39 protein-coding genes are annotated in these 42486 nt (G+C 26.2%); 18 read left to right on the forward strand and 21 right to left on the reverse strand.

From position 1 onward, the window contains the following. Positions 1 to 207: 207 nt before the first annotated feature. Positions 208 to 2280, forward strand: coding sequence for an ATP-dependent DNA helicase RecG (gene recG, locus EPJ72_RS02990; protein WP_147730770.1), 2073 nt, complete (start codon positions 208 to 210; stop codon positions 2278 to 2280). Positions 2281 to 2592: 312 nt separating this feature from the next. Here recG and EPJ72_RS03000 read toward each other — a convergent pair whose 3' ends face one another. From EPJ72_RS03000 to EPJ72_RS03025, 6 genes are all read right to left on the reverse strand, one after another. Further along, positions 2593 to 3324, reverse strand: a complete 732-nt coding sequence (locus EPJ72_RS03000; protein WP_147730771.1) for a ComF family protein — start codon at positions 3322 to 3324, stop codon at positions 2593 to 2595. After that, positions 3317 to 4078 (reverse strand): 3-deoxy-manno-octulosonate cytidylyltransferase, encoded by a 762-nt coding sequence (kdsB, locus tag EPJ72_RS03005; RefSeq protein ID WP_147730772.1) that lies wholly within the window; start codon positions 4076 to 4078, stop codon positions 3317 to 3319. Before kdsB ends, EPJ72_RS03000 begins: the two co-directional genes overlap by 8 nt. Before the next feature lies 1 nt (position 4079). Continuing rightward, positions 4080 to 4565: a PTS sugar transporter subunit IIA gene (locus EPJ72_RS03010; RefSeq protein WP_147730773.1), complete on the reverse strand. Its 486-nt coding sequence runs from the start codon at positions 4563 to 4565 to the stop codon at positions 4080 to 4082. 16 nt (positions 4566 to 4581) lie between these two features. Then, positions 4582 to 4977 (reverse strand): hypothetical protein, encoded by a 396-nt coding sequence (locus EPJ72_RS03015; protein ID WP_147730774.1) that lies wholly within the window; start codon positions 4975 to 4977, stop codon positions 4582 to 4584. A gap of 91 nt (positions 4978 to 5068) precedes the next feature. Continuing rightward, a complete protein-coding gene (locus EPJ72_RS03020; RefSeq protein WP_147730775.1) occupies positions 5069 to 5395 on the reverse strand; it encodes an integrase core domain-containing protein in 327 nt (108 codons plus the stop codon). 133 nt (positions 5396 to 5528) lie between these two features. Next, positions 5529 to 6047 carry a hypothetical protein gene (locus tag EPJ72_RS03025; protein ID WP_147730776.1) on the reverse strand — a complete coding sequence of 173 codons (519 nt, stop codon included), beginning with the start codon at positions 6045 to 6047 and terminating at the stop codon, positions 5529 to 5531. A 417-nt stretch (positions 6048 to 6464) separates the two neighbouring features. Between EPJ72_RS03025 and EPJ72_RS03030 the strand changes: the two genes are divergently transcribed. Both EPJ72_RS03030 and EPJ72_RS03035 read left to right on the forward strand, forming a co-directional pair. Continuing rightward, a complete protein-coding gene (locus tag EPJ72_RS03030; RefSeq protein ID WP_147730777.1) occupies positions 6465 to 6953 on the forward strand; it encodes a hypothetical protein in 489 nt (162 codons plus the stop codon). A gap of 292 nt (positions 6954 to 7245) precedes the next feature. Further along, positions 7246 to 7872, forward strand: coding sequence for a CatA-like O-acetyltransferase (locus EPJ72_RS03035; RefSeq protein WP_147730778.1), 627 nt, complete (start codon positions 7246 to 7248; stop codon positions 7870 to 7872). Here EPJ72_RS03035 and EPJ72_RS03040 read toward each other — a convergent pair. Continuing rightward, positions 7856 to 9478 (reverse strand): motility associated factor glycosyltransferase family protein, encoded by a 1623-nt coding sequence (locus tag EPJ72_RS03040; protein WP_147730779.1) that lies wholly within the window; start codon positions 9476 to 9478, stop codon positions 7856 to 7858. The two genes, EPJ72_RS03035 and EPJ72_RS03040, sit on opposite strands and share 17 nt — an antisense overlap. Further along, entirely contained in the window at positions 9475 to 10227 is a 753-nt protein-coding gene (locus EPJ72_RS03045; RefSeq protein ID WP_147730780.1) for a DUF3108 domain-containing protein, read from the reverse strand. The genes EPJ72_RS03040 and EPJ72_RS03045 overlap by 4 nt, the downstream gene beginning before the upstream one ends. A 208-nt stretch (positions 10228 to 10435) precedes the next feature. Between EPJ72_RS03045 and EPJ72_RS03050 the strand changes: the two genes are divergently transcribed. From EPJ72_RS03050 to EPJ72_RS03080, 7 genes are all read left to right on the forward strand, one after another. Continuing rightward, positions 10436 to 12847: a hypothetical protein gene (locus EPJ72_RS03050; protein WP_147730781.1), complete on the forward strand. Its 2412-nt coding sequence runs from the start codon at positions 10436 to 10438 to the stop codon at positions 12845 to 12847. 103 nt (positions 12848 to 12950) lie between these two features. Then, on the forward strand, positions 12951 to 13889 hold the full coding sequence (gene fmt, locus EPJ72_RS03055; protein ID WP_147730782.1) for a methionyl-tRNA formyltransferase: 939 nt from the start codon (positions 12951 to 12953) through the stop codon (positions 13887 to 13889). 30 nt (positions 13890 to 13919) lie between these two features. Next, positions 13920 to 14567: a PASTA domain-containing protein gene (locus tag EPJ72_RS03060; protein WP_147730783.1), complete on the forward strand. Its 648-nt coding sequence runs from the start codon at positions 13920 to 13922 to the stop codon at positions 14565 to 14567. Positions 14568 to 14670: 103 nt separating this feature from the next. Beyond that, positions 14671 to 15471: a class I SAM-dependent methyltransferase gene (locus tag EPJ72_RS03065; protein WP_147730784.1), complete on the forward strand. Its 801-nt coding sequence runs from the start codon at positions 14671 to 14673 to the stop codon at positions 15469 to 15471. Between the two features lie 24 nt (positions 15472 to 15495). Continuing rightward, positions 15496 to 17214 (forward strand): DUF342 domain-containing protein, encoded by a 1719-nt coding sequence (locus EPJ72_RS03070; protein WP_147730807.1) that lies wholly within the window; start codon positions 15496 to 15498, stop codon positions 17212 to 17214. 77 nt (positions 17215 to 17291) lie between these two features. Further along, positions 17292 to 18284: a D-glycero-beta-D-manno-heptose-7-phosphate kinase gene (gene rfaE1, locus EPJ72_RS03075; protein WP_147730785.1), complete on the forward strand. Its 993-nt coding sequence runs from the start codon at positions 17292 to 17294 to the stop codon at positions 18282 to 18284. A gap of 15 nt (positions 18285 to 18299) precedes the next feature. Beyond that, on the forward strand, positions 18300 to 19430 hold the full coding sequence (locus EPJ72_RS03080) for a hypothetical protein (RefSeq protein ID WP_147730786.1): 1131 nt from the start codon (positions 18300 to 18302) through the stop codon (positions 19428 to 19430). Positions 19431 to 19433: 3 nt separating this feature from the next. Here the strand turns inward: EPJ72_RS03080 and EPJ72_RS03085 are convergent, their stop codons facing one another. Next, positions 19434 to 19826, reverse strand: coding sequence for a hypothetical protein (locus tag EPJ72_RS03085; RefSeq protein WP_147730787.1), 393 nt, complete (start codon positions 19824 to 19826; stop codon positions 19434 to 19436). A gap of 126 nt (positions 19827 to 19952) precedes the next feature. Between EPJ72_RS03085 and EPJ72_RS03090 the strand changes: the two genes are divergently transcribed. Further along, positions 19953 to 21125 (forward strand): MFS transporter, encoded by a 1173-nt coding sequence (locus tag EPJ72_RS03090; RefSeq protein WP_147730788.1) that lies wholly within the window; start codon positions 19953 to 19955, stop codon positions 21123 to 21125. A gap of 61 nt (positions 21126 to 21186) precedes the next feature. Continuing rightward, positions 21187 to 21453 (forward strand): hypothetical protein, encoded by a 267-nt coding sequence (locus EPJ72_RS03095; protein WP_242004897.1) that lies wholly within the window; start codon positions 21187 to 21189, stop codon positions 21451 to 21453. A 10-nt stretch (positions 21454 to 21463) separates the two neighbouring features. Here EPJ72_RS03095 and EPJ72_RS03100 read toward each other — a convergent pair whose 3' ends face one another. Then, entirely contained in the window at positions 21464 to 22399 is a 936-nt protein-coding gene (locus EPJ72_RS03100) for a DDE-type integrase/transposase/recombinase (protein WP_147730789.1), read from the reverse strand. Positions 22400 to 22514: 115 nt separating this feature from the next. After that, a complete protein-coding gene (locus EPJ72_RS03105; protein ID WP_147730790.1) occupies positions 22515 to 23450 on the reverse strand; it encodes a DDE-type integrase/transposase/recombinase in 936 nt (311 codons plus the stop codon). Positions 23451 to 23663: 213 nt separating this feature from the next. Between EPJ72_RS03105 and EPJ72_RS03110 the strand changes: the two genes are divergently transcribed. Next, entirely contained in the window at positions 23664 to 24272 is a 609-nt protein-coding gene (locus tag EPJ72_RS03110; protein WP_147730791.1) for an NYN domain-containing protein, read from the forward strand. Between the two features lie 164 nt (positions 24273 to 24436). Here EPJ72_RS03110 and EPJ72_RS03115 read toward each other — a convergent pair whose 3' ends face one another. The 8 genes from EPJ72_RS03115 to EPJ72_RS03150 all read right to left on the reverse strand — a co-directional run bounded on the left by EPJ72_RS03115 (position 24437) and on the right by EPJ72_RS03150 (position 36704). Next, positions 24437 to 26929 (reverse strand): tetratricopeptide repeat protein, encoded by a 2493-nt coding sequence (locus EPJ72_RS03115; RefSeq protein ID WP_147730792.1) that lies wholly within the window; start codon positions 26927 to 26929, stop codon positions 24437 to 24439. A gap of 4 nt (positions 26930 to 26933) precedes the next feature. Continuing rightward, a complete protein-coding gene (locus tag EPJ72_RS03120; protein WP_147730793.1) occupies positions 26934 to 28217 on the reverse strand; it encodes a dynamin family protein in 1284 nt (427 codons plus the stop codon). Between the two features lie 14 nt (positions 28218 to 28231). Continuing rightward, complete coding sequence (locus EPJ72_RS03125; RefSeq protein WP_158636875.1) at positions 28232 to 29554, reverse strand: hypothetical protein; 1323 nt, start codon at positions 29552 to 29554, stop codon at positions 28232 to 28234. A 45-nt stretch (positions 29555 to 29599) separates the two neighbouring features. Further along, complete coding sequence (locus EPJ72_RS03130) at positions 29600 to 30427, reverse strand: dynamin family protein (RefSeq protein WP_158636876.1); 828 nt, start codon at positions 30425 to 30427, stop codon at positions 29600 to 29602. Positions 30428 to 30444: 17 nt separating this feature from the next. Next, positions 30445 to 32145, reverse strand: a complete 1701-nt coding sequence (locus tag EPJ72_RS03135; RefSeq protein ID WP_147730796.1) for a dynamin family protein — start codon at positions 32143 to 32145, stop codon at positions 30445 to 30447. 173 nt (positions 32146 to 32318) lie between these two features. After that, positions 32319 to 34583: a thiamine pyrophosphate-dependent enzyme gene (locus EPJ72_RS03140; RefSeq protein ID WP_147730797.1), complete on the reverse strand. Its 2265-nt coding sequence runs from the start codon at positions 34581 to 34583 to the stop codon at positions 32319 to 32321. Between the two features lie 14 nt (positions 34584 to 34597). Further along, entirely contained in the window at positions 34598 to 35629 is a 1032-nt protein-coding gene (locus EPJ72_RS03145) for a 2-oxoacid:acceptor oxidoreductase family protein (protein WP_147730798.1), read from the reverse strand. A gap of 139 nt (positions 35630 to 35768) precedes the next feature. After that, positions 35769 to 36704: a DDE-type integrase/transposase/recombinase gene (locus EPJ72_RS03150; protein WP_147730799.1), complete on the reverse strand. Its 936-nt coding sequence runs from the start codon at positions 36702 to 36704 to the stop codon at positions 35769 to 35771. Positions 36705 to 37087: 383 nt separating this feature from the next. Here EPJ72_RS03150 and EPJ72_RS03155 point away from each other — a divergent pair, with 383 nt between their 5' ends. The 5 genes from EPJ72_RS03155 to EPJ72_RS03175 all read left to right on the forward strand — a co-directional run bounded on the left by EPJ72_RS03155 (position 37088) and on the right by EPJ72_RS03175 (position 40716). Beyond that, entirely contained in the window at positions 37088 to 37378 is a 291-nt protein-coding gene (locus EPJ72_RS03155) for a Bor/Iss family lipoprotein (protein WP_147730800.1), read from the forward strand. Between the two features lie 69 nt (positions 37379 to 37447). Continuing rightward, a complete protein-coding gene (locus tag EPJ72_RS03160; protein ID WP_147730801.1) occupies positions 37448 to 38068 on the forward strand; it encodes a hypothetical protein in 621 nt (206 codons plus the stop codon). A 14-nt stretch (positions 38069 to 38082) separates the two neighbouring features. After that, a complete protein-coding gene (locus EPJ72_RS03165; protein ID WP_147730802.1) occupies positions 38083 to 39096 on the forward strand; it encodes a hypothetical protein in 1014 nt (337 codons plus the stop codon). 54 nt (positions 39097 to 39150) lie between these two features. Next, a complete protein-coding gene (locus tag EPJ72_RS03170; protein ID WP_147730803.1) occupies positions 39151 to 40257 on the forward strand; it encodes a hypothetical protein in 1107 nt (368 codons plus the stop codon). Positions 40258 to 40308: 51 nt separating this feature from the next. Further along, the gene (locus tag EPJ72_RS03175) at positions 40309 to 40716 is read left to right on the forward strand and encodes a PepSY-like domain-containing protein (RefSeq protein ID WP_147730804.1); all 408 of its coding nucleotides are present in this window, start codon (positions 40309 to 40311) and stop codon (positions 40714 to 40716) included. Positions 40717 to 40718: 2 nt separating this feature from the next. Here the strand turns inward: EPJ72_RS03175 and EPJ72_RS03180 are convergent, their stop codons facing one another. Both EPJ72_RS03180 and EPJ72_RS03185 read right to left on the reverse strand, forming a co-directional pair. Beyond that, positions 40719 to 41831: an MGDG synthase family glycosyltransferase gene (locus EPJ72_RS03180; RefSeq protein WP_147730805.1), complete on the reverse strand. Its 1113-nt coding sequence runs from the start codon at positions 41829 to 41831 to the stop codon at positions 40719 to 40721. Between the two features lie 86 nt (positions 41832 to 41917). Then, positions 41918 to 42352: a PepSY-like domain-containing protein gene (locus EPJ72_RS03185; protein ID WP_147730806.1), complete on the reverse strand. Its 435-nt coding sequence runs from the start codon at positions 42350 to 42352 to the stop codon at positions 41918 to 41920. Positions 42353 to 42486 lie beyond the last annotated feature (134 nt).

Below are 42486 nucleotides of genomic sequence, written 5' to 3' on the forward strand. Positions count from 1 at the left end.
TTGAGAGAAAAATTAAAAGAATATACACATTTTTATAACAATCAAAGATTGATTTCTTCGTTATTGTATATTACAATCAAAGAAAGAATCAAAAATATTATAGCAAGTAAAAGTACAATATCTATGGCTCCATGACATTTTATTATATAAATTTTATTATAGAATTTTATGCTGAAATGATATATATTAGTATAAAATGGTTGTTATATGAAAGACTACAATAAAGAAATTTTCACTACAGATATAAAATATGTAAAAGGCGTAGGACCAAAATACGCAGAAACACTAGCCAAAAAAAATATATTTACGCTTTATGATTTAATAACATTTTTCCCAAGAGCTTATGAAGACAGAAGAAATACATTAAAAATAAACGAAGCATTAAAAAATCCAGATAAAAACTCTGTGGTGTATGTTGAAGTTATAGATGTAGGGAGTTTTGTTTTTCAGTTTAGAAAAAAGCCTTTAATTATAGTAACAGATGGTATCACATTATGCGAAGTTCCCATATATGGTGGGCGTATTCCTGCTGGTGCTACTAAAGGGGCTAAATTATACCTCACAGGAAAGTTTATACGCAATATGAGAGGAAAGGTGCAATGCAGGTTTGTGGAGTTTGAAAAGCCTTCTTCCAATTCTTTATCATACGGCAAAATAGTGCCTATATATCCGCTTACAGAAGGGCTTTCTCAAAAAAAATTAAGAACTTTAATTGTAAGCGAATTAGAAAAATTCGAAAAGAATATGCAATATGATATACCGAAAGTGATTAAAAAAAAATACAGATTAAAAAGTTTTGTAAGCTCTATAATGGAGATGCATTTTCCTACATCTTTTGAGGCATTAGATGAGGCAAGAGAGAGTTTAGTTTTTGAAGAGTTTTTAACTTTTCAGTATATACATTTAAGCGAGAGAAGACCAAATATACTTATAAAAGAAGAAAGGTATAATGGCAGTAATTTGTTAGAGAGAGTAAAATTAAGTTTAGGTTTTACACTTACAGACGACCAAAATAATGCTATAGAAGAAATAAAAAAAGATATGTTTTCTAATAGGCAATTATTTAGGCTTCTTCAGGGAGATGTTGGTGCAGGTAAAACTATAGTAGCATTTTTAACAGCATTAATACCAACAGAATCTAATTTTCAAACAGCTTTCTTAGCTCCCACAGAAATATTAGCACTTCAGCATTATTATACTTTTAAAAAAATAATAAAAAATGCTAATTTAGAAGATGTTATTAAAATTGATATACTTACTTCGTCTGTTAGTCAAAATGAAAGAGCATATACATTAAAAAGACTTAGAGAAGGAAAAACTCATATACTAGTAGGCACTCATTCTATACTATATGATGAGGTTGTATTTAAAAATCTTTCTTATGCAATAGTTGATGAACAGCAGAGATTTGGAGTTAATCAGAGAAATAAATTATTGTCAAAAGGAAATAATGTTGATTATCTATTAATGACGGCAACACCAATACCTCAGTCTTTAGCTTTAACCTTGTTTGGGGAGTTGGATTTATCTATTATTAAGAGCATGCCGAAAGGAAGAAAGGGAGTGCTTACCAAATATAAAGAGTTATATGAGAGGGATCATTGTTATAAGTTTTTAAAAAGCAGAATAGCAAAAGGCGAGCAAGGGTATGTGGTTTTTCCTTTTATAGAGAATGATGACAGCAGTATAATCACTTTATCAAGTGAGTTTGAGAGGGCTAAGCAAACATATTTTGAAAACATAAACATAGAAATAATACATGGCAAGATGAAAGATGAAGAGAAAGAATATATTATGAATAGGTTTTCAAATGGTGAGATAAAGGTGCTTTTTTCAACAACGGTAATTGAAGTAGGTATAGACAACCCAAACGCCACGACAATATTAATAGAAGGGGCGGAGCGTTTTGGATTATCGCAGCTTCATCAGCTTAGAGGAAGAGTTGGGCGTGGTGATAAGCTTGGCTATTGTTATTTAATACTTCATAGTGAACTTAATGATATAATAAAAGAGAGAATTAATGTTATATGCGAAACTACTGACGGGTTTAAGATAGCTGAAAAAGATTTGGAGCTTCGAGGTGCTGGAGAGTTTTTGGGAGATAAGCAAAGCGGTATAGCAGATTTTAAGATTGGAAATATTGTAAAAGATGCTGAGATTATGCGTAAGGCAAAAGATGAGATGCGTGAATTATTAAAGATAGATAGAGAAGAGTTTTTTAGAGAGAATGAGGAGTTTGTTATTAAAGCGAATTATTTAAAGAAAGAAATGAATATTTAGTTTTTTATTTGCGGGGACTAGCCCCCGCACCCCCACTTCTTTTGCGACCGAAGGAAGTGCCGGAGGCGTGACCCAAAGAAGCAAAAGGACTGCATTTTTAAGCTTGAAATGTTGGTATTACAATATAGTCTATATATATTTAAAACATACAAAGCTAAAGCACTTGCACTTTTTGCTTCTTTTGACGAAGTCCGCACCGCGACCGAAGGAAGTGCCTGTGGGTGCGAGCTGCGGGAAAAAGAACAACAAAAAAATTGACAAACTGAAAAAAAATTCATCTATACCAATACTATATGTATTTCTTTAATATTCTTATCTCGCTGACGCTACCGTAAGTACTCCTATTCTTCCTATAAACTCTAATTTTCTTAATTCTAATGACATCTCATTGAGAGTTGAACCTGTTGTAAATACATCATCTATTATCAATATATTTATTTTTTTATTGTTATCAAACTTATATTTTTTATTTATTTTAAAAGCGTTTTTTATAGCTTTCTCTCTCAACTCTTTTCCTTTTATCATACTAAGAGGCTTACTTTCTTTTTTTCTAATTATTATATTTTCTATTAATGGTATATTTAGTATTTTTGATATTTGTCTTGCTATAAGTTCGCTTTGATTATAGCCTCTTTCAAGAAGTCTGTTTTTTCCAAGCGGCACAAACGAAACAGCATCAAATTTATTAATATAATCTTTATAATAAAATGAAAGCATAGCAGCAAAATCTTTGCAAATTAAATATCTATGGCTAAACTTCATCTTATGAATTAAATTGCTTGTTTTATCATCATAATAAAGCATTGATTTACATTCATCAAAATAAATGTTTTCGTATGAGCATATGCAAGTTGAATCTTCTGTATCTATTATTCTTCCGCAGCGATTGCATCTTATATAATCATCTCTATGAATATAGCTTAATTTGTTAATGCAATCTATGCATATATAATTCATATTATCACTTTGCATAATATTTTTGCATATGATGCAATGATTTGGAAAGAGTATATTAAAAATAACAGTAAAAAATTTTTTAAGCATTATTTCCTAGTTTTATAAATGCTTCTTTTTTTAAATACTCTTGAACAATATCCAAATCTTCTTTTGTGTCAATTCCATGTATAAAATGATTAGTTTCTAATACTTTAATTTTCATTCCATTATAAAGCCATCTTAACTGCTCTAACTTTTCTATTCTTTCGTATTCGCATTCTTGTAGGGTTTCTATTTTTAAAAGAGCCTCTCTTCTAAAGGCATAAACTCCAATATGTTTATAATATTTCACTAATATATCTTGGTCAAATCTTTTATGCGGAATAGTAGCCCTTGAAAAATACATCGCATAATCTTTGTAATCGCATACCACCTTAACCGCATTTTCATCTTTAATTAAAGGACTATAATCATCAATTTTTGTTTTTAAAGTAGCTATATCAACATCTTCATCATCAAAAGCATCTATGACAGGTTTAAGTATATCTTCATTAATTAATGGTTCATCACCTTGAACATTAATAATAATGTCAGAATCAATGTTTTTAGCAACCTCTGTTATTCTTGAAGTGCCTGAAGTATGATGTGCCGAAGTCATAACAGCTTTAGCATTATTCTTTTCGCATATATCCATTATCTCTTTTGAATCTGTTGCCACTATAACATCATCTATATTTCTAGTAGCCTTAACATTATCATAAACAGCAATGATTATAGGCTTACCTAATAATTCATAAGTGAGCTTTTTTGGAAATCTTGTAGAGTCATATCTTGCAGGTATTATCGCTGTTACTTTTTTCATTTTATTTACCGCCTATAATGTCTTTTACCATATCTGATAATTTATCTTTAAACTCTTCTTGACTTTTTGATTCTAATAATAATACAGTATACATACTTAACTTTGATATCTTTGTCATAAGTGATAATAATTGTAAGTATTTATCACTTTTATCTGTAGGAGTTAAAAACATAGTAAGCAGATGAACAGGCTTTTGATCTAAAGCATAATAGTTAATACCCTGTTTTGATATTGCAAATATTAATTCATTTTCCTGAACTTCCTTGGTCCTTAAATGGGGAAAAGCTACACCATAACCTAAACCGCTTGATATAATATTTTCTTTTTTAAACATACATTCTATAGTTTTAGAAATATTTATTCTAAGCCCATTAGATTCTGCATATATTAACATTTCGCTTATGGCTTCTTGTTTATTATCAGCCTTTAAATCTAGCATTATATACGATTTTTTTACGTTATCTAAAATTTCATTTAAACTCATCATAAGCGAAAATCCTTTTTTAAATATCTGTATTAAAATTTTCTTTTATATATTGCTCTAGTGTGTATTGTTTTTGAATAAGTTCTAATGTTATATTAAGTGGGTATATTGCAGCATGATTTTTAAAATATATACCTATAGCTTCATCGTCTAGATCAACTTCTCTAGAAATATTCCACTTTCCGTCAAAATGCATCTTAATAACTTCTCCAATATATGCTGCTATAGCAAATATAAAGTTTCTATTATTATCATCATTTTCTAATATTTTATTTATTTTTTCTTTGAAAAACTTATCGATTTCTTTTAGGCTTTGAATTGTATAATCAATATGATATCCTTCCCTTATTAAGAAATTACTTATCCAATTTGCAGTTCTAATGATATCATTTTCTGGCAATGTATATTTAGACATAAAATTATAACCTTTAATAATTTATAATATATTTTTTTTTTAATAAGTCAAGTTTTTAGTGTTTTATCAAATAAAAATAATACAATAAATGTCATGGAGCCATAGATATTGTACTTTTACTTGCTATAATATTTTTGATTCTTTCTTTGATTGTAATATACAATAACGAAGAAATCAATCTTTGATTGTTATAAAAATGTGTATATTCTTTTAATTTTTCTCTCAATAATTCTACTGTGATATTTTTATTTAATCGTGAATAAAATTCTCTTTCGTCTATGCCGTGTACTCTTTCTACTACGCCATTGTATCTTGGTGTTGCTATAGGAATATATCTCCTCTCTAATTTATTTTTTAAGCAGTATTCATCAAAAATATTTATTTTAGGAGTATTAATACAGCGATAAGTATATTCCATACCATTATTGCCACAGGCACTTCCTTCGGTCGCAGTTTGTATAGCCTGTATCTTAAAAGGTGAAGTTTTTAAGACATATTTTAAGAAAGATAAAGCACTAGAAGGTGTTTTATCTTCATAGATTTCTCTCCAACTATAACGTGTAGCTAAATCTACAGCTGTGAATTGATAAACTGTTTTTCTGCCTAATTTGATATATTTTACCGAAGGTACGCAAGGCGGTGTCTATTTGAACTATTTTGCCTTCTTTTTGTATTTTAGAGACAAATTTACGCTTATCATATCGCTTCTTTTTCTTTTTTGTTTTTTTTCTCCAAAGATTATTTCTTTTTAGTACATTCTCTATAGCTGTAACCCCTATATTAATGCCTTCACGGTTCAAATATGCTTTAATATAATGCTTACCTCGATATTCTTTAGTATAGAGTTCAATAATTAAATTAATAGCTTTTTGATTATTAAAGATATTTGTAGAAGTTTTCGGTCTAGTGCTAAAATTGGCGACAGTTCCAGTGTCTTTATATTTTTTAAGCCAAGTATAAAAAGTGGATTTGGGTATTTCTTCTATCTTTAGAAATCTTTTAATATTTTTAGTTTTTAATGCTTTATCCACTATAAATAATTTAAATTCTGTGCTATAATCTTTTTTCATAGTAGTATCCTTTATTTATTTTCTATATCAAAATATTATAACAAGGATACTGCTTTTTTTAAACTAAAAAATGTCCAATATCTCACACTCCTAAACAAATTTTTTATGTAGATGTGTTGACATAAAATTATAAATTTGCTATAATTTTCTATATGATTAAGATTAAATTATTTAGTATTTCATCAATGAGCTTAACTCTCACAGCTCACAGCTCACAGCTCACAGCATAATTCTCTAAAAAAATATTATCAATTATTAAATACACTTTTATATTTTGTATTGCAATCTTTTGCTAGGTTAATCAATTCTATTAAAACAATTATTCACACTAAAGCAATTTTGTTTGCTTTTTCAAGTTTTACAATTAAGCATTAGCAATAATGTTTAAATACACAAATTATTAAAAAGGAGTTCAACATGAACAAAAAGATTTTATCAATATTTGTAATGATAATGGCTTTATCATTATTCGGCGTAAGTTGTAGTAATGAAGATTCTACAGGAACAGGAGGAAACAACTCAGGCACTACAGGCGGATCAGGTACACCTACACCGCCAACAAAAGAAGAAGTAGTTAAGTTTCAAGGAACATGGTCGGGAGACCCAGCTAACGCAACTAAAGTAAGCGGTGATGCTAGTATGCCACCAACATATGGATCAGTTTTTACAATTAATGCAGACGGCAGTATAAAAGATGAAGCTACTCAACAAACAATAGCTTTAGATAAAATTAATAAAGTATCTGATAATGTATTTGAATTTACTTGTGAAGTTACAAAAGGTGGAGTAAAAATGACTTTTAAACATAAAGTTGATTTTACAGATAATAATGCTCCTAAAGATACTTTAGTATGTACTATGGAAGCAGGTTCAGCTACTTATGAAGGAACATTAGTAAAAGCATAATTATAATTAATAAAAGCCTGTCTTAATATTTATTAGGGAGGGCTTTTTATTAGACTTATTTCAGAAGAGCTTAATAAAATTAGTTATATAATTTTCAGTATAATTTTAGTATATAAAATTGCAGTCCTTTTGCTTCTTTGGGGTACTACCATACCTAAAGGTACTTCCTATGGTCGCAGGCACTCCCTTCGGTCGCCAAAAGAAGTGGGGTGATACCCTAAGGGCACGCTTCGCAGGGGTAAAGCCCCACTTTAAATTCTAAATATATAAAAAATTAGGGGCTGTGTAAATAATGTTTAATATAATTGATATTGAAAATTGGGAGAGAAAAGAGCATTATTATCATTATTCTAATGTTAATCAATGTACTTATAGCATTACTTTAAAATTGGAAGTACAAAATATAGTAAATAGTTCTTTTAAATTTTATCCTACAATGATATATTTAATATCAAAGACTGTAAACGATATAAAAGAGTTTAAGATGTCTTTTGAGGATTCTAAACTTGGATATTATGATATTGTAAATCCAAGCTATACTATATTTAATAATAATGCTAAAACTTTCTCATCTATATATACTGAGTATAATGATGATTTTAATTTATTTTATAATAATTGTATTGAAGATATAAAAACTTATAGCACAACTACATCATTTTATCCAAAAGTTTGTAATATCAAAAATTTATTTAATATATCATCTATCACTTGGGTATCTTTTGATGGTTTTAATTTAAATATTAATAATTGTTTTGATTATTTGCCTCCAATATTTACTATAGGGAAATATTATAATGATTCTAATAAAATATTAATGCCTATTGCTATACAGGTTAATCATAGAGTTTGTGATGGATATCATATAGGTTTATTTGCAGAGAGTTTGCAAGAAAATATATTTAATCTAAAAAAATAGATATATCATTATACCATTTGTTTATATAATCTTTTAACTCATCGTATTTTATTTTTTCTTCTATAAATGAATCTCTATGCCATGGAGAAATCATATTTAATAATTTATCTATATCATCAGAAAATTTATTAGAGTTAATATCTTTTATTAATGATTCCAATTTATTTTTTAGTAGTTCTTTATTTTGTTTTTCTTCTATATATTTAAAATCTTTTAAGTGTTTATCAGAGTTTTTAATATTATCGTATATATTTACATTTTTTATTTTTGCTGATTCTTTTGTGAGTGTAAAAAAATCTATATTTTTTGATAAATCATTAATCAAACTTTCAAAATGATTTTTATAGCTTAAAAGCGAAGAGGAAGTGTTTCTTAAACAATCATCAAAGCATTTTATTTTGTTATCATCATTTAATCTTTTATATTTTTTTGTTTCAAAAGTATTTATTTTGTTGCTTGTAATAAAATCTAAAGCTATTGCATTTGAATATTTTGAATGGCTTTTATCATCAACATGACAGAAATCGCACCCTGCAAGAAGAATATATTTTGGATTTAAAAACTCTGCTATTCTTAAAGCGGGCATTATAACGCTTCCTTCCATAGGGAAATAAATATTGTCTTGTATGTCGTATAATATTTTTTCTAAACTTTCATTGTGCGAGAAAAAAAACTTCCTTTCTTTTTTTATGCTCTTTACGGGGTATGATGTATGCGTTGTAAATAGTAATATATTCTCTTCTTTAAAAAGGCTCAATATATGTATTATAGAATAAAAGCCTCCATCTGTGGACACCACTGCATTTGGTTTTATGTTATTATTAAGAAGAGTGTTTAATGAATGAGATACTACTAAAACAAAATGGCTTTCTGATAACTCTTTTATTTTTTCTATATAATTATCTATGGAAGCTCCAGCAGATACTAAAAGAAGTGGTGTTTCTTTGTTTAGATAATTTTTAAAGCTTTCTATAGAATAATTATTACGCATATTATAAATAATGTTTCTTGCCCATATAGGAGCAAAGTAATAATTAGATGTTAGAGACATTAATTTCTCTTTTATAATATTTGATAATTGTATTGTAATATTGTCATAATAGTTTTTATTTTCTTCACTAACATTAGAAGCTCTTATATGTCTTATAACAACAAGTTTTTTAACATTATCTTCTTTAATAAAATTATTAAGAAATAATAAAACATCATTTTCTTCTGATAATATAATGATTCTTTTAGCATTTTTTATCTCTATATTTGAAAGTATAAGTTTTAATAACTCTATATCTTTTTCTATTATGACAGCTTTATTTTTATCGTTTAATGACAAAAAATAATCTATATGATAAAAAGAAGATACAGACAAAAAGATAGCTATATAATCTGAATTATTATTTTTTATATACTGCTCTATTAATCTTTTAGCTTCTTCTATAGGGGCATAAAGAGAGGTAAGAGCTTTGTTTTTGTATGATACACTTATTAAATTATTTTTATTAAACTTTATTTCATAGCTATCATTATTATTAATACTTTCAATTTTTTTTATAGTATTTATGTTATATTTATTTAGTTTTAAAGCGTCTATATTTTTTTTTAATATCATTTTCCGTCTTTATACTCTCTTATAATACCTCTCACTCTAATAGTAAGCCCATATAATTTTTGCTCTGCTATTATAACATCCAAAGGCACTTGATTATATTTATCTTTTGCTATTAAAGCATCTGTACCATATTTACCATTTTCATATACTCTTACGGTTTGTAGTTTGTTTCTTTCCAATTTTGTTTTTAACTCACCGCCGTTTTCTATTACAAATCTAATATCTTTTTTTAATTTTTTTCCCTCAAGCCAATTAATCTTAAAAGTACCTATATTTTTATCAACAAACCTCATAAAAAATACCAATGATAAAGCATCAAAAGCTAAACCTTCATAAGTTATTTTTTCATCAGTTGTTCTTTTATCATTATAAATAAAATATTGTTCTTTATGATTAAATTTTAAAGTTTCATAATTAGTCCAATCGCCCTCTTTAGCATCTTTAGTTAATAGTAAAGGAATAAAGTCATTTGTAGATACCCAAGCCTCAAACACATCGCTTACTTTATAAACAAAATTAGCAGCCCCTGTGCTATATACATGAGCATATAAATGATAAGCAGGAACTCCATCTACATTACTAATTGCTAACACTTTAGCTTCAAGCACTCCAACTTTTCCGCTTATATTAAACTCTGGTACCTGTGCTAATACATCATATCTAATATATTCTCCAACTTTAAAAGTTTGATTATAGCAAAAAACTATATTTGATATTAGTATTGTTAGTGTTAAAACATATTTAATCATAAACATTCCTTTTATAACAGTTTATATTTATAATAATATACTGAAATGATTATATTTTGTCAATTTTTTATTGTTATTTTTTGCATATAACTTATATGTCAAAAAATTAATAATATATCTATAAAAATATAAAAATTGACAAAACGTATTTGTTTCAGTATACTTAATTAATAATAATATTATTATGTATAAGGTTATCAAAAAAATTATGACATACATAGTTGATTTACCAGAACAAGAATTAAAAAATAAAATAGCAAAAGATTTTTTTAATAATTTTGATAATACTCAGATTATTAATGAAATAGATTTCGCTATCAGCTTAAAAGAAAATACAGAACTTTATATTTTATGGGCTGAAGCTAAAAAGGGAAGAAGTAATATTTATAAATCTTTTGTACAATTGATACTTACAATAGGTAAAAAGAGAGTATTTGATAAAAAACTTCCGCCTAAATTTTTAGGTGCTTTTGACTGCGAAAAAATAGCATTTATAGAATATTATAAAGTAATGCATATATTTTTAAAGAATGATTTTAATTGGAATGTTACACCTTCAGACCATAATACAAAAGAATTCAAAGAACTTTATAATTTAGCAGAAGAAATATTGAAAGAAGAAAGTTTTATTTATTATTTTGAAGAAGATGAAGATGAAATAAAGAGCTTTATTAAAGATAATTTTAATACTGATAAAAGTTCATTAAATAAAATACAAATAGATAAAAATAATTTTGTAAATATTTATTATAAATGGCTTGAAAGGGTAAAATCCAAAATTAACGCCGACTGGGAAAAGATAAAAAAAACAGGTATAATAGATGCTGATTTTTATCTTGCTGATTTACTTAGCGAAAATAATTTAACATTAAAAGATAAGTTATTTGTACTTCTAAAGAATAACTATTATGAGCTTGATAGAAAAATAGATAATGAGGGATTTTTAACTTTAAAGCAGGTTTATTTTAATGATAATCAAAAGAGCCATAAAGATTTTTGGAGTATATATAAAAGACCTCCCAAAGAAGAATATTGGGATTATATTATTGAACGTCGGGATCTATTGGTTTCACAGGATATACGAGAGCGTAAAGGCTCATTTTTTACACCACGACTATGGGTTGAAAAATCTCAGGAGTTTATATCCGATGTTTTAGGAGAAAACTGGCAAGATGAATATTATATATGGGATTTGGCTGCAGGAACTGGAAATCTTTTAGCGGGACTAACAAATAAATATAAAATATTTGCCTCTACTATAGACAGAGCAGATGTAGATATAATGAAAGAGCGTATAAAAAATGGAGCCAATTTATTAGAAGACAATGTATTTCAATTTGATTTTCTTAATGATGATTTTTCTAAATGCCCTCAAGCACTAAAAGAAATAATCGACGATGAAGAGAAAAGAAAAAAATTAGTTATTTATATAAACCCTCCATATGCTGAGGTCTCTACAAAAAAAAGAAAACAAGGCAAAGTAGGGGTAAATATTTCTTTAACTCATAATAAATATATGGATATATTGAAAACGGCAGGTCGTGAATTATTTGCTCAATTTTTTATACGCATATATAAAGAATTAAACGGATGTATATTATGCTGTTTTTCAACACTAAAATATGTTAATGGCAGTGCATTTGAAAGTTTTAGGGAAACTTTTAGAGCTAAGTTTTTAAAAGGTTTTATTGTTCCAGCAGATACTTTTGACAATGTAAAAGGTCAATTTCCAATAGGCTTTCTAATTTGGGATACTTCAAAAGAAAACAATGCAAGACATATAAAAGTAAATGTATATGATAAAAATAATAAATCTTTTGGAAGAAAAAAAATATATTTTTATAAAAATGATAGATATATAAACCAATTTATTAATGAATATAAAACTAATGATAATAATAATATTGGTTTTTTAGATGGAATTAATGGTAATGATTTTCAGCATAATAATATTATTTATATTTTAAACAGTAGGAAACAAGTTGTAAATCCGAGAGGTATATGGATAAACTTAAATAATTTAATACCTTTATGTATTTATTTATCAGTAAGACAATGCATTAAAGCAAACTGGATTAATGACCGCGACCAATTTCTTTATCCTAATGATTTTTGGAAAGAAGATAAAGAGTTTCAAAGTGACTGTTTAGCTTTTACACTCTTTCATAATCAAAACCGTATATCCGATAAAGAAGGCATTAATAACTGGATACCTTTTACTGAACAAGAAATTGATGCTAAAGGTATTTTTAATTCTCATTTTATGATAGATTTTATTAATGGCAAAATAAAAACATCTAATAATGAAAACAATTTGATTTTAGATGAAAGTTTTTTTTATATAGGAGATGAAAAAATAAATTTCTCTTTAGAAGCTTTAGAAGTTTTTGATGAAGGCAGAAAATTATGGAAATATTATCATTTATTCGATAGTATTAATATTAATGCTTCTTTTTATGATATACGCGGGTATTTTCAAGGTTTCAAAAACAATCGCATGAATAATAAAAGCGATGATGAAAATTATAATATTTTAATGAATAACTTAAAAGAAAAAATGAATATATTAGCTAAAAAAATAAGCTATAAAGTATATGAGTATAGTTTTCTTAAAGAATGACATAAAAAATAATAGAGAAAATAAAAAACACAATTATAAAAATATTTTTATTAGTTTTTATTATAATTGACTTTTAAGCATATTACAGATATAATAAAAGCCTATGTATAATGTAATAATAGCAGGCTCTACAGATTTTACTTCAGATTGTATTTTGCAATTAATGAAAATGAATAATGTAAATATATCAGCGGTAATCTCTACAATAGACACAAAAAAAGACAGAAAAGGCAATATTATCCCAAATCCCGTAACAGTTACAGCATTAGAAAATAATCTAAATTTACTAAAACCAGAAAATATTAACAGTGATGATTTTTATAATACACTTACGAATTTTAATGCTGATTTTTTTATAGTTGTGGCATATGGTAAAATACTTTCAAAAAGAACATTGTCTATACCAAAAATAATGTCTATGAATATTCACGGCTCGCTTTTACCTATACTAAGAGGTGCAAGCCCTGTTGAACATGCTTTACTTTATGGATTTGACAAAACAGGCACTACATTACAAAAGATGGATTATAAACTTGATGAAGGCGATGTTATATTGCAAGATGAGTTTGATATAGACAAGAGTTGGCAATTTAATGAACTTTATGAGAAAATTAAAAAAAGTGGAGTTTTCATTTTAAAAGAGTTTTTTGACAATGCTGATAAATATATACATAATCTAAAAAAACAAGATGATAGCAAAGCTACTTATTGTACTAAAATAAAAAAAGAAGATGGAAGGCTATATTTTAATAAAAGTGCATTAGATCTTCATAATATGACTAAAGCCTTTGTACGCTGGCCTGTTGCTTATTGTTATTATAATGATATTTCTATAAAGGTTTTTAAAAGTGAATATAAAGAAATCAAAAATAACAGCAATGATTTTGGTAAAATAGTTCATGTTGATAATGATGGTATACATGTTCAAGCATTAGATGGAATATATATTATAAAAGAACTTCAGAGAGAGGGCAAAAAAAGACAAAGCGTAAAAGAGTTTTTATGCGGTAATAAGTTAAATATAAATGAATATTTTAATTGATATAAAATAAATGGAGTAATAATTATATTTATGAAAGAGTTATTCAAAAAAATTAAGTCTAAGTTTAATAATTTTTACAATGCTTATATAAAGAAGTTTATGAATAAGATACTTCCTAAGGGAATATTAACAGAAGATAGATCTCTTTTAGTAATAAAAAGGCTAATAATTTTTGCTATATTTTTATTTGTTTTGCAGGGAATAATAGTTTCAGTTGTTGTTTTTATAGTAGTAAAAGCAGGAGGGGAGTCTTTTGTGCTTCCAGATGTACAGGGAGTTGAGGCATTTGAAGCTTTTAATGTAATAGCAAAAGAAGATATGAATTTAAATATACAATCTCACTATTTCAAAGACTACCCATTAGGCACAATAGTAAGCCAAGAGCCTAAAGGCGGTATGAGAGTAAAAAGAGGAAGAACAGTTTATTTGGTTGTAAATGTGCCGGAGCAGGTTTTAGTAAAAATGCCTGATCTTATAGGAAAATCATACGATGAAGCTGTTAGTATAATTTCTAATGATATTATTTCAAAAATGCCTAATGTTAAAATACTTCCAAAAGTTGATGATAATAATGCTGATTATGATAACAATGTGGTATTATCACAAGTTCCTAATGCTAATGAAGTTATAACAATTAATACAGAAATAGTATTGACTGTTAATAACAAAACAGAGTAATATTTGTATTTTTTTATTATTTTTATTATATTCTTTATATAAAAATTATTAATTGCTAAAGAAATATAGTTTGTTTCCGATTTTAGTATAGAAGAGGTGTATTGTGGAAAAGCGAAAATGTGAATTTTGTAATAGCAATGAATATCAACCCTATATAAAAACAGATTTAGTAAGTTATAGTAAATGTTCAAATTGCGGACTTATCTTTCAAGCCCCCATTATCACTCAAGAAGAAATAGATGCCATATATGATGATAATTATTTCGAGTATGAAGTAGCTAATCATGATAATTTTTTTGCATTAATAGAACTTACTCTAAAAGATATAGGGTTTGAAAAAATAGAAAATGAACTTCCGAATAAAAATGTATTAGATATAGGCTGTGCCACTGGTATGACTCTTAATTATCTAAAAAGTAAGGGATATAACACTACTGGTATAGAAATTTGTGCTGCTTCTGCAGAATATGCAAGAAAGCATTATAATTTAAATATTTATGAGAAGCCTCTTATAGATGTAGCTTTTCCTGATAATTATTTTTCTTTTATACATTTTTCTCATGTTATAGAGCATGTGCCGAATCCTTCAGATACTTTAAAAGAGGTTTATAGAATACTTGCTAAAGGAGGATATTTAGCTATTACTACTCCAAATGCTGATGGAATGTTTGCAAAAAAATACGGGGCTAATTGGAGAGCTGTTATGCCTCAGCATTTATGGCTATTTTCAAAACCTGTGCTTTCAAATTATTTAAAACAGGTTGGGTTTAATATAATAAGTGATTTTTCTTGGGGAAGTATACCTATAGAGAAAAAACCTAATAAGATAGTAAAAAAGTTTTTTGATAAATTTGTGAAAAAATTCAATAAAGGCGATGTTATGCTTTTCTTATGCAAAAAGTAATTTAATAAAAGGAGATAAAAAATGATGACTAGCGGTAATCTTAATATTGACAAAAATAATTATGAATTTGCTTTTGATGATTCTATTGACATAAGAGAAGTATATGACAAAGTTGTTGATTCTAACAGTGATGACCAAACTTTATATGATGAACTTTTAAGATATTATGTAGTACCAGGAGTGCAGGTATTAAAATCTATATCAAAAAGAGAGGGTATAAAGGCTGGCAAGAATGTAAAGTTTGATAAAATGACAGGTATATATAGAAGCACTACTTATGGTTATGTATCTTATAATGGTGTAAAATCTGTATCGGTTATTCCTGTTATAAATATTTCTTATAAATGGAGAGGCGTATTAGTGCTTCCTCCGCAAAAAGATGCAAAAAGGCAGCTTAGTCTTGAAGAGATACAAATGATGATTTCTGATATACCTATAAAACTTATGGTAGATTATGATAAGATTGCTGAACTTGTGGAACGTAATTTAAAAGATAATGAAGGAGTATGCTGCGTATTTGTTGAGGGAAGAAAACCTGTTGATGGTAATGTTCAAAAGGTTGTTTTAGATTATGATTTATCCATAGGTACAGGAAAGAAATCAGAAGATGGCTCTATAGATTTTAAAGAGAGAAGTTTTGTACACAATATAGATGCTAATGTTCAAATAGCACATTTTATTCCAGAGAAGCCTGCTGTTGATGGACTTGATATATATAATGAGGTTATGGATGCTAATTTTGATGAGGATACTTGTTATAAGATAGGAAATAATCTTAAAGTTGATGATGACGGTATTACTATACGAAGTGCTATAAGAGGCATACTTGTTAATAGCAGCAATAACACTTTATCGGTTAGCGATACTGTTGAGATAGATAAGGTTGATTTATCTACTGGTAATATAGAGGTTGATGGGTCTGTTATTATTAAAGAAAATGTTACTCAGGGTTTTAGTATAAAGACAGAGGGTAATATAGAAGTTTATGGTAATATAGAAGATGCTAAAATAGATTGCGGAGGAAATTTAATTGTTTCTGGCGGTATTATAGGCGGACCTGATAGTGATATTAATATAAAAGGTAAAATTTATTCTTCTTTTATTAGAAATGCTAAAATTATGTGTAAAGATGATGTTATAAGTCAGCAGATAGTTAATTCTGATATATCTAGTAGTAATAGAGTTATAGCATTAGAAGGTAAAGGTGTTATAATTGGAGGTTCTATTAAAGCTTTAAATGGTGTTTGGGCTAGAAGTATTGGTGCTATAAGTGAATCAAAAACTACTATAATGGTTGGAAGAGACCCTGAAGCTGATGCTTTATTTAAAGAAATTACAAATACTCTAAAAACTAACAAAGAAGAAATTAGTAAGATTAAATCATTGCTTGGTTCTGAATATTTTAGAGACCCAAGAGCATTTATAGCAAGAATAGCTCCAGATAAAAGAGAAGCTATAAAAGGAATATTAAAAAGAATTACTAATTTGATAAAAGAAACTAATGATTTAGAGCAAAAAAGAAATGAAATGTCTGAAGAGTTTGAGAGATTGTCTGGAAGCAGCATTACTTCTATGGAAGGTTTTTTTCCAGGTGTTACTATATATATATCTAATATAAGAAAGTATATTACAAATAAAATATCTGGTACAGAGTATTTTTATTCTAAAGAAAAAAGAGATATTTCTGAAAAAGCTCCTAAACATTTAGATGAAGCAGAGTATACAAGACCAAATAACCAATAATTTTAATATTTTTCATCATTTACAATTTTTTTTATTTTGTTTATAATATTTTATTATAATTTGAGGAATAGTATTATATGAAAGTAAAAGATATTATAAAAGCTAGAGTATTAGTAATTGGTGATTTAATGTTAGATAGATTTACTTATGGTGATGTTATTAGAATATCTCCGGAAGCTCCTGTTCCTGTCTTGCATGTTAATCATGAAGAGAACTATTTAGGTGGTGCGGGTAATGTGGCTAGAAACATTGCTTCGTTGCTAAACATGGAAGGAAGAGGAGATATAGGTATCATTGGTGTTATAGGAAATGATAAGTCTGCTGATAGTATTATAGAAAGCATGCATAATTGGAATATATCTAATGCAGGCATAATAGTAGATGAAACTAGACCTACTATAACAAAAACTAGAATAGTTGCAGGCACTCAGCAAATAGTAAGAATAGATGAAGAGAATGTTGAGTCGTATTCAAAAGATATTTATAAAAAAATAGAGAGTGCTTTTTTAGATAGATTAAAAGAATATAATGTTGTTATTATAAGTGATTATGCAAAAGGAGTTATTACAAAAGAAATAGCAAAGAAGATAATAGACACTTGCATAAAAAACAATATACAAGTATTAGTTGATCCTGCTATAAAACATTTTTCTTATTATAAAAAAGCTACTTTAATGACTCCAAATTTAAAAGAAGCTGTGGAAGGCTCTGAGAGTAAAAAACCTTTTTATAATTTCAATATAGATTCTATAAATAAATTAGGCAATGATATAGTAAAAAAATTAAGCTTATCAAAACTTATGATTACGCTTGGTGCTAATGGTATGGCATTATTCGATAAAGATATACAAACATTTAAAGATGAAGTTTATATAATACCTACTAAGGCAAAAAGTGTATTTGATGTTTCTGGTGCGGGAGACACTGTTATATCGGTTCTTGCTATGTGTCTTTCGGTTGGTTTTTCTTTTAAGGAGGCATCTGAGATTGCTAATACTGCTGCTGGTGTTGTTGTTGGTAAAAGAGGAACTTCTACTTTAACTTTAGATGAGCTAGTTAACGCTTTATAAGGATTATACTTTATTATGAGGAAAATATTTTTTTTAATTATTGTTTTGTCTATATCAATATTTGGATGCTTACCTAAACCTCCTATTGCTCCGGCAAAAACTGTTACAGAACTTACTCTCGGCAAAGATATTTATGTATATAAAGATGAGATAGTGGATTTAAATAGTCCAAAAATATATGAAGTTAATGGAGAGTATTATTTTGGTGATTTTTATTATATTAAAGATAATACAGTTTATGCTATAGATGTTTCTAATTCTAGAATGGTTATAGCTAATGGAAGCAATATTAATTCTTTTAATTTGGAATATAATAGTCTTGAAACTTCTAAAATATCTTTTATAGATAATAGCAGTAATGTATATATAACAGGATACAATTTGGCATATATTGGAGATATTACGATTACTAATGTATTGATGTCACTTCCTTCAGAAGGTCCTTCTGTTGAAGGAAATGATGTTCCTGATATAAAAACTTATATTATACAAGTAACTAATACTAATTATACTAAAGTAGGGCTTGTATCTTTAAATAAAATATCTCCTGAAGGTAAAACATTATACAGCATATCTTCTATAATAGATAATGAATATGAAAAGGTTATAAAGCTAATTTATTTAAAAGATGATAAATTTGCTGTATTAAAAAGAGATGATAATAGAATGCCTATACTAGATGTATACAATATTAATACAGGGGCAAAAGAAGATAGATATATTTTAGATAATATAGAAGTTACAGATGAGGCTACTATGTCTTATAGAGAGATAGTAGATTGTAAATATATAACAGGTAAAAATGTTTTGGCAATTCTTACTATGAGTATAGAAAACGGTGAGCATAAAGAGGATATAATATTTACAACATCTCTTGATAATTTTGCATTAAAAGAAACATATAAAATTTCAGCTAGAGATAATGCACTTGCTGTTGGAATGTCTGATAGCGGAAGAGTAATATATACAGGTATGGATAATGGACTTTATTTTATTATTAAAACTAATCCATTTGTATCCCAAAACTTTAGTAAAGAATATTTGGGTACTGATGATTTCAATAAATTAAGAGGAATTAATATGTTTAATGACTCTATTTATGGATTTTTATTTGAAGATGCTAAAATAAAATTCAACAATTTTTAAATGTTATTGAACTTTTGATAGTTTTCCTTCTGTTATAGTGTTATCAGTATTAGTGATAGTTAATGATAAATAATACTTATTAAAATCAAATGCATAATTATTTCCATTCTTTTGTGCATTATATGAATCATCATTTACTTTAGTTAATTCTTCTTTTACTATATCTACATTTTTATCATAGATGTTGCCGCCTTCCATTATTACATTAATGGAGCTATTTTCATCTACTCTTACTGTAGCAGTATTAACAATTAATTGTTTTTCTGAAGCTAGTGTTGTATTAACGCTTCCTCTGTATGTACTTTTATATTTTGATATATCTTCAACAGAGTTTTTATTTGTGCAGGAGTATAGACAAATAGATAATATGATTAGAAGTTTTATTATTCTTTTCATAAATAGATTGTTCCTTTTATAAATAACTTTTAGAATTCAATAATTTTTTTATAAATTTCAATAAAGTAAATTGTTTTTTTAAGATTTATCATATACTATAATAACAAATTTTAAAAGAGTGAAAATATGATTGATAATAATAAAAATAATATATTAGCTATTGTATCTTTAGTTTTATTAAGTTTTGCTTTGGGTACTTGCGAGTTTATAGTAATAGGTATTTTAACAGATATTGCTGAAAGTTTTAAGGTTAGTGAGGTTATTGCGGGCGGATTAGTTTCGATGTTTGCTTTAGCCTATTCTGTATGTACGCCTTTTTCTGCCGCTATTGCCGGGAAGTTTAATAGATTTAACTTTATAATATTTACAAGCATTATATTTATTATAGGGAATTTCTTATGTTCTTTTGCTTTCGATTATAATTTCTTAATGATAATAAGAATATTTTTAGCAATTATTTCTGGGGCATTAATTTCTGTATCAATCTCTTTTACTCCTTATATTGCTGCTAAAGAAAAAAGACCTATGGTTGTAGCTTGGATTTATTCTGGATTTAGCATTGCTTCTATTTTTGGCGTTCCGATAGGTACTACTATAAGTTATAAATTTGGTTGGAGAGCTTCTTTTATTTTTATATCTGTTTTTAGTATATTTATGCTTATAATGATGTTTATTTCTTTACCAAAAAATACCACTCAATATAAAATAAAGCTGCTACATCAATTTGTTATTTTTAAAGATATTAGATTTATTTTAAGCACATTAACAGTTCTTTTTGGGGCTGCATCTTCTTATGTACTTTATACTTATTTAAAGCCTATATTTTTAAATTATGTTCATATAGACAATAAATATATTAGTATTGCATTATTAGTTTTTGGTATAACAGTTCTTTTTAGTAATTTGCTTTCTGGAAAATTGGCAGAACATAATGGTATTTATAATTTAAGATTTGTATTTGTACTTCAATTTATATGTATGATTGTTTTGCCATTTGCTTTTAATAATTATATAACTTCTGCTATAGTAATATTATGTATAGGTTTTTTAATGTATTTAATGAACTCACCTGTACAATTAAATATTTTAGATTTCACTGAAAGAAATTATCCTTCTTGTATTACTTTAGCTTCTTCAAATAATTCTTTTTCATTTAATTTTGGTATAGCTTTAGGTTCATTTGTTGGAAGCAGTATATTTGATAGTGTTGGACTTAAATGGGTTGGATTTGGTGGAGCTGTATTATCTGCATTAGCTTTTACTAGTGTTGTAATACTAAATAAGTTTAATAGACAATAATTTTATTATTTGTATATTTATATATAATTAATATTTTTTATGTTATAAGGAGTTTAAAATTATGAGGAATTTATTAAAAATATTTTTTATAGTTTTTGTTTTTTTAGGATGTGCTAATGACAATACTTCAGTAAATAATATTGTTAAATATAAAGGTACATATACTGGAAATAATATTACATATAATGAAAGTGCCACAAAATATACAGCTACTATTATAGTAGAAGAGAGCGGAAAAGTTACTCTTGAAATAAAATCATCTAATAAAATAGTTAGTTTTTATGCAGATGCTGATTTTATTAAAGAATTATCAAGTACTAAGTTTTAAGTTAATAGTGTCATGGAGCCATAGATATTGTACTTTTACTTGCTATAATATTTTTGATTCTTTCTTTGATTGTAATATACAATAAAGAAGAAATCAATCTTTGATTGTTATAAAAATGTGTATATTCTTTTAATTTTTCTCTTAATAATTCTACTGTGATATTTTTATTTAATCGTGAATAAAATTCTCTTTCGTCTATGCCATCTACTCTTTCTACTACACCGTTGTATCTTGGTGTAGCTACAGGAATATATCTTCTCTCTAATTTATTTTTTAAGCAGTATTCATCAAAAATATTTATTTTAGGAGTATTAATACAGCGATAAGTATATTCTATACCATTGTCCGTTTGTATAGCCTGTATCTTAAAAGGTGAAGTTTTTAAGACATATTTTAAGAAAGATAAAGCACTATAAGGTGTTTTATCCTCATAGATTTGCCTCCAACTATAGCGTGTAGCTAAATCTACAGCAGTGAATTGATAAACTGTTTTTCTGCCTAATTTGATATATTTAGTGTCTATTTGAACTATTTTGCCTTCTTTTTGTATTTTAGAGACAAATTTTCGTTTATCATATCGCTTCTTTTTCTTTTTTATTTTGTATCTCCAAAGATTATTTCTTTTTAGTACATTCTCTATAGCTGTAACCCCTATCTTAATGCCTTTACGATTTAAATATGCTTTAATATAATGCTTACCTCGATATTCTTTAGTATAGAGTTTAATAATTAAATTAATAGCTTCTTGATTATTAAAGATATTTGGGGAAGTTTTTGGTCTAGTGCTAAAATTGGCGACAGTTCCAGTGTCTTTATATTTCTTAAGCCAAGTATAAAAAGTGGATTTATTTATTCTTTCCATCTTTAAAAATCTTTTAATATTTTTAGTTTTTAATGCTTCATCCACTATAAATAATTTAAATTCTGTGCTATAATCTTTTTTCATAGTAGTATCCTTTTATTTTTTTCTATTCAAAAATATTATAACAAGGATACTGCTTTTTTTATACTAAAAAATGTCCAATATCTCATACTCCTAAACACAATTATTTTTTATATTGTCATGGAGCCATAGATATTGTACTTTTACTTGCTATAATATTTTTGATTCTTTCTTTGATTGTAATATAACCTAGCGAAGAAATCAATCTTTGATTGTTATAAAAATGTGTATATTCTTTTAATTTTTCTCTTAATAATTCTACAGTTATATTTTTATTTAATCGTGAATAAAATTCTCTTTCGTCTATACCGTGTACTCTTTCTACTACACCGTTGTATCTTGGTGTTGCTATAGGAATATATCTCCTCTCTAATTTATTTTTCAAGCAGTATTCATCAAAAATATTTATTTTAGGAGTATTAATACAGCGATAAGTATATTCTATACCATTATCTGTTTGTATAGCTTGTATCTTAAAAGGTGAAGTTTTTAAGACATATTTTAAGAAAGATAAAGCACTAGAAGGTGTTTTATCTTCATAGATTTCTCTCCAACTATAACGAGTAGCTAAATCTACAGCTGTGAATTGATAAACTGTTTTTCTGCCTAATTTGATGTATTTAGTGTCTATTTGAACTATTTTGCCTTCTTTTTGTATTTTAGAGACAAATTTTCGTTTATCATATCGCTTCTTTTTCTTTTTTATTTTGTATCTCCAAAGATTATTTCTTTTTAGTACATTCTCTATAGCTGTAACACCTATTCTAATGCCTTTACGATTTAAATATGCTTTAATATAATGTTTTCCCCTATACTTTTCAGTATAGAGTTTAATAATTAAATTAATAGCTTTTTGATTATTAAAGATATTTGGAGAAGTTTTTGGCTTAGTACTAAAATTAGCGACAGTTCCAGTGTCTTTATATTTCTTAAGCCAAGTATAAAAAGTGGATTTATTTATTCTTTCCATCTTTAAAAATCTTTTAATATTTTTAGTTTTTAATGCTTCATCCACTATAAATAATTTAAATTCTGTGCTATAATCTTTTTTCATAGTAGTATCCTTTATTTATTTTTTGTTCAAAATATTATAACAAGGATACTGCTTTTTTTATACTAAAAAATGTCCAATATCTCACACTCCTAAACAATTATTTTTTATATCTTCTTGATTTTTTTTTAATAAAATATATAATTCCAATAATATAAGCGTATGTCTCTTACTAGGGACTTACTCCCCATCATTGGATGGGGCTTTTTTTTATTTATGAAAAATGTTAATTTTTATATTGATGGTTTTAATATTTATCATTCAATTGATAAAATGAATAATAATACTTTAAAATGGATTAATTATAAATTATTATGTCAAAAAATATTAAAAGATGATGAACAAATTAATAATATATTTTATTTCTCAGCATACGCAACTTGGAAACAAACATCTTATCTTAAACATCGTGTTTTTATAAGAGCTTTAATAAACGAAGGAATAAATATAGTACTTGGTAATTTTAAAAAGAAAACAAAATATATACATAATATAAAATATAATTATGAATATCATGAAGAGAAAGAAACAGATGTAAATATAGCTATTAATTTAGTAAGAGATGCTTGCAGAAATAATTGTGATAAAGCAGTAATATTATCTGGAGATAGTGATTTAGTACCAGCAATATCTATGGCTAAAGCAGAAAATCCTAAATTGGAAATAGTAATTGTTATACCTCCAAATGTAAAAGCTGAAAGTTTAAAAGAAAAAGCTGATTATACTTTAAAATTATCTAATTTCAAATTAGAAGATTTTTTATTCCCAAAAGAAATTACATTAAAAAACAACCAAAAAATAATATGCCCTATGGATTGGCAATAAAATGTTAATTAATCGTATCACTTACTTTAAATTTAAAACATATTTAACGCACGTTTAGTTGATTATATTTTATAATAAAAAATAATAATAGTTAGTGTAGTAGAAAAAAGTAATGAGTACGTATCCATTAATAATAAATAATAAGTTAAAATATAATTAAATTGTTAAATATAAAATTTTTCTTTTAATGATAAAACCATATCTATATACATTTTTTTTGCTCTACTATAATTTTTAATCAATAATTGATTATATATTTTATTTATATAATTATAATAAATATATTTATATATTTCTATATAGTTTTCTAGCTTATTTATATTTTCTACTATATTAGGAGCTATTTCATAATACTCAGATATTAGTTTTTCTCCATCTTCATCTTTAATCAAATGTTCATCTCTATAATTATGAAATAACCGTATCTCATCACAATCATAATCTTTACCTAAAGCTATATATGTAGCTGTTGTAATAAAACACCATTCAGATTTTTTAAATTGTTTTTCTTCTTTATAATATACATTATTCAATTCATTATTTTTATTCTTTTTTATTTCTATCGCTTTTTTTCTACCCTTTAGTTTGTTAAGCTCCACTAAAGATTTTTCATTCTTAAATATTTTATAAGATTGTTCATACATATTTATAGCTTCATCATAATCCTCATTTTTATAATATATATTTGCCATAAGTGTTAAAGCAGCATCTTTATTAGATTTAGATAAAAAAGTTAAAGCCCTTAGTTTATCACCATTATTATAGTATATAAAACCTACTTTATAATATATATCACTTAATTTATTTCTATCTAAATCATTTTTTGACAACAAATATTGATACATTACAAGAGAGTTATTATTATATTTTTCGTATACAGAAGTATCTGCTCCACTATTTGAATTTTTGCTATCCACATATATACTTTTTGCCTTATAAAAATAATAATTTGCCATATCAAGAATAGCATCTGAATTACCCAATGCAGCAGCCATTTTTATATAGCTCATCGATGATTTATCTTTCTCGGATTTTAATAAAAGAGCATACTCATATGTAATATTTTTGTCAGAACAAATATTAACTAATTTATGAATATTTTTTTTATTAGATATATAACTTTTTATATTAATTAATTTATTATATGCCAATGGAGAATTTTTTCTTAAAGATTTTTCATAATATTTTGTAGCTTCAGGCTCATTGTTTAATGAATAATAATAATCTCCAAGTAATAATAATTCCTTAGCATTAAATGAATATAGCAAATGATAATGTTTTTCTTCTAAATGAAATAGTAATTTACCTAATTGTATAGCATTGATATTTAATTCATGTTGAAAATTTGCTAAAGCTAATTTTTGGCATATAGATGCTTTATCATCATAATAAAAATTTTTTATATAATCTAAACTATCTTTTGATAACAGCTTGTTATTAAATTGTTCTTTGTAAAGTTTATTAATATATAAAAAGTCATTGTCTTCATTGATTAATTTTTGAGATATTTCCTCAGCTTTATTATTATCATTAGAATACAAAAAATTTAAATATGATTTTTGCATATTATATTTGTATCCGTCTTTTAATTTTAATTTTTTACCAATGAATTTTTTTTCCATTTGATTTTCTAAATCGTAAAAATACTTCTCAATTTGTTTTACCAATCTATAAAATTTTTGATTAGTTTTATTTAAAATATCCAATTCATTTAATATATCATCTTTAATATTTTTAATAATATTTTCTATATTTTTATCTGATAATTTAACTATATCTTCATTAACTTTTCCTAATATACTTTCTTTTTGATTTACTAAATTAGAACATTGAAAAATAACATTTGAATATTCAAATATATACTTATCTGCAAAACTATAGTTTTTATTTACCAAATCATCTCTAGCTGAAATATAATTTTTTAAACTATCAATATCTTTATATATTTTGATCTCATATTTATCACACAATTTTTTATTGTTATTATTTTGAGAGTATAATAAAATATATGCATCCAAATTTTTTTGCAATAATTCAAAATTAAATTTGTTTATAGAATCATCAGTTAAAATTAAAACATCTAAAAATTGAAATAAATATTTACTGTATTCAAAATCCATAGATGAAGGGAAATGAATGAACACCGTATTTGATAAATTAATATTTTCAGAAATAGCCGCACACTTTACAAAACTTTTTAAATTTAATTTATAATCAAAACTTTTTTTTGTAATATGGTAATAATCTTTTCTATCCATCATCACAATATTATCTATATTATTAATTATTCTTACTTCATCATTTTCATTTCCATTGTATATAACAATTGGAAACATATAATTATATATTTTTTTATTGTAAAAACTATGCATTATATTTAAATATGACTCATCTTTATTATTTGGAATAATTCCAACTATTGTTTTTCCAATTAATTCAGGGATTTTTATTAAAAATTTTATGCTTTCTATTATATTAGAACACTCATATATAAAATCTTGTTTTCTAGTATAAAAAGTTTTATTAAAAGAATTAAATAATTTATTATATATATTATCCTCTATAATATTAGAATATTCTTCAAATTCTGATGCAATATCTTTATTTTCAATAAAAAAGTTAGATAATATATTTATGTCTTTTTCTACATCATTCATATTTTTAACCCTTTTTTACTATATTAGAAAAAGATGTATAAATCTTATTAGATACATCTTTAAATTTATACTTTGAAAGCTTGATATTACTAATATAATTAGAAATATCGAAATACAAAGCAGTTAATGCCTTTATATATAAAGGCTCTTCTGAAATATAAATATTCTTTGATATCATATCTTTCATTTTGAAATAATCTGTAAGCATATTATCCATTTTTTTATTAATTGTAGTAACTATATTATAAATATTTCTCATAATATCTTCATTTTTATTTTGATAACTCTCAGCATCATCTAGGAATTTTAATAATTTTGCCTCTTTGTCATATTTGGTATTATAATATTCTTTTGAAGAATATGGTATTACATCATAAAATTTGATCTTATTTTCTTTTAGAATTATTTTAGTTTTATCTATACTATCATACATAGCTTTAGCATTATTAGGATTTGGATATGCTTCATCGCATTTATTAAATATAAATAATATATCATTTTTATAATTTAATGTTTTTATGAACTCAACATCTTTATTATCAATAACCCCATCTTTAATCTTCATTAGCCATATAATAAAATCTGACCCTCTTAATTGTTCTCTAGCCTGCTCAGCATCTGCTATTTTATTGCTATTGATATTAGAATCATCTTTAGAGTATCCTGGTGTATCCAATATAGCAACATTTTTATATGGGAAACTACTAGAAGAAATTAGAATATTATCTATTATATATCTAAAACCTATTTTATATTTTTTATAAAATTTATGTGTTAGTGCCTCTAATTCTTCTTTAGTAAGTATGATTTCAGTATTATTCTTAGTAAATGCTTTTATCTCTTGTTCCTTACCATTTATTATATATGTAGGAATTGAAGTAGTTGGTACTTGTGCTTCAGGTAAAATGTATAAATTCATAATAGAATTAATAAATCTAGATTTACCAGAACTAAATTTCCCACCTATTCCAATTACTGTTTTATTTTGTAAAGATATCATTCTGTTGCTTTTGCTAATTTTATCACTAATATTTAAAAGCTCATTATATAATTTAATTTCGCCACCTAATCTTATAGAAGAAAAAGAATTCATAAAACTAGTATTTAAAGTTCTATTCAAAATCTGAAAATCTTTATAAAAAGTATTTTTTTGTATAGAAGAAATTTTAGATATTAATTCGATACTTTTAATTGGATCATTTAAAATAGTATCTCTATCATCTTCATAATTATAGTTATTAGTAACATCATTAATATCATCTGCCTCATTTATATCATTAAATCCCATTTTATACCTTTAAATTAATTTATTTCATTTAACAAAGCCTTAGATTTTTTTACAATATCTATGTATTTTTTATATTCTTCAATAGCTTTTTCTTTATTGCCTAAACTCTTTATAATATTATTTATATTATTTTCTAAATCTTTTGAAATTTCATCTACAAAATTAGATGATATAATATTTAAATTATTTTCTATCTTTTTATTTATAGTATCTAAATTATTTTGTATATCTTCTCTCATACTATCCAATAATCTAGAATATTGAAACTTCAAATCTGCTACATCATTTCCTTTTAATAATCCAGACGAAGAAAAAACGTTAACAATTTCATCTATATATTTTTTATATTCTATTTTTATTTCAGGTATTGTTATTTTCTTTAATGCATTTTCTATAGGCATTATTATATCATTTTCATTAAAATTTTTACTTTTTTTATCAACAATATCCACAACTATTCCTTTAATACTTCTTCTTAGTTCCTGAATATCAAATAATTTATTAAATTCATCATTAATAATTTTATAACATTTATTTGCATACTTACTAAAATTATTAGATACCTCAGAAAGAGCTACAGTTTTTTCTGTTATTGTAATATTATAATACTCTGTTTTTAACCCAAAAATACCCGTTTTTCTCTTTTCCTGCTTATTATATTTATGAACATCTTCTTTTAATTCTTCAAAATTAAACATTTCCTTATGAATTCTATCTTTTATTAAATTAATATACTTTTTTGAATCTGTATTAACACTATCAAATGTAGATTGAATTCTTATTCTAAGTGAATTAAGTTTTTTAATAATATTTTCTTTTTCTTCTTCCAAACCTCTTATATCAGCATTCTCTATTTTATCTAAATTATTAGTTAAAATAATATTAATGTCTTCCAATTCTCTCAATACTTGTGCAATCTTTACATCTGTATATTCATTAATTTTAGTTTCTATAATCTTATCTTTTTCTTCGATTATGGGGATTAAACATTTTAATTTAATACTATCAATTCCAGCCAATGTGAATAAATTTTTATAAGATTCATCAAAATTATAAAACTTTTCTTTCATATTATTAATAGCATCATTAACATCAGGAGGATAATCTAAATTATTTTTTTTACAAATACCAGCTCTATAGAACATAGAAGATATAAATTTAGGAGGTAGAGAATCTTTTAATTTTTCCGCTACATTATACTTATCACTAAAATAATTTTTAATTTGTTCGCTAGCATTTTCTCTTAAACTTTTTACAGTTATAGAAAGCACTTTATTAAAATCTAAATTACGAGTATTACCTCTTTCATTGTAATCTAATAATGCAAAATCTAACATGCTGCCAACTACAAATATATGATTCACTGCAGCAGATGGTAATCTTTAAATAATTAACTGCATATCTGAAGCATCTAAAAAACTAGAAGATTGTGATAACACAAAAACAACATGACACTCAGATAAAAAAATTTCTGTTACTAAACTTCTAGAGAGAACAGTGTCATCCAATCCTGGTGTATCAACTATTTGAATATCTTTAAGATCTTCATCATTAACTTTAATATATACTTCAACATTTTTAACAATAGGTGTATATATTCCATCTTCCCCTACATAAGCATTCATTATTTCTCCAATAGCTGAAGCTTCATTTTCACCTAAAATTTCTTCTTTACCTAATTTGTCTAAAATACCTTTGCGATTTTTAGTAAAAATCATATTATAAATTTCATAAGAACTTTCTAATTCTTTGTAGAATGGAGTATTTGGATTAATTAAATTTTGATTATACATTTCATCATCTTTTGCTTGTATTTTGTTTTCTTCTTCTTTTATACTCTTAAATTTATATGCCTTATCTTCTATGTTTTTCCATTCATCCTCATTATAAAAAGTAACTTTAATATACTCTTTCTCCCCAAAATTAATTCTGGTTAAATTAGCCGTTTTAGGAGTAGCGGCTGTAGGAAGTATATTATTACCATCAAAAAGTAATGCATTAACGAAAGAAGACTTTCCTGCTTTCATTTTACCGATAATACCTATTTTCAATAATCTATTATCAGATTTTATTTTATTTATATCATTTTCTATTAATTTACAACTACTAATTAAACTTTCTATGTTATTAGATTGAACAAATTTTATGTTTTCAAAATTAGTAATTATAGTGTTTATAGCATTAATAAATTTATTATCTTTATCATTCATATTATACATAATAATCCTCATATCATTATATTATTTATATTTTCTATATCTATATTTAATTGAGATAAATTTGTTTCATATTTTTTTCTTTCTTCTTCAGATTTATTTTTTATAGAATTTATAGCATCTTCTTTTGATTGTATTAATTTTTTAGCCTCTTCTTTAATTTTTTTTATTCCTTCAGTTTCCATTTCTTTAAAATTATTATCAATATCTATTTTAACTCGGTTTACAATCTGAGGAATCACATCTACAACAATTTTTGATTCTAAATCATCTAACTTCAATTTGCTTTCAATAGAAAAGACTAAATTTAGAATATCTGGTAAAAATACTATTATAAGTTCCATCCATGGTGCAACAACATCTGTAGCTATAGCTAATCCTGCTAATAAATTTTTTGTTTCTTTACTATATTTTATACTATTGTCATCATTATCTGATTTTTTTATTTTTTTTGTATTTTCTTCTATATGTTTGGATATTTGAGTAACAGAGCTAAAAACATTTTTTATACGATTTGTAATATTTTTAGCTTCAATAATACCTTTAGTTTTTATTTCCAGTCCTTGTACAAAATGATGAAAACTATTATTAAAAGTGTTATTAACAGATGATACCCAAATAGGTCTTAATATATCAATTACAGATTGTTCAAATTTCTTAGCATCTCCATTTGCAGCATAGCTAGCTAGGAATTTTGCATTGTTGACTAATTCTCTTTCAAAGTCAACCAATATATTTGGTATGTCTTCATTAAATATTTTATTGTGTAGTTTATATTCTTGCCTAGTTATTTGTTCTTCTATATCTTTTTTTTCTTGCTCCAAATTTCTAATTTGATTGTTCAATTCATAATCATTGAAATATAAACCATCTTTAATACTTTCTAAATATACTGAAATATTAGATTTTATATTTAACAATAAAGGCTTGAATTTACTCTCAAAAATAACATCAAAATTCATAGAATTCACTAAATGAAGAATTTTTTCTTTAATATCATTATCATCTCTATTAAAGTAAACACACTCTATCTTTTCTTTAAATATATTTTCAACAGTATCTTTTATTTTATTTTTTATATTTTCTATATCTTTTAACTTTCTATCAGATTTAGTTATAGCAACTGCCAAACAAGAATTATAGTTTTTTATTTCTTTTAAAAAACCAATACTCTCATTATTTATGTCTCCATCTTCACTGCTTATAACAAAAATATATCCTCCTGCCTGATCTATATACTGTATTATAGCTTTATTATGATCTTCAATATTAGAATTAATTCCAGGCATATCAACAAAAATTATATTATTATTTTCTAATAAAAAATTATTATTTACATAATATTTAGCATAATAGAAATCTCTGCTGCTTACTTTTGTATTTAAAGCTTCATCTAATGATAATTTTAATATGCTAGTATCCTTTTTTAAAAACTCAGCATGTTCATTTTTATCTGTATAAAATAATTCAGTAGCTATTGATGTTTCAGGAGAAGTATTTTCCTCCAAAACATATCTATTTAATAAAGTATTTAATATACAAGTTTTACCAGCATTAAATTTCCCTATAAGAACAATTTTAAGCTTATATTCTTCTAAGCATTTAATAGTATCATCAATATTATTTATAATTGCTTTATCGGTAGAATATTTTAAATAAATATTTTTGATTTTTTCTAAAATATTAATGTATTCTAATTTTTTGATATACATAAAATAATCCTATAAACATATCATTTCTTATTATATTATAAATTCATAAATAATCAATGTAATAAATTTATAAATAATAAATTTTTTATAGTATTTCTATAATAAAAAATGACTGCCTACCTTAATTATAGTAAACAGCCATTTTTTTATTTATATTCTAAGCTATTAATTTATTATAGAACAGGACTTTCATGCATAGCTTTTAAGCGAGCCCATCTGTTATCAACATCTGCTTGGAATTTATCAAGTATGTCTTGATGTTTAAGAAGGTGTTTAGTTTTACCCATTAATTTTAACCATTCAGTAACAGGTTGTTTTTTGTCATCAGCTACCATATTAGTGATAGTAGTAACACCTTGTTCAACCTCATATAATGGGAAGAAACAACAGTCAACAGCAGCTTTAATAATATCTTTACCCATATCATCAGGAGTTTTCCAGTTTAATGGACAAGTGATAAGAAGTTTAACGAAAGCAGTACCAACATTATTAGCATACCATTGAGCTTTAGCAGCTTTTTTAACTAAATCTAAAGGATAAGCTTCACAACCAGTAGCAATATAAGGTATATGACAGCCATTAAATATTTGAGCTACGTCTTTGTGACCGAATTGTTTACCAACTTCAGCTTTACCAACGTTAGAAGTAGAAGTTCTATGTCCTAATGGAGTAGAGAATGATAATTGGTTACCAGTGTTCATGTATCCTTCATTATCATATTCTAAGATAATCATTTTGTGATTTCTAATAGCAGCACCAATAGAAGGTCCCATACCTATATCATGACCGCCGTCACCAGTAACCATTATGAAAGTAGGATCTTCTGGTCCGTCAATTTCTCCTCTTCTTTTTCTCTCATGATACATTTCTACAATACCAGAAAGAGTAGCAGCACCGTTTTGGAATAAGTTGTGAACATAAGTAGTTCTATAAGAGCTGTAAGGATAACCAGTAGTAACAACCATAGAACAACCAGTATGTACCAAAAGTACAACAGCACCTTCTATACCTTTCATGAAAGTATTGATACCAGAGAAAATACCACAACCGTTACAAGCACCATGACCTTGAGCATAACGATAAGCTTTACCAGTTAATTCTCTAAGAGGTGGAACTTTAACATCAAGTTTATGAGTTTGTTTATTCATAGTAACAGTGATGCCTGATTTTTGACTCTCTAAAGTTAAAGGTTCATGTATAGGTTTCATTTTAACGTTAGGGTCACCCATATATTGTTCTAAATAAGAGTGTTTTTCAACAGAACCAGCTTTAGCTAATTCTTTTAAACCCAATTCGAATAATTCTTTAGCTTTGTCAAGAGTAAACTCAGTACCGCCAAGACCATAAACTCTGCTGACAATAGAAGATTTGTTGTTAGGATCATTTTTAAGAGCAGCTCTAATCTCAGTAGACATATTACCGCCCATACCAGAATAACTGTCTTGTCTGTCACCTACAACAACTACTTTAACATTAGCTAATAATTTTTGTAATTCTTTTTCAGGGAAAGGACGAATTTGAGTAATAGCAAAAGCACCTATTTTAAGATTAGGGTTAGCTTTTCTCATTTCATCAACAGCCAAAGTACCAGTTTCATAAGAAGAACCGCAGAGCATTAAAGCAACTTCAGCATTCTCCATATTATAAGTTTCTATAGGAGAGTATTTTCTTCCAGAAAGAGAAGCAAACTCTTCAAAAACTTCAGCAATAATAGCTCTAGAATCTTCTAAAGCTTGAGAAAGTTGTAATTTACTACCTGTTAATTCATCTTCATTCATGTAAGGCCCAATAGTAACAGGATTCTTAATAGGCTCAACAGAAGTAACTTCAGGAGTATATTTACCTAAGAAGTCTTGAACATCTTTATCGTTTTTGAAAAGGTGAATTTTTTTCTTTTGGTGAGAAGTAAAGAATCCATCAGAAGAAACAATGATAGGAAGTTTAGCTTTCTCAGCAATTTTTAATGCAAATATATTGAAGTCATAAACCATCTGAGTAGTATGAGCCATAATGATAATCCAACCAGTGTTAAGAGCCATCATTATATCAGATTGGTCACATTTAATATCTAATGGACCAGAAACAGTTCTGTTTACAACGTTTAATACCATAGGGAATCTAGTACCAGCTTGAACAGGTAATTGTTCCATAGCAAAAAGTAAACCGTTAGCAGAAGTAGCATTAAATACTCTACCGCCTGCAGTAGCAGCACCATAACAAATACCAGCTGCACCATGTTCACCGTCACCAGGAATCATGCAAACAGTATGTCTGCCATTAGCTTTCATTTCATCTAAGTACTCAGCAATTTGAGTAGATGGAGTGATTGGGTAATAACCCATAACGTGATAATTGATTTGAGCGGCTGCAATGGCTGCTAATTCATTACCACTTTCAAGTATGTTTTCTTGCTCAGCAAGATTATATTTTTGTGCCATTTATACGCTCCTTATTATTTTTTATAACGTCTGTATGTAAGTTTATCAACATCACAATTAGCTTCTACTTCTATTCTTAAAGCCTGCTGATCTTTTTCAAATTTACCAGAATAAGGTCCTTTAGGGCAAGCTCTAACGCATTTTAAACAACCTTTACAATATTGATAATCAATACCCATCATATTCATAGCAATTTTATTAGGGTCTTTCCTGTCTGGTCCTTTTTCCCAAACGATACAAAGGTCTGGACAAACAACTTCACAGTTAGCACAATCAATACAGTTAGCAGGATTGAATACAGGTATATTACCAGTACGAGTAACTTGTAAATCTTTTAAAGTAGAGTTACCAGCAGCACTGATATAACCGCCTGTTAATTGGTTATTTTTACCAAATACAGGTTCTGGTTTTTTATAAGGAATGTATGGATATTTTCCGTCAGCTTTGAATTCTTTAACAACAGAATCGCTTCCGCCTCTTCTGAAAGCTTCAATATTTGGCTCAACTAATTCAGCTTTTCTTCCGCCGAATTGTTTTCTAATTTGCTCTTCAAATTTAGAAGAATCTATAAAGTCAAGCTGATTAACCATAGCACCCATTATGATAGTATTAGCAGCTTGTGAAGGAAGTTTTAAATCATTAGCGATTTTAATTGCATCAACACAAACTACTTTACCGCCATGTAATTTAGCAAAATCTCTTGCCTCATCAGGTGTTTTATTAGTGTTAAAAATAACAATAGCATCTTCTTTAACACCAGCTAATGTAAGAGGGTTTTTAAGAAGATTCATGTGGAACACTGCCACTACATGCGGTTCTTCTACAGTAGAGTTTACTCTAACTTCAGTTTCTGAAAACCTTACAAAAGATTTTACTGGAGAACCTTTTTTTTCTGAACCATAACTTGAGAATGCAGCACCATAGAAACCTTGTGTTAAAACGCCTACTTCTGCAAGCATTTTACCAGCACTATTAGCACCCATTCCACCGATACTTTCGAGACGGATCTCGAAAAATCCTAAATCATTGACTTTTGGGAGTTTCACAGTTTTATTCTCCTTTATTATTAAAATATGTGATTTTTGGGTTAATATTCTTATATATCAACCTATACATTTTACTACAAAATACATAAAAGTCAAATTAAATATTATTATTTATATACAATAGACTTGTTTCAAAATGTCATGGAGCCATAGATATTGTACTTTTACTTGCTATAATATTTTTGATTCTTTCTTTGATTGTAATATACAATAACGAAGAAATCAATCTTTGATTGTTATAAAAATGTGTATATTCTTTTAATTTTTCTCTCAATAATTCTACTGTGATATTTTTATTTAATCGTGAATAAAACTCTCTTTCGTCTATGCCGTGTACTCTTTCTACTACGCCGTTATATCTTGGTGTTGCTATAGGAATATATCTCCTCTCTAATTTATTTTTTAAGCAGTATTCATCAAAAATATTGATTTTAGAGGTATTGATACAGCGGTATGTATATTCTATACCATTATCGGTCTGTATAGATTGTATCTTAAAAGGTGAAGTTTTTAAGACATATTTTAAGAAAGATAAAGCACTATAAGGTGTTTTATCCTCATAGATTTGCCTCCAACTATAACGAGTAGCTAAATCTACAGCAGTGAATTGATAAACTCTTTTTCTGCCTAATTTGATATATTTAGTATCTATTTGAACTATTTTGCCCTCTTTTTGTATTTTAGAGACAAATTTTCGTTTATCATATCGCTTCTTTTTCTTTTTTATTTTGTATCTCCAAAGATTATTTCTTTTTAGTACATTCTCTATAGCTGTAACCCCTATCTTAATGCCTTTACGATTTAAATATGCTTTAATATAATGTTTTCCCCTATACTCTTCAGTATAGAGTTCAATAATTAAATTAATAGCTTTTTGATTATTAAAGATATTTGGAGAAGTTTTTGGTCTGGTGCTAAAATTAGCGACAGTTCCAGTGTCTTTATATTTCTTAAGCCAAGCATAAAAAGTAGATTTAGGTATTTCTTCTATCTTTAGAAATCTTTTAATATTTTTAGTTTCTAATGCTTCATCCACTATAAATAATTTAAATTCTGTGCTATAATCTTTTTTCATAGTAGCATCCTTTTATTTGTTTTCTATATCAAAATATTATAACAAGGATACTGCTTTTTTTATACTAAAAAATGTCCAATATCTCATACTCCTAAACATCTTTAATAATAAATTTAATTGACATAAAAATTAATTTATGTTAAATTAGTGTTATATGAAATACATTAAATTGATGCAAATTATAGACAGTCTACAGTCTACAGTCTACAGTCTACAGTCTTAACGAAAATTTATACTTTATTTTTATGCCTTTTCTTTCGGCATTGCATAAATTCTTTATTTTGATGATGAAATATTATATCTCTAAATATGATATTTTATTATATAAAATCAATTATATTATGAGCAGTGATTTCGCCATAATTAAAAAAAGGAGATAAAAAATGAAAAAGTTTATTATTCTAATGTTTGTTGTGGCATTATTTGCAACTTCTTGTATATCACAACATAGGCATATAGTTGGTAATGGGCCTCAAACTGGTATTAAGGTGGAAAGAAAACAATGGTATGCTTTATGGGGATTGGTTCCTGTTGGATTTGTAGATACTAAAGAATTAGCAGGTAATGCAAAAGATTATGAGATATATACTAGACAAAATGCTGGGGACTTTTTCTTGAATATTTTAACAGGTATTGTTACTTTCCAAAGCAGAACAGTAACTGTTACTAAATAAAATTTAATTATTTATGGACTATTATAAAAGTTTTATGATAGTCCTAATTATTAATTTAGGTAAGTATTGATGAAAAGAAACATTTTTTATTTATTATTAATCTTCTTCTTATTATTAAGCTGCAATAAAAAAGAGAATATAAATAAAGCTTATAATAATGATACAACAAATTATGCAGATTTATTTTTTAACAAAGAAATTAATTTTAAGAAATTAGAGTTTGGAAGTGATATTTCTACTAATGAAAGATATTTTGTTACAAATGCTTCTGTAAGTTTTATTCCCCCAATAAATTCTATTAAATTAGCAGATGAAGAGAGAGATAATATAATTTCTAAAACAGGTTATGGGAAAGGTTATTTTGATATTGATAGCATGTTTATAGATGAGAAGATAAAAATAACATGTTTAGCAGGATATACTAAAAAGGATGGAGATAATCTTAATTCTTTAATTAGTTTTATAAGAAAGATGAATAATGGAAATAATTTTACAGAAGAATATTATACTATTAATGGAATAAAAAATATTCAGTTTAAAATTAATATAGACAATGCTACTAGCATACTTTATACAATTTTTGAAGCCAATAATGGCTATTATTTTATATTGAATTACACATTTCCTATTTCCTATTTGGAAGATTCTTTAATTAGAATAGCTAATTCTCTAAATAGTGTAAAATTTTAATGGTTATATATTTTATGAGATTAAAATTCTTTTTTTTAATATTTTTATTTCTTTCATTATCTTTGTACTCACAAAATAATGAAGTTATGGATTCTCATACAAAGGAAGTAAAATCTAAATGGACATTTAATCCTTTTAGAGTTTATGATACTGATAAATATTTATATGGTTGGTTAGACCCTTATGTTTATAATAGTAAATATTGGATAGGGGATATATTCAATATAGAGGAGATGTATAGCAATCCTAATTACAATTTTAACAATATGGCTTTTTTTCATCAGCCTACTTTAGCTTCCGAGATTTATCCTATAGCTTTTAATTACAAAGATAAACATAGATTTAGAATAGGTGTTGGTTATCTTACTCAGTTTTTTTTATCTATTTATAAACCTAATAGCAGTGTTTTTTATGGAGAGAGTTTATTTTATGGCACTTATATGCAAGTAGAGTTATATTTTGATTATATATATAATGATACATTAAGATTTAGATTTACTCCTATTCGTCATATATGCACTCATATAGGAGGGGACATACTTGGTGATGATAAACTTTATGATAGAAATACGGAAGAGTTTAGAGATTCCAGCATGGAGCTTATGCATTTTTCTCTTTATTACAAATATGGATATTTTAGTTTTTATGGAGGATTTTCTTTTGCCATGACAGGTTTTAATGAATCTAATTTTATAAATCTATTTAGTTTACATTATGGTACAGATTTTAGATATCCATTATGGGGGGAGATAAGTTTAATAACAGGTATTTATTTAGGGCTTAATTATGATAGAATAAATACAGTTGAAAGGACAGCAAATCCTGATGGTTATAAGATTATAAATAGTTATAATAAATTATATCCGTCTATAGCTTTAGGGATTGGAGTAGAGATTTACAGATTTACTATAGGATTAAAATATGAGTATATGCGTTCTAGACAACTATACGCCTATAGAAGCATGGAAAATAAATTAGGTGTTGAGGTTACATTGTTTTTTTTAAGATGTCTTAATATCTTAAATTGACAATAAAATTTTTATATATATAATATCACAATATTTTATTATTGGATTCTATTTATGAAAAAAATATTTACTTTTTCTTGTCTTGTTTTAATAATAACTTCTTCAATTGTAAACGCACAAACAGCATACACCAATGCAATAATGCCGCCGCTTCCAAATGCCTTTGACATGTTTATAGGAAGAGAAGGAAACAATGAACTTCCTCAATATATAAAACCAGACTATTTTAGAGATGATTATAAAAGAACTTTACCAAATCCTAACGATACAAATTTAAGTTTCTTTGAGAAATACCCATTAGAATTTCATTTAGTTTCAACTTTCTCTTATGCAATACTTACAAATACTTTTAATATGAGAGATACATTTGCTACTATTGGTCAAACTTTTCATAATGATTATATACAATTTACAGGTTTTATCACGGCTTACGGATATTTTGATACCCATAGCCCAGAAATAAATTATCCATATATAAGAGGAAATGGAGGGATATATGATGGAGGTGTACAGGCTGTATTTGTAGATAGAATATTAGTTTCTGCAAGAGGAAAAGCTACCTTTGATATTAATACAACAACATTTATGCTTATGCCGCATTATTATGATACCACACAAAACCCTGCGTATATAGACACTCCTGATTATTATATACCTCAAGTATTAAATGGTCCCGGTATAAGAGTTGGTTTTATAGGCAATCATTATGAGATAGCATATTCTCAAGGCGATTTTAGACATAGCATACCAAAAGCATTTTTACTTAGATTTAATATACCAAATATAGAGTTCAGATTCCTTTATGAGCATGAAAACAGAATAGAGCCTCAAAATTATCATATAAACTTATTTGAATCATTGGTTCAGGCTTCTGCTACTTTTAGATTCCCTCTTATGAATGAAACTATTTGGCTTAATGCTATTGCTGAATATACTTGGAGTGAAAATGATGCTCATTATATAAGATTAGAACAAGGGTTCGAATGGTATATGCTTAATATTGCTCTAAGAGAAATGGTGCATATAAAAGATAGAGAGGCTAAGATATATTTAGAATATGCTCTATTTGGTAAGTTCAAGGCTGGTCCTGCAGAGTTTAATGTTGGTTTTCAGGGTGCTACAGACGGAAGATATTATATTGCTGGAAATGTAAAACTATAGCAAATATTTTCTTTACAGTATATAATGTTTTAAAATAAAGGAGGACAAACAATGAAAAAAATAATATATATAATTACTATATTATCTATCACTGCAATATATGCATATTCAAGATCAGCTGCAATAAGTGAGGTTCCTAAAAATGCTATAGCATTTGCTGATAAATATTTTCCAGATAACTATTTATATAGAGCTTCTGAAATGTCTGATACATATATTTTAATATTTAAAGGCGGATTAAAAATATATGTAAACAGCAAAGGAGAATGGAATACTATAAGCGGAGGCGGAGATGAAATATCTATAGAATATGTTGAAGATAATGTAAAAAATGCCATAAAAAAAGAATACCCAAATGAAAAAGTTATATATATACAAAAAAGAAGTAAAGATTACAAAATTGAATTTAAAAATAGAAAAAAAATCTATATAGACTTTGATGGTAATATTAAAAAATAATATTAAATATTATCTGCTAAATATTTAACAATATTATCTCTTACATCTCTGCCGTAATAATCAAATTGTGCTTCTCGCATTTTTACAAGTTTTTCTCTATTATTAGAGATAAGTAAATCTATCTTATTAAATATATCATCTGTAGATTTTGAATCTAAACCTAAACCATTTTGCTGTATATAAATTGGGTTCTCCTCTTCCTGACCGGGCAAAGCTCCCATAGATACTATTGGAATAATACAATTAACGGCTTCTATTATAGCTGTAGGACCTGACCTTGTTATCAATATATCATTATTATGAAAAAGTTTTGCTATCTCTTGTGTGTAGCCTATTATCTGTGGACTATAACTTCTTGAAGAATAAAACTTATTTAACTTATCATATGTACGCTTATTTCTTCCGCATACTATTGTAACTTCGCAATTATATCTGCTGTAAAGATTTTTTATTATATATAAAAGTCTTTTAGTTTTTTCAGAATTATTAAGTATTAATATTTTTAATTTTCCGTTAATATTTGTATTTTTAATAAGCTCTTCTTTACTTGAAAAAGGTGCAGTAAAACCATCTCTTACAGGAAGTCCAAATGTTATAACTTTTTCTCTATCTATTCCATTTTTTACCATATACTCTGTAGCTTCTTTTGATGGGCTTATTATCTTATCTGCTCTGTTATCAAACCAAATCTTTGTGATTGTAATTAAATCTGTAATAAGTATGAAAAACTTTACATCTAACTTTTTCTTCTCTATTATATTTAATAAACTTCCGCTAAAAAGAGGATGAACATTTAAAATTAAATCTGGCTGATACTCTTTATAAATCTTTAAAAAACTTCTCTTAATTGTTATAGAATTATTTTTATTAATAAAATCTTTATTTTTAAATGAAAACTTAAAAATATTTTCCCAAAGTTTAGGAAAATATTTCACACACTGATTATAAAGTCTTTCAGCTACTGACAAATCAGGTCCTCCCAAAGTAAAACCATTTATCACTTTTATTTCAACACTATCTTTATATAATCTCTCAAACCCCTGAATAAGTGCAGTATGTACACTTTTATGACCATGACCAGTATATTCTGAAGATATTATAAGTATTTTTTTCATTTTGTTGCCTTTTTATTAACTATTAAGATATCATTAATAATATTATAATAAAACAAAATCTTTTGTCAATCTAATCATTAATTGTTTTAAATTATATTTCCTTCTTTATCAAAAGAAACTATTTTTTCATCATCAACTTTAAATTGATAGCCTTTAGATTTCTTATATATTGAGTTTATTTTATTATATTTTGATTTAAGAGTATTTATAATATTTGAAGGAATAAACTTATTTGCCCTTTCAAATGATATTATATTTCTATTGCCTATAATATTAATCCATTCGCCTTTATAATTAAAATGAATGGAACTTCCGCCTTTAAACACTACAATATAAGTATTGCCGCTCATTAAAGTATTATGAATAGTATAATCATTAAAATTATTTTCTATAAATTCTTTTGATAAATCTGGTATACTTTCATAAGGTATTTGATTAAAATGTCCGCTGTCATCATCAAAAAATATATAGCCTGAGCTAAAAAAACTTAACAATACTAAAAACAAATAAAACTTTTTCATTATTAATTGTCATGGAGCCATAGATATTGTACTTTTACTTGCTATAATATTTTTGATTCTTTCTTTGATTGTAATATAACCTAACGAAGAAATCAATCTTTGATTGTTATAAAAATGTGTATATTCTTTTAATT

Source organism: Brachyspira pilosicoli, assembly GCF_008016535.1.
Classification (GTDB): domain Bacteria; phylum Spirochaetota; class Brachyspiria; order Brachyspirales; family Brachyspiraceae; genus Brachyspira; species Brachyspira pilosicoli_A.

Coding starts and splice junctions, on each gene's coding strand:
- recG (WP_147730770.1), top strand. CDS start 208: ATGAAAGACTACAATAAAGAAATTTTCACTACAGATATAAAATATGTA.
- EPJ72_RS03000 (WP_147730771.1), bottom strand. CDS start 3,324: ATGCTTAAAAAATTTTTTACTGTTATTTTTAATATACTCTTTCCAAAT.
- kdsB (WP_147730772.1), bottom strand. CDS start 4,078: ATGAAAAAAGTAACAGCGATAATACCTGCAAGATATGACTCTACAAGA.
- EPJ72_RS03010 (WP_147730773.1), bottom strand. CDS start 4,565: ATGATGAGTTTAAATGAAATTTTAGATAACGTAAAAAAATCGTATATA.
- EPJ72_RS03015 (WP_147730774.1), bottom strand. CDS start 4,977: ATGTCTAAATATACATTGCCAGAAAATGATATCATTAGAACTGCAAAT.
- EPJ72_RS03020 (WP_147730775.1), bottom strand. CDS start 5,395: ATGGAATATACTTATCGCTGTATTAATACTCCTAAAATAAATATTTTT.
- EPJ72_RS03025 (WP_147730776.1), bottom strand. CDS start 6,047: ATGAAAAAAGATTATAGCACAGAATTTAAATTATTTATAGTGGATAAA.
- EPJ72_RS03030 (WP_147730777.1), top strand. CDS start 6,465: ATGAACAAAAAGATTTTATCAATATTTGTAATGATAATGGCTTTATCA.
- EPJ72_RS03035 (WP_147730778.1), top strand. CDS start 7,246: ATGTTTAATATAATTGATATTGAAAATTGGGAGAGAAAAGAGCATTAT.
- EPJ72_RS03040 (WP_147730779.1), bottom strand. CDS start 9,478: ATGATATTAAAAAAAAATATAGACGCTTTAAAACTAAATAAATATAAC.
- EPJ72_RS03045 (WP_147730780.1), bottom strand. CDS start 10,227: ATGATTAAATATGTTTTAACACTAACAATACTAATATCAAATATAGTT.
- EPJ72_RS03050 (WP_147730781.1), top strand. CDS start 10,436: ATGACATACATAGTTGATTTACCAGAACAAGAATTAAAAAATAAAATA.
- fmt (WP_147730782.1), top strand. CDS start 12,951: ATGTATAATGTAATAATAGCAGGCTCTACAGATTTTACTTCAGATTGT.
- EPJ72_RS03060 (WP_147730783.1), top strand. CDS start 13,920: ATGAAAGAGTTATTCAAAAAAATTAAGTCTAAGTTTAATAATTTTTAC.
- EPJ72_RS03070 (WP_147730807.1), top strand. CDS start 15,496: ATGACTAGCGGTAATCTTAATATTGACAAAAATAATTATGAATTTGCT.
- rfaE1 (WP_147730785.1), top strand. CDS start 17,292: ATGAAAGTAAAAGATATTATAAAAGCTAGAGTATTAGTAATTGGTGAT.
- EPJ72_RS03080 (WP_147730786.1), top strand. CDS start 18,300: ATGAGGAAAATATTTTTTTTAATTATTGTTTTGTCTATATCAATATTT.
- EPJ72_RS03085 (WP_147730787.1), bottom strand. CDS start 19,826: ATGAAAAGAATAATAAAACTTCTAATCATATTATCTATTTGTCTATAC.
- EPJ72_RS03090 (WP_147730788.1), top strand. CDS start 19,953: ATGATTGATAATAATAAAAATAATATATTAGCTATTGTATCTTTAGTT.
- EPJ72_RS03095 (WP_242004897.1), top strand. CDS start 21,187: ATGAGGAATTTATTAAAAATATTTTTTATAGTTTTTGTTTTTTTAGGA.
- EPJ72_RS03100 (WP_147730789.1), bottom strand. CDS start 22,399: ATGAAAAAAGATTATAGCACAGAATTTAAATTATTTATAGTGGATGAA.
- EPJ72_RS03105 (WP_147730790.1), bottom strand. CDS start 23,450: ATGAAAAAAGATTATAGCACAGAATTTAAATTATTTATAGTGGATGAA.
- EPJ72_RS03110 (WP_147730791.1), top strand. CDS start 23,664: ATGAAAAATGTTAATTTTTATATTGATGGTTTTAATATTTATCATTCA.
- EPJ72_RS03115 (WP_147730792.1), bottom strand. CDS start 26,929: ATGAATGATGTAGAAAAAGACATAAATATATTATCTAACTTTTTTATT.
- EPJ72_RS03120 (WP_147730793.1), bottom strand. CDS start 28,217: ATGGGATTTAATGATATAAATGAGGCAGATGATATTAATGATGTTACT.
- EPJ72_RS03125 (WP_158636875.1), bottom strand. CDS start 29,554: ATGTTAGATTTTGCATTATTAGATTACAATGAAAGAGGTAATACTCGT.
- EPJ72_RS03130 (WP_158636876.1), bottom strand. CDS start 30,427: ATGAATGATAAAGATAATAAATTTATTAATGCTATAAACACTATAATT.
- EPJ72_RS03135 (WP_147730796.1), bottom strand. CDS start 32,145: ATGTATATCAAAAAATTAGAATACATTAATATTTTAGAAAAAATCAAA.
- EPJ72_RS03140 (WP_147730797.1), bottom strand. CDS start 34,583: ATGGCACAAAAATATAATCTTGCTGAGCAAGAAAACATACTTGAAAGT.
- EPJ72_RS03150 (WP_147730799.1), bottom strand. CDS start 36,704: ATGAAAAAAGATTATAGCACAGAATTTAAATTATTTATAGTGGATGAA.
- EPJ72_RS03155 (WP_147730800.1), top strand. CDS start 37,088: ATGAAAAAGTTTATTATTCTAATGTTTGTTGTGGCATTATTTGCAACT.
- EPJ72_RS03160 (WP_147730801.1), top strand. CDS start 37,448: ATGAAAAGAAACATTTTTTATTTATTATTAATCTTCTTCTTATTATTA.
- EPJ72_RS03165 (WP_147730802.1), top strand. CDS start 38,083: ATGAGATTAAAATTCTTTTTTTTAATATTTTTATTTCTTTCATTATCT.
- EPJ72_RS03170 (WP_147730803.1), top strand. CDS start 39,151: ATGAAAAAAATATTTACTTTTTCTTGTCTTGTTTTAATAATAACTTCT.
- EPJ72_RS03175 (WP_147730804.1), top strand. CDS start 40,309: ATGAAAAAAATAATATATATAATTACTATATTATCTATCACTGCAATA.
- EPJ72_RS03180 (WP_147730805.1), bottom strand. CDS start 41,831: ATGAAAAAAATACTTATAATATCTTCAGAATATACTGGTCATGGTCAT.
- EPJ72_RS03185 (WP_147730806.1), bottom strand. CDS start 42,352: ATGAAAAAGTTTTATTTGTTTTTAGTATTGTTAAGTTTTTTTAGCTCA.